Below are 45524 nucleotides of genomic sequence, written 5' to 3' on the forward strand. Positions count from 1 at the left end.
TCGCTCGCCCGGACGGCCATCGTGACCCGGCGTACCTCAGCCAATTGATCCAGCAGGAGCAGGTCACCACCCTGCACTTCGTGCCGTCGATGCTGCGTGCGTTTGTCGAAGAACCAAGCCTGGTCGACTGCTGCAGCCTGCGCCAGGTGTTTGCCAGCGGTGAAGCCCTGCCGGTGGATCTGGTGCGCCGCTTCATGAGCCAACACCCGGCGGCGCTGGTCAACCTCTACGGCCCGACCGAAGCGGCGATTGACGTCTCGGTATGGCGTTGCTCGGTGGACGATCTGATCGTGCCGATCGGTAAACCCATCGCCAACCTGCGCCTGTACATCCTCGACGAAGCCATGCAGCCATTGCCGATCGGTAGCATCGGCGAGTTGTACATCGGCGGGGTTGGTGTGGCGCGCGGTTACCTGAAACGTGCGGACCTGACCGAGGAACGTTTCCTCGCCAGCCCGTTCATCGACGGTGATCGCCTGTACCGCACCGGCGACCGTTGCCGCTTCCTCGCCGATGGCAATATCGAATACCTCGGCCGTCTCGACCATCAGGTGAAGCTGCGCGGTCAGCGGATCGAACTGGGGGAAATCGATGCGGCGCTGTTGAACCAGCCTGGTATCACCGGTGCCTGCACCCTGGTGATCGACAACCGCTTGGTGGCGTTCTACAGCAGCAGCGCCGCGCAATCGGAGTTGGGCGCGCTGCTCAGCGCCGAGTTGCCGGCGTACATGGTGCCGGCGGTGTGGGTTCAAGTGCCGGCCCTGCCCCTGACCACCAACGGCAAGATCGACCGCAAGGCCCTGGCCAACCGGCCACTGCCGCAGACTCAGGAAGACCACGTCGCACCGCGCAACGAACTGGAAGCCCTGCTCTGCCAGTTATTCGGTGAACTGCTTGGCGAAGCCTTGACCGGTGGCCGTGAAGTCGGGACTTCGGACAGCTTCTTCGCCTTGGGCGGTGACTCGATTCTCGGTCTGAAACTGATCTCGCGACTGCGTGAACAGGGTTATTCACTCACGCCAAAAGACCTGTTCCGCTCGCCGACCCCGGCGGCATTGGCTCAAGTGGCCAGTCCATTACTGACCCTGGCCGAACAAGGCGATGTGACCGGTGCGATGCCGCTGATGCCGTTGCATCAGTGGTTCTTCGACCAACAGCAGCCGCAGGCCGCGCACTGGAACCAATCGGTGCTGGCCGACAGCGACCGGCGTCTACAGCCAGACCTCGTGCAGGCGACCCTTGACCGTCTGGTCGCCCACCACGATGCATTGCGCTTGCGTTTCACTGAGGTTGAAGGGCAATGGCAGGCGCAGATCGCGCCGGTTGAGCCTGCACAATTGACGTGCTGCGAACACCTGGAGCAACTGCAACAGGTCGCGCAAAGCCTGGACCTGCAACACGGCCCGCTGTTCGCCGCTGCGTTGCTCGAAGGCGAGCCGCAACGTTTGTATCTGGTCGCGCATCACCTGGTCGTCGACGCGGTGTCATGGACGCCGCTGCTGGAAGATTTCCAGCAGCTGTATCAAGGGCTGGAGCGTGGCGAGAACCCGCGTCTGCCGGCGAAAACCACGTCCTACCGGCAATGGGCCGAGCACCTGCACGCCCATGCCGCCACGGTCAGCGCCGAACAGCGCTACTGGAACGCCCAGACCACTGCGAACAGTGCACCGGTGGCCACGGTTGCCGAGCGGCAGACGCTGTCCGCCCGTTGGGACACCGCACGCACTCATCAATGGCTGACCGAGTCCCACGCCGCTTACCGTACGCAGCCGGAAGAACTGCTGATCGCCGCCCTCGCCGCCACCCTGGCGGAAGCCGAAAGCCGCGCCGACATCGTGGTCGATCTGGAGCGCCATGGTCGCGATGCGCCGTTCGAAGGCCTGGATGTCAGCCGCACCGTCGGTTGGTTCACCACCCTGTTCCCGTTGCGAGTGAATTCCAGCGGTGCCCCCGGCGATCGGGTGCGCACCGCCAAGGAAGTCTTGCGCGCCGTGCCGGGTCAGGGCCTCGGCCACGGGTTGCTGCGTCAGCGCGGCGAGTTGCCGTCGGGCCGTGGCGATGTGTTGTTCAACTACCTGGGGCATGAGCAAACGCCACAGGGCTGGTTGCGCGCCAGCACCTTGACCCCACCGCCGGAAGTGGCGTTGGCCAACCGGGTGACCCACGGCCGTGAAGTGGTGGCCTGGCTGGAAGACGGTGTGCTGCGTGTCGAATGGCACAGCGTCACCCCGGCCGCCGACAGCCGCTTGCCCGCTCGCCTGCTGGAACACCTGCAAGCACTGGTCGGGCATTGCCTCGACCCGCAGGCCGGGACGCTGATGCCGTCGGACTTCCCGCTGGCCAAAGGCATGAACCAGGCGACCCTCGACACCCTGCTCAAACGCCTGGGGCCGAAGAAGTGAACCCCGTCGTTGCCCTGAATTTGACTTCGGAGTGCGCCGCTCGCGGCGCACGTGCCTCTACGATTTTCTGGATTGAACACTGCTGCCATGCATGACCAAATCGAAAACATCTATTCGCTGACACCACTGCAAAAAGGCTTGCTGTACCACGAGGCCTATGCGCCCGAGTCGCGGGTCTACTACCAGCAAATGAGCATCGGCCTGGCCGGTGAACTCGACCTCGACGCGTTCCGCCAGGCCTGGATTGCGCTGATGCAGCGCCACGCGGTGTTGCGCACGGCGTTTCTCTGGGAAGAGCTGGACGACGCTTATCAGGTCATCCTCAAGGAAGTCGATCTGCCGCTGCGCGAAGTCGATTTGCGCGGTAACCCGCAAGGGCTGGCGGCCCTGGCGGCGGAAGATCACGCCCAAGCGTTCGAACTGGGTGCGGCACCGCTGATGCGTTTGACCCTGGCGCGGCTCGACGATGTGAACGGTCAAGCGCAGTGGTCGCTGGTGTGGACGCACCATCACCTGTTGCTCGACGGCTGGAGCGTCGGTTCGCTGCTGGCCGACTGGCGCGATCTGTATCGCGCGGCTCGTCGCGGGCAAAACGCGGCATTGGAAGCGGTGCGACCGTTCCAGGATTACGTGGCCTACCTCAGCGAACGCCCCTGCGCCGATGAGTTCTGGCGCAGTCGCCTGGCGGATTTCGCCAACACCACCCGCGTGCCCGAGTCGGACCCGCGTGGCCTGCTCGCCGACCCCGTGGACGCGCACCTGCCCTGCACCGAACACCAGCGCGTGCTGGATGCCGCAACGACTGCGCGCCTGAGCGGCTTCGCCCGTGACAACAACCTGACCGTCAATACCCTGCTGCAAGCGGCGTACGCTTATTTGCTGGGTCGCCATAACGGCAGCGACGAGGCCCTGATCGGCGTCACCGTGGCCGGACGTCCGCAGCGCCTGAGCGGTGTCGAGCGCATGGTCGGTCTGTTCATCAACACCTTGCCGCTGCGGGTGCGCTGGGACGAGGCGCCGACCGTTGGCCAATGGCTGGCGGGCATCCAGGACTGGAACGCCGAGATGCGCGAGCATGAACATACACCGCTCGCCAGTCTGCGGGCCTTGACCGCGCTGCCGCCCGGCGGCGAGTTGTTCGAAGCGATCATGGTGTTCGAAAACTTCCCGTTCCCCCGGGAGCTGGATCAGATCGACGAGGGTCTCGTCGGGCTGCCGGATGCCGAACACAGCGCGCCGTTGCGCCACACCGGCGGACGCAACAACTACCCGATGTCGCTGATCGCGTCGATGGAAAGCGACAGTTTGCACCTGCACTTGGTGCATCAGCGCAAACGCTTGTCCGATGCGGCCGGCACTCGCCTGATGGAACAGTTGGTAACGCTGCTCGACGAACTGAGCCGCGACGCCAACCGGCCGCTGGCTGAGGTGCCGCTGTGCCCGACGCAGGAACTGAACCTGACTCGCACCTGGGGCAACGGCGCGACCCTTGAAGTGCCAGATGCTGCGCTGCATGACCTGATCGCCGCTCAGGCCCGCCGCCATCCCGAGCGTGAAGCCGTGCGCGACGCCCATGGCGCATTGAGCTACGGCGAGCTGCTTGAAGCCTCGACCGGTCTGGCCAACGCCTTGCGCCAGCGCGGTGTGCAACACGGTGATCGCGTCGCGCTGGCCCTGCCCCGCTGCAACGACGCAGTGATCGCGCTGCTGGCGGCGATGCAGGCCGGCGCTTGCTTCCTGCCGCTGGACCTGGGCCAACCGGCCTCGCGCCTGGGTACGCTGATGGCCAGTGCCGATGTGGATTTCATCATTGGCACGCCGACCTTCGACACCGCCTCTGCGCAGGTGATCGAGGTCTCGGCCCGCGCCACCGGGATTGACCTGCCCGCAGTGGATCAACAGGCCTGCGCCTATGTGATCTACACCTCAGGGTCCACCGGGACGCCGAAAGGTGTGCGCCTGTCCCATCGCGCCATCGTCGCTTATGTCAGTGGCATTCTGGCCGAACTGGGTTGTGCCGAGGCTGAACAACCATGGCGCCATGCGCTGCTATCGACCTTCGCCGCGGACCTCGGTTACACCCAGTTGTTCGGTGCGCTGGTCAGCGGAGGCAGCTTGCTGCTGGTGGACGATGACACCCGCGCCGACCCGAACGCCCTGGCCCAGTGCTTTGCCGACTTCCCCCCGGACCTGGTCAAGCTCACGCCCAACCACCTGCACGGATTGCTCGCCGCGCATCCTGACGTGCGCCTGCTACCGCGCCGCGCCTTGTTGCTCGGTGGCGAAGCGTTGCATGGCTCGCTGCTGGACACTGTCCGTGCGCTGCGCCCGGAACTCGCGGTCTACAACCACTACGGCCCGACCGAAAGCGCTGTCGGCATTTGCCTGTCGCGCATCGAGCAGCCATTGGCCGGCGTACAACCGCTGGGCCATCCGCAACCGAACCGGCACCTGCGGGTACTCGACAGCCACGGCCACGCCGTGCCAGTCGGTATGCCGGGGGAATTGTGGGTCGGCGGCGAAGGCCTGGCCATCGACTACCTGGGTGATCCGGTGCAAACCGCCGCACGCTTCAAGGCCGTTGCCGATCTGCCCCGGGCCTACCGCACCGGCGACCGTGTGCGCTGGCTGGAATCTGGCGAACTGGCGTTCCTGGGGCGCGTCGACAACCAGGTCAAATTGCGCGGCTACCGCATTGAACTGGGCGAAGTCGAAACACAAATCAAACGCCTGTCGAGCAATATCCAGCAAGTGCTGGTCCGTGTCGTGCAACCGGCCAACGAGACGCCGCGCCTGATTGCCTGGCTGGTGGCCAGCACCTCAATGTCGGCGGACAAACTGCGTTATGACCTGGCCCTGCGCGTACCGGATTACATGGTGCCGGCAGACTTCATCGCCCTCGACGCCATCCCGCTGAACGCTAACGGCAAACCGGACATCGCCCGCCTGCCATTGCCCGATGCACCGACCAGCCAGGACAATTACGAGGCCCCGCGCGATGCGGTGGAAATCGCCTTCGCCGAGATTTGGCAGGATGTGTTGCGAGTCGAGCGCGTGGGCATTCATGACAACTTTTTTGCGTTGGGCGGCGACTCGATTCTCAACCTGCAAATTATCGCCCGCGCCCACCAGCGCGGCATGAAGCTGACGCCCAAGCAGTTGTTCGAAAACCGCACCATCGCTGAAATTTCCGCGGTGATCAGCCAAGGCGCGAACTACAGCCGCGACACCACCAGCGCTGCGCGTAATGTACCGCTGACCGCAGGTCAACACGCCCGTCTCGAAGCCGGCCCGTTGGCGGCGGACTGGCGCTGCGTGGCGCTGAATACGCCGATCAGCCTCGAAGTGCTGAACCGCGCCGTGCAGGCCCTGCAACAGCAACACCGTGCACTGCAACTGGGCCTGACCCAACAGGCAGACGGAAGCTGGGCGCAAACCCTGCCGAGCACACCGAAACCGGTCAGCGCCAGCCGTCAGCCGTTCGACACTGACAACCTGAACGCACTGGCCGAAAACGTCCTTGCCACACTGGATCACGCAGCAGGTGAAGGCTGGCACGCGTGCCTGTCGGAACAGGGCGACGCGGTGTTGTTGGTCGCCCATGCACTGCGCCTGGATGCTGCTTCCTGGGCGTTGTTGATGACTGACCTGGCGCTGGCCGTGGCTCAAGCGCAGTACGATCGCGCGATTGAACTGCCGCGTCATGGCGGCCATCTGGATGAATGGGCCGACCATCAAAACCTTTGTGCCCGCGACGAAGACGGGCTGGAATCGGCCTGGGAATACTGGCTGCAATACGCCGGAGAAACCCTGCCGTCCATTCCACAACCCGATGACCTGAGCACTGCGAGCCGCGTACAGATTTCGGCGCCACTCAGCGCTCGTCTGAACCTGCTGCAACGCCGCAGCCACGCGCCTTGGGCATCGCTGGTGGCCACCGCTGTCGCTGCGCAACTGGCGCAGCAAAGTGCCGAACAAGACGTCTGGCTGAGCCTGGATCGCGGTCGCTGCGAGCGCGCACGTTTGCCGCTCAGCAGTGCCTTGAGCCGTACCGACTTCAACCCGGCGACGGTTGTCGGTGCGCTGAGCCACGCGGTTCCGCTGCGTCTGAACGTGACACCTGGCGCCAACGCCGCGCAATGGCTTGCACAGGTCGACGCGCAACTGGCTGCCGCCCCGCACACCGGCGACGACTACGGCGTGCTGCGTTATCTCGCTGACAACGATTACTTGCGCGAACCGCTGCTGAGCCTGCCGCAGCCGACCGTGCATATTGTCATGGCCGGCGAATGGCAAGCCTCTGAAGGGCCGTTGGGCGAAGTCATCGCCGCCAGTGCGCCAATCGATGGCACTGGGCTGACCCTGTCCGTGAGCCTGCAACACGGTCAACTGCAAATCGATTGCCGTGGCCGAGGTGCAGAACACTGGGCCGAGGCGCTGGAGCAGCGACTGACCCTGCTGGCCGCCGACGCCGAGCAGGCCATCCCGGGTGCCCACGCGTTCCCGTTGTGCCGCGCCGCCGGTCACGACCTCACGGCCTTGGGTGCTAACTTCGACTGGGCCGGCATCGACGACTTGCTGCCCCTGTCGCCCATGCAGGAAGGCATGTTACTGCACACCCTGCTACGTCCCAACAGCGGCATCTACCTGATGCAGCAACGTTATCGCTGGGACGGCGAACTCGACCGCAGCGCCATCGAATTCGCCTGGGCCCGGCAACTGGCCCGGCACCCGATGCTGCGCACCGGTTTTTGGTGGCAGGACGGTAAGGCTGCGCTGCAATGTGTCTATCACGACACCGACCCGGCCTTCGCCTGGTACGACTGGCGTCACCTCGACGAAGCAAGCCGCCAACGTCAGCTGGACGCTGTGCTGGACGCCGAATGTCGGCAGGGTTTCGACATGCGTCGCCCGCCGCTGACCTTCCTTCGGGTGTTCCAGGTGGCCGATCAGGAATTCCTGATCGTGCGCAGCTTCCACCACATCCTGACCGATGCCTGGTGTTTCGGCCTGTTGATGGCCGACCTGTTCGCCCATTACCAGGCTCGCGTACTCGGCCAGCCTGTGGCGCGTCCGTTGCTGCCCTCGTTCAGCAATTACATCCATTGGCTGCAATGCCAGGACACGTCCATCACTGAACAATTCTGGACCCGCGAACTGGCTGGTTTCAGCGCACCGACGCCGTTGGTGGTGGATCGTCCGGCCGTGACCGAGCAAGCGGTCGAAGCGGTGGCCAACCTGGACGTGACCCTGTCGATTGCCGACACCCGCGCCCTGACCGCGTTGTGCCAACAGCACCAGCTCACGCCCAACACCTGGATTCAGGGTGCCTGGGCCTTGCTGTTGTCCCGCTATAGCGGCAGCGATGACGTGCTGTTCGGCGTTACGGTGTCGGGACGTCCGACCGATTTGCCGGGCGTGGAAGACATCGTCGGGTTGTTCATTAACAGCCTGCCGCTGCGGGTCAAGGTTGACGACTCGCAAACCGTGGTGCCGTGGCTACAAGCATTGTTCGCGCACAACTACGAGCTGCGCGCCTACGAACATGCACCGCTGGTGGACATTCAGCGCTGGAGTGAAATCGAGCACGGTCGCTCGCTGTTCGACAGCCTGGTGGTGTTCGAAAACGCGCCGTTCGACGCAGGTCTGTCGGATCGTCAAGTCGACTTCAACGTCGACATCTACGAAGACCGCGTGCACACCAACTACCCGATGACCGTGGTGCTCTACCCCGGTGATCGTCTGGGCATTCGCCTGACTTACGACGCCGCACGTTTCGACACCGACACGGTACAGCGCATGCTCGGCCATTTGCGTCAGTTGCTCACGCAAATGGTTGCCCAGCCTGACGCGCCGCTGGCCACGCTGTCGTTGTTGACGCCGGATGAACGCCAGACCCTGCTGGTGGACTGGAACCGCAGTGAACTGGACTTCCCGCTGGATCAAACCTATGCGCAGCTGTTCGCCCGGCACGTGGCGGAGCATCCGCAGCGTATCGCTGCCGTGTGCGGCGCCGACAGCCTGAGCTACGCCGAACTGGATCAACGCTCGAATCGCCTGGCCCGTGCGCTGATCGAAACCGGCGCCGGTCGCGACACGCTGGTGGCACTGGCCGCTGAACGCGGACTGCCATTGCTGAGCATGATGATCGCCGTACTCAAGGCTGGCGCGGCGTACCTGCCGCTGGACATCAAGCATCCGCCGCAGCGCCTGAGCGAGATTCTCGAACTGTCCGGGGCGGCGATTCTGTTGACCAGTGACAGTGCCGACTCGGTCATCGACCCGGCACTGGCCGCCAGTTCCGCAACCCCGCGTCGCCTGCGCACCGAAGCCCTGTGGCTGGCGGGCGATGCAACGCCACTGAACGTGGCGGGCAGCCCTGACGATCTGGCCTACGTGATCTTCACCTCAGGCTCCACCGGTACGCCGAAAGGCGCGATGGTCGAGCAACGCGGGATGCTCAACAACATCTTCGGCAAGGTGCCGACCCTGGGCCTGTCGAGCGCAGACCGGATTGCCCAGACCGCCTCCCCGGCGTTCGACATCTCGGTCTGGCAGTTCCTCGCCGCCCCCATCCTCGGCGCCACCGTGCACATCCTGCCGGACGTGATTGCCCACGATCCCGAGCGGCTGCTGCAAGCGCTGGAGCACCAACAATTGTCAGTGCTCGAAGCCGTGCCGACGATGATCCGCGCCCTGCTCGACCTCGCCTGCACCGACACGCAACTGTCGGCGCTGCGCTGGTTGCTGCCGACTGGCGAAGCCCTGCCTCCAGCGCTGGCCCAGGCCTGGCTCACTCGCTTTGCCCATGTGCCGCTGATGAACGCCTATGGTCCGGCGGAATGCTCGGACGACGTGGCGTTCCACCCGCTGACCGCTGTGCCTGAAGAAGGCGGCAACGCCATGCCGATTGGCCGGCCGACCGCCAACAATCATCTGTACCTGGTGGATGCCGCGTTGCGGCCAGTGCCCGTGGGTGTACCGGGGGAAATCTGCGTGGGTGGCGTCGGCGTCGGTCGTGGTTACCTGAACGATCCAGAGAAAACCCTGGCCGCGTTCGTCGCACATCCATTCGAACCCGGTGCGCGCTTCTACCGCACCGGTGACCTGGGACGCTGGCGTGCGGACGGAGTGATCGAGTTCCTCGGTCGCCGCGATCAGCAGGTGAAAATCCGTGGTCACCGCATCGAACTGGGTGAAATCGAAGATCATCTGGGACGTCATCCCGCCGTGCAAGCCGTGGCCGTGATCGTCAGCGCCGACCAGCGTGGCGACTTGCAACTGGTCGCCTACTGGACCGGCGATGACACCCCTGTGGTGCTACTTCGCGAATGGCTGAGCCAACGCTTGCCGTCGTACATGGTGCCGGCGCATTGGCAACAGCTGGAAGCGCTGCCGCAGAACGCCAACGGCAAGGTCGATCGCAAACTGCTGACCGCACGTGCGCTGGACAGTAGCGACCTGAGCGAACAACGATCGCTGAGCAGCGACACCGAGCAGCAACTGGGCGCGATCTGGGCACAGATTCTCAACGTGGCAACGATCGGTGCCGACGACAATTTCTTCGCCCTCGGCGGACACTCGTTGCTGGCGACGCTGGTGGTCTCGCGGATTCGCAGCCAACTGGCGGTGGACCTGCCACTGCGTGCAGTCTTCGATCACCCGGTATTGGAAAACCTGGCCCGCGCCATCGACAACGCGCGGTTGCAGGCGGCACCTTTGGCACTGCCCGCAATCACTGCGGCAGACCGTTCGCAACCGCTGCCGTTGTCGTTTGCCCAACAGCGTTTGTGGTTCCTCGAGCAGCTGAACCCTGGATCCAGCGGTTTCAACATTCCGTTCGCCCTGACCTTGACCGGGGCGCTGAATGTCGAAGCCTTACGCTTGGCGTTCGAACAATTGATCGCCCGCCATGAAGTATTGCGCAGCACCGTGCACAGCGATCACGGTGAACCCTGGCAGCGGATCGAAGCGGCGCAGGCGTTTGCCTTGCCAGTCAGCGATCTGCAAGCAGTCTCGGCGCAGGAACAGGAGCCGGCCATCCAGGCGCAATTGGCCGAGGTCTTCGGCCAACCGTTCGACCTGACGCAGGCACCCTTGATTCGCGCACGGTTGCTGCAACTGGATGCGCAGACTCATGTGTTAGCCATTGCCATGCACCACATCGCGGTGGACGCCTGGTCCATTGCGCAACTGGTGGACCAACTGGCCACGGACTACATCGGTTTTGGCACCACGGCTGCCCGAATCGACACCCCGGCCCTGCAATACGCCGACTTCGCCGTGTGGCAACGCTCGCACCTGCCGGGCCCAGTCTGGCAGCAACAACTGGCCTACTGGCGCCAGCAGTTGCAAGCCAGCCCGGCACCGCTATTGTTGCCGGGCGCCCAGACCCGCGAACACGGCGGGTGCGCGCGGCATCGCCGTCGCCTGCCGGCGTCGCTGGCCCGGGCCATCGGCGAGTTGGCCACGGCTCGCGAGGCTTCGCCATTCATGGTGTTGCACAGCGCGCTGAACGTGTTGCTGCATCAGCAAACCGGACGCGAAGACCTGCTGGTCGGCACCGACATCGCCAACCGTCATCAGCAACAGACCGAAGACATGGTCGGCTTCTTCGTCAACCAGTTGGTGCTGCGTTGCCGCGTCGCGCCGCAGCAGACGTTCGACCAGTTGCTGAGCGACGCCCGCCGCGTGGCGCTGGATGCCTTTGCCCATCAGGATTTGCCGTTCGACGCCTTGGTGGCCGACCTGTTGCCACAGCGGGACGCCCGTTACACGCCGTTCTTCCAGGTCAAACTGGTGGTGCAGAACACCCGCCAGCAGGACCTGCATTTGCCGGGTCTGGCGATCAGCGAGCGGGAACTTGAACCGCAAGCGTCGGATGTGGACCTGCTGATCAACGTCGTGGATGACGGCGAAGGCCTGCTGGTGGTGTACGACTACGACACCGGGCGTTACGCCAGTGCCTACATCGAACTGCTCGACAGTCTGTTCGTCTGCCTGCTGGAACAACTCGTGCTGAACGCTGACACCAGCGTCGCCCAGTTGTTGGCGCCACTTAATCAACTGCAACAGACCCGCCGCGACCAGGCTCAAGCCGCGCTGCGTGAAGCCGGCAGCGCGCGCCAGAGCACCCTGGGCCAGGCCCGTCGCCGCAGCGTCGTGAAGGATGCCGAACAATGATGGTCATCGGTCAATCGACGCTCATGTCCCACTTTTTTGTACAGGTCTCAGCATGACTCAGACTCACGAAGACACGCCATTCGAAGGCTTCGAACTGTCACCGCAACAGGCGCACCTGTGGCGCCTGCAACACACTCGTCTGGCTCCGTCAGCGCAGCGGGCCACACTGCGCATTCGCAGCGAACAACCACTGGACAGCGCACGGCTGAAAAACAGTTTGCTGGCGTTGATGCAACGCCACGAGATCCTGCGTACCCGTTATCAACAACTGCCGGGCCTGTCGTTGCCGATGCAGGTGATCGACGATTCAACCGCTGATTGGCAGGCGTTGGGCATCGAACTGCAGGTGGACGCCCGGTCGGCAACGTTGCACCTGCCGGCCTTGCATCTGGACAGCACCAGCCTGGGCTACCTCGGCGAAGAATGGGCGCTGGGCTATGTGCAAGCAGCGCCTCAAGAGCCGCCGCTGCAATACGCCGACTATGCGGCGTGGCGCCTGGAGTCGGTGGACGACCAGGGCCGGCAGTTCTGGGATGAGCAGTTCAATGCGATGGTTACCGACGTGCCTTTGCCTTGGCAGCGGCAGAATCCGGCTATCGGGATTGTCGAAATGGCGCGGATGCAGCTGTCGTTCGACGACTCCACCCTGCAACGCCTCGATCAGCAAGCGGCCAGCCTCGGCGTCAGCACCGGCACGGTTGTGCTCGCCGCCTGGGTCACTGTGTGGCAACGCTACAGCGAAGCCGAACGCCTGACGCTGGCTTACGAAAACCAGACGCGTCCAGACGTGTTGGGTGATGCCCTCGGCCTGTTTTCCGAGCCGCTGCCGCTGACGCTCGACACGGCGCCCGAGCTGTCGTTTGCCGCGTTATGCCAGCAACTGACCGAGCGCGCTGGCCTGCTCAACGATGCCCGGGACAGCTACCCGAGCCACTTGGGTAATGTGCCGTCGTTGTCCGGCGTGGGTTATCGCGAACTCGCGGTCGTGCCGCACAGTGCGCTGAACGATGCCGGTTGGCAGATCGAACAGGCTGACAGTGTCAGCGCTGGTTGTGCGTTGCTGTTGCAATACCAGCCGCGCTCGGCCAGTGGTTTGTCGCTGCATTTTGACGCTGCGCTCTACACGCCCGCCCATGTCGAACTCCTCGCCGAGCAGTTGCTGAGCGTGATCGAGCACAGCTTGCGTGAACCGGCCGCCAGCCTGAGCCAACTGGTAACCTGCAGCACCGCCGAGCAACAACGGGTGACCGGCGCATTGGCCACTTCGCCGACTTTAAGCCCGGCGCAAGAACAGCTCTATGCCGCCACTTTCGCCCTGCCCAACCTGGCTGCCTGCTTTGCCCAGAGCTCGACCTCCAACACTCAGCGCCCGGCGGTCACTGGCCCAAGCGGCACCTTGAGTCATGCCGAGCTGGATCAGCGCGTCACGGCCCTCACTCAGCAATTGCTTGCCCAAGGCCTGGAACCCGGTGCGCGGATTGCGCATTTCCTGCCGCGTGACATCGATGCTGTGGTGGCACTGGTCGCCATCCTGCGTGCCGGCGCCTGCTACGTGCCGATCGACCCGGCCTACCCCACCGAGCGCATCGAGCATATTCTGCGCGACAGCCAGGCACGCCTGGTGCTGACCCATCACGCTCGCGTACAAGATCTGCCGGCGGACTGGCAACCGAACGCATTGGCGATTGATCAGGCGATGCCTGTGGTGCCGCTGCGGGAAGAGCCGACCGTCTCGCGGGATCAACCGGCCTACCTGATTTACACCTCGGGCAGTACCGGACAGCCCAAGGGTGTGGTCATCAGCCATGCCAACGCCCTGCATTCGCTGGCGGCGCGGCTGGCGGGGTATCCGCGGCCGGTGCAACGCTTCCTGTTGCTGTCGTCGTTCGCCTTCGACAGCTCCATCGCCGGGCTCTTCTGGAGCCTGGCCCAGGGTGGTTGCCTGCACCTGGCCAGCGAAACCGAACAGAAAGATCCGCTGCAACTGGCCAGGTTGATCCGCAGCCACGGCGTATCGCACCTGCTGGCGCTGCCTTCGTTGTACGCCTTGATCCTGGACGAGTTGGGCGATGTCCCGAGTCCATTGAATACCGCGATTGTCGCCGGTGAAAGCTGCCCGCCAGCGTTGGTCGACAGTCACTATCGGCGTCAACCCGACGCGCAGCTCTACAACGAATACGGTCCGACGGAGGCTTCGGTGTGGAGCACTGTCGCCCTCTGTCGTCCCGATCCGGGTTCCGTGCCCATCGGTTGTGCCATCGCTCATACCCGGGTGTATTTGCTCGACAGCGACGGTGCACCCGTGGCCCGTGGGCTCAAGGGTGAAATCCATATTGCCGGGCCGGGACTGTCCGAAGGTTATCTGAGCCTGCCACAGATGACCGCCGAGAAATTCATCCAGGCCCGTCATCCATCCCTCGATGGTCAACGTCTGTATCGAACCGGCGATTTCGCCTGGCAGGACCTGGACGGACAACTGCTGTTCCTCGGGCGCACCGACTCACAGATCAAACTGCGCGGTTACCGTATCGAGTTGGGCGAAATCGAAACCGCGCTGTGCAACGTCAGCGGCGCCAAACTGGCGGTGGTCTTGTTGGACACCACCCAGACCGAACCGAGCTTGCGGGCGTTCATCGAATCGGCCACGCAACTTCAGGCCAGTGCCGTGCGCGAATCCCTCGGGGCGCTGTTACCGGCGCACATGATTCCCGCCGACATCCAGTGGCTGGCGCAACTGCCGCGCACCGCCAACGGCAAGGTCGACCATCGTGCCTTGCTGGCCCGTGCGCCAAATCGCAGTCTCGCGGCTTACGCAGCGCCCGGAGGGCATATCGAGCAAGTGCTCGCAGCGGTGTGGCAAGAATTGCTGGAGGCCGAAGTGATCGGTCGTCACGACGACTTTTTCGCCCTCGGCGGCCATTCGCTGCTGGTGGTGCGCATGACTGCCAGGTTGCGCGCCACGCTCGGCATTGAAGTGCCGGTCAACGTGATCTTCCAGCACCCGACGCTGATCGGGCTTGCCGAGCAGATTAGCCAGCCCCACGACCAGGCGACGGTCATCGTCTTGCAGGCTGGTGAAACGGGACAGACACCGCTGTTCTGCCTGCACCAACCATCGGGCGGGGTTCACCATTACATGCCGATGGTCGCCGCGTTGCCGAAGGAGCTGCCGGTGTACGGCATTCCGCTACCCGAGTCGCTGCGCAGTCAGGACCTCGTTGCATTGGCCAGCGAATACTTGCCGCAGATCCGCCAGATTCAGGCTCAGGGTCCGTATCGCTTGGCCGGTTGGTCGATGGGCGGCTTGCTCGCGCTGGAGCTGACCCGGCAACTGGAGGCCCAAGGGCAAACGATTGAGTGGTTGGGATTGTTCGACAGCACGTTCCACGCCGAGGATGAAACGCTGGCGTGGGATGCGCTGCAGGCCATCGTTCAGCAAGAATTGAGCAGCGACAGTCGCCAGCGACTCACCGCGCCATGTCTGACGGAACTGCGCACGGCGACTGCCGAACTGGGTCGCGTGGAGCAATTGCGTTTCGCCCTGGTGCAATGGACGAGCGCCAACGGCCTGAGCCTCAATGCACCGCTGGCCTATGTCGAGCAGACCTTGAATGTGATGGCCGACGCGCGTCGTTGGGTCAGCGGCTATTCGGTGCCCGTCGTGCAGGCCACCCTGCAACTCTGGTGGGCCGAGCAGACGCTTGTCGAGCACCCGAATTTGCCGGTGCAATGGGACGCGATCAGTCAGCGAACCTGTCATCATCCGGTCGCCGCCGATCACGACACGATCCTCGGGCAGTCCGCCTTCCATGAACAACTCAACAAGTCGCTGGCCATGGCCTCGACGGAAACCGTCGCATGAACCTGATTCTCTATCTCTACCGCCAATCGGCACGCCTGCTGGCTCTGGCCTCGATCACTGGCGCACTGGGCGGTCTGGCCAGTGCGGGGCTGGTGATTCTGATCAACCGTGGGTTGGCCAACCCGCAGCAACTGCCGGAACTGGCCCTGGGGTTTTTCGGGCTGTGTATCGGCATGCTGCTGAGCAAACTCTGTTCGGAACTGTCGCTGCTGCACCTGACCCAAAGCGCGATTTTCCAGATGCGCATCGACTTGTCGCGCAAGCTGCTCGCGACTCCGCTCAAACGCCTGCAAGGCATGGGCAAACACCGCTTGCTGGTCATCCTCACCGAAGACGTGCACACGTTTACCGCTGCGTTCGAGTGGGTGCCGCTGCTGTTCGTCAACGCCGTGGTGACCCTGGCGTGCTTTGCCTATCTGGCCTGGTTGTCGTGGTCATTGCTGGCGATTCTGGCGTTGTTCCTGCTGGTCGGTTTGATCGCGTTTCACCTGGCCGAACGCGGGCCGTTGAGCCATCTGGAACGGGTGCGACAACAAAAAGATGTGCTCTATCAGCATTTCCGCAGCCTGATCGAAGGCAGCAAGGAATTGCAGCTGAACAACGCCCGCGGCGAAGCCTTTGTCGAACGAGTCATCCGTCCGGGTGCCGACGAGTTTCGCGTGCGTTTCCTGCGCGGTATGGCCGGGTATTCGGTGGTGGCCAACCTCGGCACGCTGTTGTTTTACCTCAACCTCGGCGTGCTGCTGTTCATCGTGCCGTTCTGGCTGCCGCAACCGATTACCGTGCTGACCAGTTTCACCGTGACCTTGCTGTATCTGGTGCGACCGATCTCCGACCTGATGATCGCCCTGCCCTCGCTGCGTCAAGCCAGCATCGCCCTGAACCGCATTCGCCAACTGGACGCAGAGCTGAGCACCGAAGCCCAGATAGCGGCGCCGCTCGGCAATGTGTTCGCCAGTGAAGGTCCGATGCGCCTGTTGCTCAACGGCGTGTGCCACCGCTATCCCGGCGAGCACGAGGATCATCCCTTCATGCTCGGCCCGGTGGACCTGACGCTGGAACAGGGCGAACTGGTGTTTGTGGTGGGTGGCAATGGCAGTGGCAAGACCACGCTGTCGATGCTGATGCTGGGCTTGTATGCACCGGAAACCGGTTGTGTGGTGCTCAACGGCGTGGAAGTGGATGACGACAACCGCGAGCAATACCGTCAGCACTTTGCCGCGGTGTTTGCTGACTTTCACCTGTTCGAACATTTGTTGGGCGACGATGGACCGGACGCCGAATATCGCACCGCCGAAGCGACGCGTTATGTGAAAGCGTTGGGGTTAGGACACAAAGTCAGCATTGTCGACGACCGTTTTTCCACCGTGGAACTGTCCACGGGTCAACGCAAGCGACTGGCGCTGGTGTCGGCGTATCTGGATGACAAGCCGTTTTATCTGTTCGATGAATGGGCTGCCGACCAGGATCCGACCTTCAAGCGGGTGTTCTACATGGAGTTGTTGCCGGAACTGAAAGCCCGGGGCAAAACCGTGATCGTGATCACCCACGATGACGCTTACTTCCAGCAGGCCGACCGGGTACTGAAAGTAGAAAACGGCCGCCTCACTCAGGTGGAAGCGCACGCGGCTTATGCCTGATGGGGTTGCGTGACGTCAGCGCCCGGCACCAGCGGACAGTTGTCGCAGTACGGGCGCACATCACCCAGTTGGTGGTGCAGACAGCACACTTTGCGCATCAGTAATGGCACGCCGCTCGGGCCGGGGGCCAGTTGCAGGAAGCCGTACAGCGGATTGCGCGTGCCATCGACCCAGTGCCGCTCCCGGAACAGCCTCTCGCGCCATTGCGGCGCGTGCGGCATCTGGAAGTAATCGAGCGCGACATCGATGGCCGCCGCCACGTTGTTCCACAGCAAGCGCTGGGCCACCCGCCCGGCGCTGGCCAGTGCCTGCACCAGGGGCGCCATGTCGTCAGTCAGCAGTTTTTGCGCGAAGGCCAACGGGTCGTTCAACGGCAGTACTTCGCCGGCAGCAAATACCTGAGCCACGGGCATGCCGTTTTCCAGCGCCACATGGGGATCACGCACGCTACAACGCAGATTTTGCGCAGCCGCGGCCAGCGGCAAGGCCAGCGTCACGCAGATCAAGTCCATCGACCATTGCGACACCAGTGCAGCCCGAGGCGCAGCGGGATAGTAGTGGGCGTAGAGGCTCAACAGGTCAGTGCAGGTTTGTGGATCGCGAAACTCATTCAACCCACGGCCTTCGACGTGGCTGCTCAGTCGGCAGGTGCTGCGCAGAAAGGCGCCATCGAATCGAAACAACTGATCGAGCAGGGTTTCGTCGAGCATTCGAGCGGTGGTTTGAAGAGACGTCATGAGGCTTCGTAACTGAGTTTGAGAACTGTTAACCTACCACGTTTTTTGAATTCCGAAGACTCAACACGGCGGGTCAACCCCCGAGTTTGCCAGGCAGGACGCTCTGATGTTCATCCAAGATATGAAGTTGCTGGCCGCGCCTTACTGGTCGGCTGAAGGCCGTCGCCGCGCCTGGCTGACCCTCGCCCTGGCCATGCTGGCGGTGGCCGGGATCATTGCGATCCAGGTGCGCTGGAACGAGTGGAGCCTAGGCTTTTACAACTCGTTGCAAAGTCTGGACGCCGCCGCGTTCGGTTATCACGTCGTGGAGTTGCTGGTACTCGACGTCGCCTTCATCGCCTGCACCATGGCCAAGTTCCAGGTGCAGCAGCGCTTGCTGATCAGCTGGCGAGAAAAGCTCACCCAGGCCTTTCTCGGCAAGTGGCTCGACAGCCAACGCTACTACCGCAGCCGCTTTCACAGCGTGACCTACGACAACCCCGATCAGCGCATTGCCGAGGACTGCAAGATCTTCGTCGAGCAGACCCTGGACCTGGGCCTGAACCTGCTACAGGCGATCATTCTGGTGGTGCTGTTCAGCATGATCATGTGGCGCATTTCCGGCACGCTGGAGTTCGAAGTCGCCGGACATGCCGTCGCCATCCCTGGCTACATGTTGTGGCTGGCATTGATTTACGCGGTGATCGGCAGTGGTATTGCGCACTGGATCGGCAAACCGCTGATCGGGCTGAATTTTATGCAACAACGCCGTGAGGCGGATTTTCGTTTCGGTCTGACGCGTTTGCGCGAAGACGCAGAAAATGTTGCCCTTTCCCGTGGCCAGGGTTGGGAAAGCAAGCAATTGTTGGGACAGTTGGGACTGCTGCTGAGCAACTACTCGAGGCTGGTCCGCTCGAAAAAACACCTGCTGGGGATTAATGCGGCGTATGAGCGATTCGCCTTTACCTTGCCGCTGCTGCTGGTGTCACCGCGCTTCTTCTCGCGAGAAATTCAACTGGGGCAACTGACCCAGATCGCTTCGGCATTCGGCGAAATACAGGCCTCACTGTCGTTTCTGATTCGCAGCTACCCGCAAATCGCCGAATGGCGTGCGACCAAGACTCGCCTGTGCAGTTTCTGGCGTGAACTCGAGGCATTGCCCGCCCCGGTCGACCCCGTTACCCGTCGTACTCCCGGCCTGCGGTTGCATGACTTTGCACCGCTGAACGAACACGGTTTACCGCTGTTCGAACCGCTGACGCTGACCTTGGCTCCCGGCGAACGACTGTTGCTGCGTGGGCCTTCCGGCGTGGGCAAAACCACCCTGCTCCGCTCGCTTGCGGGGTTGTGGCCACGGCACCAGGGCAGCGTCGAACTGGACCGCGAGGGCCTACTTATCTTGCCGCAGAGGCCTTATCTGCCCAATGGTTCGTTGCATGAACTGTTGCATCAAACCGGCGAGACCGGTGCTATCGAAATCGACGAAGCACGCCTGGAAGCCGTGCTCAAACTGACAGAGTTGCAGCACTTGCCGTTGCACAGCACCGATGACTGGAGCCGGCGTTTGAGCCCCGGCGAGCAACAGCGCCTGGCCATGGCCCGCGCCTTGCTGATTCGGCCACCATTGCTGTTCCTCGACGAAGCCACTTCGGGCCTTGACGACAGTGCCGAGCGACGGCTGTACGAAGCGCTGGCGGCATCCGACATTACGCTGGTCAGCATCGGCCATCGCGAAAGCCTCGGTGCGTACCACACCTGCGTGATCGATGTGGTGCCAGTGGCTTTGCCCTCCGCGCCCAAACCAATCCCCTCCACCACTCTGGAATTTTGAGATTATTGGTATCGTTGCCAAAAAAGTGGCTGGCGTTTGCGAGCCTGACTGCGTCCCGGCCCTGCGTTCAACACGCTCAGGCGAACAGGACTACACCGCCAACATATCCAGGAGCACCAGATCAGCATCATCGGACCACGTGTTATGGTGGGCGATGTATTCACGCTGAAGCTGATGAAGCAATGCCCTGAAGAAGGGTTGATCAATGCCAAAGAAACATCAGGAAAGCAAAGCAGCGACTGCTGCTGACATTGAGCGCTCTATCCAGGCGCTGAACAAAATGGCTGAACGCCTCTGGGGCGATGGCCGGGAAGCTGAGGCGAAAGCCCTCCTCGATGCCTTGGATGCGTTAAACCGGGCGCTCGATCGGATCAGGATTGGAGAGAGCCGCAGGGTTCTTCATTGAGCGATCTGCCACACATAGCAGCAGAGCTGCTTTTGTGCGCTGGAAACTACTATCAGCGCTACTTGCAGAAATATCAGTTCTGCTAATACTCTTGTCGCCATGAAAACACGCCGCCCCCTTACCCCTGAAGAAGTTGCCGAGAGCACCAGGCTCAAGGCTATTTACGACCAGCGAAAGTCTGCCGCTAAAGCGGCTGGATCAAATCTCACTCAAGCGGACGTGGCTGAAGCTTGCGGCTGGTCTGGCCAAAGCGCCTTCAGTCAGTACGCAACCGGCAAGGTTCCACTGAACGTCGAGGCACTCCTGAAACTGGCAAAAGCCTTGCGCTTCGATGCCAGCGAAGTGAGCCCACGCCTGATGTCGACCATTGCCAGCGTCCAGTCTTCCGAGCGCATTCAGCCAAGCGTAATGATGTCGGACATCCAGCCTTGGGATGACGACACGCCCCTGGATGACGATGAGGTCTACGTTCCCTTCCTGCGCGAAGTGGAACTGGCGGCCGGATCAGGCCGTTTCGTCATTGAGGAAAGCGACAGCGCCCGGCTGCGCTTTTTCAAGAAGGACCTTCGCCATAACGGCGTTCAGTTCAGCAACGCGAAGTGTGTGGTTGTCAGCGGCAACAGCATGCTGCCAGTGCTGCGTGACGGCGCAACCGTAGGCATCAACGTCGGCAAGAGTTCACTGGGCGATATCGTTGACGGCGACATGTACGCCATCAACCACAACGGTCAGCTACGGGTGAAGCAGGTTTACCGCCTACCAACGGGCATCCGCCTGCGCAGCTTCAATCGCGACGAGCACCCGGATGAGGACTACACCTTTGCAGAAATCCAGGAACAGCAAATCGTGATTCTGGGCCACGTGTTCTGGTGGGGAATGTTTGCCCGCTGATTGACCGCATCAGGCATTTGCATAGGGAAATGGACATGAACATTTTACGGATTACGGCACCTCTGCTCGTAGCCCTCCTCGCCTCTGGATGCACCAGCGTGCCGAAGGAAAAGACCGAGTACGAAAAGCAGATCGAGGCGATGCCAATGCCCGCCACAGAGGCGGATAGGCTCGAGCAGTGCAAGTACCTCAATGACGCCGTCTTTTGGCAAATGCCGGGAAATGGGATGCGGAGCAGAAAAACCTCATGGTTCGAGCCTCTCGATTACTCAAAGGTATTCGCACTCAATCGCCGCATGGTTGCGATGAAGTGCCCCAAGGTAGAAATACCGCCTTGGATGAAGCTGCAGAAAGCTCAATGAGCGGTGTGGCCTTGGGACATGTCTGCGACCCGACTTCAGGCGCAGAACGACACTCTGCAGGATCCGTCATCGATTAGAAGCCCGCCAAGCGCGGGCTTTTTTGTGCCTTTCAATAATATTATTAGCAGCGCTATTTACTTTAAATAGCAGCACTGCTACTTTTATTTGCAAGTCAAGACAACACCGGCCCAGCAACGAAAGCATCACTTCTGCCCATTCATCGAGTGGGCAGTGGGATGTAGGCCTACATCAAAAGCGCAAGGCTCAATGGAGCAAAAGGTGACATCAATGAATTAAGGAAAATGACCATGACTGTAGACATCAGCAACTACACAATCGCAACACCGCTTCCCATCTCCGAGACCAACCCCATCGCACTCGAGCTCATCGGCTGGCGGGCACTGCTTGAATGTCCGGAAGTCATTTCGATGCTTCCAGATGGCTCGCTGCAAATGACGGCACCGACACTCGGCGCTTCGAGCAAAAGCACGCGCCGCACCCGCTGCGAGTGGAAAGAGCCAGGTTATTGGCTGTTCGCCAGCGCTGCTGACCACTGGAACCGACAAGAAATGCGGCTGACGAAGGTCAACTCGCTGCAGAAGGTCGTGATCAGCCAGATTCATGTGCAGGGTTCAGAGCGACCACCGGTAAAGGTGTTCTGGAACAAAGGCCGGATCACCATGGGGTTCCGGTCGAGTTATCTTCAAGAAGACCCGGTGAACACGACGGTTCTGGAAGACGTGCCGCTCGGGGCACTGTTCAAAATCAACATTCACGCCAATTCGAGCGGCGCTGTCTCCGTTTCGGCGAGCTGTAACGGGGTCAAATCGACCTCCGCAATCATGCGCCTCGACAACACCTGGGACACGAAAACGCTGGCCTTCCACGGCGGTGTGTACAACCAGATCGATTACTCCGACACCACCGACCCCGAAGACGGTTCGGTGTGCATCATCAGCGATCTTTCCATCACCCACGCTTGATATTAAATCGGACCTGTAGGAGCCAGCGGTGCGGCAAGTCGGATCGCCGCACCGCTGGCTCCTGCTCTGCCCTCCCCCCATCACGATCCTGCAGCTAAGCTTCTAACGGCTGAACAGACTAGGAGTCGTCGCTCATGCTCAATAAAAATCCTTGCCCAAACGTTGAGGCACCAGACCATCCAACCCTGTCGACATGGGACGATCAAAACGCCGCAACATCCATCGATGGCGACGCGTTTACCGCCCCGCCCGCCTTGACCAACGCCGAACTGGTTCACTTGCGTGTGCGGGTGATTGCCCTGGAAAACCTGGTCATCGCGCTGCTGGCAGAAGGTTCGGAACGTCAGCTCGCCATTGCCCGGGACATGGCCGACTACATTTCCCCCAGGCCCGGTTTTACCCAGCATCCCTTGACCGTTCATGCGGCGGCACAGATGACCCACTGCGTCGACCGCGCCGAGCGATTTCGCCAACGTGACGAGCCATCGGTTTAATTGGCGCTGGGAGATGACGGGCCAAGGATCACGCGGCACCGATCCTGTGCGGCGCGATCAGTCAGGCTATCGGACACAAGTTCGACTTCGCGCCATTCATCGATAATACTCAACAATCGAAAAGTGCCTGCCAATAGTCAAAACAATGCCCCGGCATCAGGGGATTTCAGAACGTGTAGTAGTGGGTTCAAGCTTATGAAAGATATCTATCTGCTGATCGAGCATGGAATGGATCAGGGCGAAGTTTATGTACTTGGCTGGTTCGATGATGAGAAAAGGGCCAAGGAAGTGGCCGAGGAGAAGGAATGGGAGGTGTACCGCGCCAGCTTGAAAACTGAGCATCCCTGGTCAAATCACAAACCGCTGTCGCCAGACCAGACTAAATATCGCCGTTTCTGGATCAAAGAGATTTCCAGATTTGATCACGTCCCCGCCCCCAGCTCCCCGGCGGTTCATTGACCCCCATCCGACTTCGGCTGCTCGGGGTACGCCCCCAGTGATGGGATGCAGTCGTCTGGCTGGCTCGGTTCATTGTCGAATGTGCTGACCTGCACCAAGCCTACCCACTCGGCCTGCTGAGCCTTGACCGACGTCAGAATATCGAGCTCAAGCATGGCCAATCTTGATCGGCTTCGCGATATGTCAGATCGCCTCATGGATCGCCCTGAAACTATTGTCTAAGCTCAGGATTAAGCATGAGGGCTCAGCCATGTGCGGACGACTTTCGCAGTATCGAGGCATTCACGAGTTCGTGGCGGCGCTGAGTATGCCCAACGCCCTGGTCAACAATGCTGGCGATCAGCCGCTTGAGCTCTACAACGCCGCGCCGTCGACTCAGCTCGCCCTGTTCCATGAGGAAAGCGACATGCTGCACGCCGACAGGGTTCGTTGGGGCTGGCGACCGCACTGGGCCAGGGATCATGCGACACCGATCAACGCCAGGGTTGAGAAAGTCGCCCACGACCCATTCTTCAAGGAGATATGGCCGCACCGGGCAATCATTGCCATCGACAACTGGTTTGAATGGGTTTACGAGGGCGGCCCGAAGAAGCAGCCTTACCTGATCCGTCGCAAGGATCGCGCGCCGATCCTGTGCGCCGCAATTGGTCAGTATCCAAGGTACGAAAAGGAGCCAGACGAGCATGATGGCTTCGTGATCATCACCGCGGACAGTGAAGGCGGCATGGTGGATGTTCACGACCGTCGGCCAGTGACGCTCAATCCCGAACTGGCCCGGGAATGGATTGATCCCTACACGCCCAAGGAGCGCGCCGAGCAGATTCTCCTGCAGCAAAGCGAACCTTGCGACGTCTTCGAATGGTTCAAAGTGGACATGGCTGTGGGCAATGTGAAGAACCAGGGCTCAGAACTGATAGAGCCTATCGACGACCTGAGTACATGACTCGCCCGCAGACTCACCCCGCCTGTACGAATCCCCAGTGACGCCCCGCGACCATGACGAGCGGGGATAAAACAATCTGAACCCGCACTTCCCCTCCAAGTCGAAAAAATTGGCAGCCCTTAATCACTGAAGCATCACTTTAAAGGAGTCTTTTCATGAAGATTTCGGAAGTTATGACGAAAGATGTTTTAACAGCCAAGCCAAGCCAGACAATCCAGGAGGCCGCGAACATGATGGCCAGGATCGATAGCGGCGCCATCATGGTTGAGGAGCAAGAGCGTCTGATTGGCATGATCACGGACCGGGATATAGCCATCAGGGCCGTAGCCGAAGGACTCCCCGGCAAAACCCCTATCAGTAAAGTAATGACTGGCGGCATCCGCTATTGCTTTGAGGATGAAGACATAGAGCATGTGGCAAAAAACATGGCGGACGTGCAACTGCGTCGCCTGCCCGTGCTCAACCGAGACAAGCGTCTGGTTGGCGTTGTGTCGCTGGGAAACATTGCCAGCACTCGATCTCAATCCGCCGCTGCTACGGTTTTGCGCGGAGTGGCACAGGCTCATTAACGGGCCGCTTAAGCGTTCATCAGGATCAAAGCTCGCATGGATCTGGCGCGCTCGCCTGGCCTGGAATCCCGTTCGAAAGCCGGCTTCAGGGTCAGGCGAGTCCTTGTGCACACATCCGCCGCAACCGTCTCGCCGAGATAACCTTCCCACACCCAGTGCGTCGTTCGGGTCGCATGCTTATTGCACGAAACATCAGTTTGGCTCGACGAGCAGGTCCTTGTCCTCCGCGCCTAGCGCCGGCTCCTGGTCTTCCAATTGGTCGGTTTCACGCTTCTTTTTCAGTCGGGCTCGAGTGCGCTCGGTGTCATAGGTTTTTCCGTCGGCCAAGGCATTCAGGGTTGTTGAAATCCGATAGAAACCACCGCACGGCTCACAATAAATACGCAAGCCACCGCCGAACGAAAGATCTTCCAGCGCATTAGTGTTTCCACAAAGCGGACAGCTCATAGCCACCTCCTGATCATTCAGTTAGCCGCTTTCAGCCCGCCATAAATGATGACAACCTGGGTAGGTGTGATGACGAATAGCGGGGACATGTTGATATCGACAGGGGCTATCCATGGAGGTTGCTTGTTTTTTGTCGATAGATCGAGCAATACCTGCGTGAGCCCTGTAGGAGCTGCCGAAGGCTGCGATCTTTTGATCTTTCAGGAAGCGCTGAAGATCAAAAGATCGCAGCCTGCGGCAGCTCCTACAAAGTCTGCGTCAGCATCGGGGGGCGGATTCTAATCCGAAGTCAGCGGCTGCCTGGCGCGAGTCGGCGCGATGACCGACCTCTCCTCGGTGTCGCGATGCAATAAGGCAACGTGGTAGTCATAGGTGGATATCAACGGCACCGGTTCATCGATTCGGGACATCTCAAGCCATCGTCTTGTGCGTTCGATGTCAAAGAACTCGTTCTTGAATTTCATTTTCGCCACAAGGTTCGCCGAGACCTTGTAGCGTCCACATCCGGCCGAGCATTTGACTTCTGACCAGTCTCCAGCCGCGTGAACAGCATTGGAGGCAGCCTGACAGATTAGGCACTTCATGTTCGATCTCCGTATCCATGAATTACCAACTGTAGACGATCCGCGACCAAGGAGCGCTCACTTGGCAGAAAGATAAGCACATCAAAAAGTGAAGAGCCCAGCGCAATGGCTGGGCTCAAGTTATCTTCTGTTTTCCAGCATCTTGTCGGCGAGTGCTTTGGCCCTTTGGATTAACAGATTCTGCCTGTCTTCGTGGGTGGCTTCTCCTACCACCGGTGCCGTCAGATTGCTTTCCGCAATCAACGCGGCACAGAAGTATTGATCCCAAACAACGCTTTGCTCCGACTCCTGTCTATTCATTTGGTCGGCGATCATATGCGGCTCCTTTTGGTGAGGTAGCCTCTTTAGTTTACGCCCGAATCGCAGGCTACCCGCGTCGCGAAGGATGATCGGCACCTCATTGCAATCCGTTCACTGGCGACAAGTCATTTCCTCAACTAGGATTTTTAGCGCACAGGACTTCGCCCACTGTGTTGTCGGGCGATTCATCAAAGGAGAGATAGATGACATCTACTCGAATTTCCGAGCAAACCTATCGTGGATGGTCCAACCCCATCTTGCTCGAACTCAAGCTGAGAGAAGATCAGTTAAGCCCTTCGGCACGCCAGGCCCTGAAAAATGTCCTGGTAGAAAGGAGGCTTCTTGACACTGGCAACCCGTCCGGCAGCGATCGGCGCAAGGCTGATCCAGTCGGGTAACGACAGGCATCAATAACGTTTTGTCCATCATGCTCATCATCGACGCTGCTGGCTCTCTGCCGGCAGCGCGCTCATAAGCCATTCCAAATTCCAGACAAAAAAAAAGCCCAGGCAGCTGATGGACGCCTGGGCTTTAAAAATGCATAAACCGTGGTGGTGAACGCGGGGCGATATTACCCAATCGCGCGACTTGTAACAAGATATTCTGAGTCACTATCCAGTTACTAAATCTCCTAACCCATTAAATATCCACACTATTTTTAAGTCATCTGCTGACTATTCCACTCCCGACGCCATCGGTTGCAGCGGAAAAAGCCCCCCGCGCATCGCGCACCAGTTCACGCCATTCGGCGTTGTTGATGAGCCCGGCGCCCTCCATTTCATCCGCCACTTTCAGCAATTTGTCGTAGTGTTCTTCACAATCCATTCCGGCCTCCGGCTCTCTCAAGAGCCGGTACCAGGCATCGAGGGCTGCCTTTTTTCGATCATCATTCATAGCCAAACTCCCGGGGACTGTTTGCTCTTGGAAGTTACTTCAGGAATGACCGTTCCTTGATTCCGACATACGGCACAGGCCGTCACCCCCAACGGAGCACGAACGAGCGTTACAAACAATCCCGGACAGCTTGGCGCAGCGCTCCTGACTTGGCCCACGGTGGACCTTGGTAAAGCGATACCTGGCTGCCATCCTTCGATTTCACGATAACCAGAATTTCGTCAGCTGTAATGATGCTCGGTGCGGTGATCCGGTAGCCATTGGAAATCGCCGATTGCGTCGATCCCGGAATGTCCTGACGCCACAACGGCAATACACACGCGGCATATTCCTTGGGCGCCTTATCGCTGTATTTGCTGATATTGGGCTCGCCGGGCACCACGGATGCGGGTAATGAACAGCCCGCCAATACAGCCACCGCTGTTCCCGCTATCAACATGCGCATAACGCTTCCCTATCCTGAAAAACGGGAAATGTAGCCTGTACTTGCGCAGACATCCAGCGGACACCCGACGCACTCTATACAGGGGCTTCGCCCTGCCCCGGCTCGGCCCCCGAGCCGGAATCGGGATACGACCTCGCATTCAGGTACGTCATCCATCGCTCGTACGCTTCATGCTGCCATTTCGTGACCCGCTCCCATTCCGGGCCGCTCAACTGATGGGCCGAGATCAGTTTCATCATTTCCGTGGTTGCCGTATCCAGGTCAACGATCAGCTCATGCGCATGGTGTCTGAAATCATCGGTAGTCGTCATTTGAGATGGCCTCCCTAGCGAATGAATCATTACCTCAATACGACAGCAGAGCTGTTCATTCGCGTTAATGTTCCCGACCAATGGAAGCGGTTCCCTCACTACCCCTTCACGCAGACCACCTGTCGCAAGGTGTGCAGCACTTCCACCAGATCACGCTGGGCGTACATGACTTTGTCGATGTCCTTGTAAGCCATCGGAATCTCATCGATGACCGCCGCATCCTTGCGGCACTCCACATGAGCGGTCGCGCGGATCTGGTCTGCGACAGTGAAGGTATTTTTGGCTTTGGTGCGGCTCATGGTCCGACCGGCACCGTGGCTGCAGGAACAGAACGATTGCTCGTTGCCGAGCCCCCGAACGATGAAGCTTTTGGCGCCCATGGAGCCGGGAATGATCCCCAGTTCGCCCTTCTTCGCCGACACCGCGCCCTTGCGGGTGACCAGGACGTCTTCGCCGAAGTGCCGCTCTTTCTGCACGTAATTGTGATGACAGTTCACAGCTTCCAGCGCGACCTCGAAGGGTTTGCGGATCACTTGCCGCGCGGCCTGAATCACCGCCTGCATCATCAACGCGCGGTTCTGCCGGGCGAAGTCCTGAGCCCAGCCCACCGCTTCGACGTAGTCATCGAAATGCCGGCTGCCTTCCTTGAAATAGGCCAGATCGCGGTCCGGCAGATTGGCGATGTGCTGGCGCATGTCCGCCTGGGCCAATTGAATGAACAGGGTCCCGATGGCATTGCCAACGCCGCGAGAGCCGCTGTGCAGCATGAACCAGACGCGGTTGGCCTCGTCCAGGCAGACCTCGATGAAGTGGTTACCGGTGCCGAGGGTGCCCAGGTGATGACGATTGTTGGTGCTGGCGAGTTTCGGGTATTTGTCGGTAATCGCCTTGAACCGTGAGCTCAGCGCCGCCCAGGCTTGATCGGCCTGCTGTGGAACGTGGTTCCAGGCGCCTTCATCGCGGCGGCCACGGCTCAACGTGCGGCCATGGGGCACGGCCTTTTCGATGGCGCTGCGCAGGCCGTGCAGGTTGTCTGGCAAGTCGGCGGCGGTCAGTGACGTGCGCGCGGCAATCATGCCGCAGCCGATGTCCACCCCCACGGCCGCCGGAATGATCGCGCCCACGGTGGGGATCACGCTGCCGATGGTGGACCCTTTGCCCAGATGCACATCCGGCATCACTGCCAGGTGCTTGAAGATGAACGGCATCTTCGCGGTATTGATCAATTGCTGCCGGGCTTCGCTTTCAACCGGCACACCCTCGGTCCAGAGTTTGATCGGCTTGCCGTTGGCGACTTCCAGCAGTTGGTAGACAGGTTGTTGCATGATTTCGACTCTCTTGCGATCAGACGAACATAACGCTCCAGACTGGTAAATGGGATTACTATTTCGTAGCGGGGAATTGCAGGAGGTCATCATGTGGCTTAACGAATATGAACAGCAACTTCGGCGTGACCTGCAAGGCGTGGCGTCGGACCTGAGGTGGTCGGCAGTAGAGCTTTTGCGCATCGCCGATCAGTTGCGCCAGGCCGGCAATGACGTGGACGCAGAGGCAACACTAAGGCTGTGCGCGTTGTTCCAGGGCGATGAAGAGCGACTGGCGGGCTATGCTGAAGAAGTAAAAGCAAAATCCATCACTCGAACGAAAGTTCACTAGAGAGCGCTGTCATGAACAAGCCTCTATGCGCGCTGATCGCCGTGCTGGCGGCGTCAGGTGGCTGCAACACGGAATCACACGTTTATCGAGACCAACCGCTGGTCGCCAAGGTCGAGACCGGCATGAGCAAGGATCAAGTCCAGCAGATTGGCGGTCAGCCTGTATCGATAACACCGCGTACGGTGGAACCGGGCACCTGTTTTGACTACAAGCTGACGCAGGCCGGCCATCAGCAACCGTACAATGTCAGCTTCGATGGCACGGGCAAGGTCGACCACAAAAGTTTCATGACCTGCGCGCAATGGAGTCGAGCCCAACAAAAAGCCAGAGAATATTCCCCCTCCACGGGCGGGATGGGCGGCGGTTACTGACCTGTAGCAGCTGCCGAACGCAGGCTCGGCAGCTGCTACAACGCGCTATTTGTCTGATTTGTGGCTACGCGACGCTTTACCCGACCGGGCTCTGTAGGCGGGAAGCGAAGCCGCATAGGCCAGTGCTTCCTCTCTGCTGCCAAAGGCTCCCAGCCGGTCACCTTTGGTGCACACCCGCCAGGGGCCGTTGTTCACGCTGAGTACGTCGTAGCCGTTCATGTGCATTTTGGTCAGCATCGGAACGCTCATAGTCACCTCCATTTCGGCAGTGATAGTCCTGGATCGACTCAATTACCTTACACCCGACCTTCACTGAAGTGCCAGCCAGACGTCGCGTCAGGATTCCGGCATTTCATTGCACTTTCAGCCGCGCTATCGACTCCAACCCTTGAAGCAGACACTTCTGCGGATGTCGGTCTGAATATTGCATTTTTATGACTGTTTTGTGACAAACGGCAGTCGAGTAACCCATGAAAGTACGTGCAACCGTCATTTGCGAGCAGGATCGGCATATTCTCCTGGTGCGCAAACCCAAGTGTCGCTGGACCTTGCCAGGCGGAAAAGTCGAGCCTGGCGAAACCGCTGCGGGCGCGGCCATACGAGAGCTCTACGAGGAAACAGGGCTTGAGGTCGATGACATGCTGTACCTGATGGAATGGGAAACGACCAGCACCCGGCACCATGTTTACGAGGCGTCGGTTGTAAACATCGCAGAGGCTCGGCCACAGAATGAAATCCATGACTGCATCTGGCATCCGCTGGACGCCGTCCAGAACCTGAAAACAAGCGACGCCACGCTCAGAATCGTCAAAGCGTTCCAGCGCCGCTTGTAGGTCGCAGCCTCTCTAGGCTTTGGCCAATGCCGTCGCAGCCTTGTCGATGAGCCCGGCAATCTCGGCCGGCATCGAAGCCAGCGACGCATGGCTGGCGTTCAGGGTCAGAATCTCCCTGGCGTTCAGTCGCACCGCCATTGATTGCTGGTTTTGCGGCGCGATCATCCGGTCGTACGCGGAGACCTGATACCACGACGGTTTGTTCTTCCACGCCACTGTGTTGATGGTGTCGCCAAACGTGCTGGCCAGCGGTGCTTTCTGGGTAATGCCCATGACCAACCCGTCGATGGCGGGCAGATCCTGACAGAAGCTTTCGTGGTAAAGCTCAGGCTTGACCCACAAATAGCCGTCGCTGTCGGGGGCCAGGTTCGCAGCCGCCGCCGGTGGATGCTGTTGAGTAATACTCGCGGGACTTTCGCCGACGTCCGGGGCAAACGCGGCGATGTACACCAGCCCGACGACATTCGGTTGATCGCCAGCCTCGGTGATCACCGCGCCGCCATAGGAATGCCCCACCAGCAATACCGGTCCCGACACCTGCGCCACCATTTTGCGGGTGCGCATCACGTCGTCGGCCAGGGAGGTCAGCGGTATCTCGACCGCGCGGATGTTCGTGTAGCCCTTGTGGATCAGTTCGGCGATGACCTTGTTCCAGTGGGCGGCACCGCCCCAAAAACCGTGGACCAGCACAATGGTGGGTTTGTCGCTCATCAGGATGACTCCCGTTCATGGAGGGTGTGTTGCAAGCCTGTCAGCCCAGATCCCCGCCACCGACCGGCATGACCATCCCGGTGATGTAGGAGGCTTCGTCGCTGGCCAGAAACAGGATAGCGCTTGCCTGCTCATCCAGCGTGCCATAGCGCTTCATCAAACTGCTGTCGAGGGTCTGGTCGACAATCTGCTGGTACCAGAGCTTTTCCTGAGCGCTTTGTTCCGCGGCATTGCGCGGAATCAGTCGTGGTGGCGCCTCGGTGCCACCGGGGGCGGTCGCGTTGACCCGCACGCCACGACCGGCCGTTTCGAACGCCAGGCATGCGGTCAGCGCATTGACCCCGCCCTTCGCCGCACCGTATGGCACGCGATTGACACTACGGGTGGCAATGGACGAAACGTTGACGATGGCGCCGCTGCCTTGTTCGAGCATGAATGGCAGTGCGGCATGGCAACACCACAGCGTCGGGAACAACGAACGGCGGACTTCGGCTTCGATCTGCTGCTCTTCATAGTGCTCGAAAGGCTTGGTCCAGATCGTGCCGCCGACGTTATTGACCAGCACATCGAGGCGATCAAAACGTTCGACAGCAGTGCGCATCACGCGGCTGCATTCGCTGTACTGCTCAAGGTCGGCGGTCAGGGCAAGTACCTGGCTGCCCTGCCCCAGTTCCTTCTGGAGTTCGAACACCAGATCGGAGCGGTCGACCAGAATCAACCGCGCACCTTCAGCGGCCATGCGTTCAGCCACGCGTCGGCCGATGCCCTGGGCGGCACCGGTAATCAGCGCGACTTTTTCGTGGAATCTGTTCATGTGTACCTCGTGACGAAGTTTGCTTCCCGGCGAGGCGATCCTGTAGGAGCTGCCGAAGGCTGCGATCTTTTGATCTTGTTTTTTGAAAGCAAAATCAAAAGATCGCAGCCTTCGGCAGCTCCTACAGGGGCGTCACCGCAGAACATTTTCAGGCCGCGCTGGCGGCAAATTTCTCGTAGTAAAAGTTCGCAGGCGCAATGCCTTGTTCGCGGATGAACTGGCTGACCGCTTCGACCATCGGCGGCGGGCCGCACAGGTAGACGTCGACGTCGCCATCGTTCAAATGCCGTGGCTCGATGTGTTGGGTCACGTAGCCCTTGAGCGGGTGCCGGCTGTCGGGATTGGCCACGCAGGCACTGAAGCTGAAGTTCGCAATTCGCGCGGCAAAGGCTTCGAGTCGATCGAGTTCCACCAGATCGAAATCGTTGGTCACGCCGTAGATCAAATGCAGCGGATGCTCACTGCCCTGCTCGGCGATTTTCTCCAGCATCGCGGTGAACGGCGCCAGACCGGTGCCACCGGCCAATAGCAACAATGGACGGCGGATGTCGCGCAGATAGAAGCTGCCCAACGGTCCGGCCAGGCTCATGCTGTCGCCGGCCTTGGCCATGCCGGTGAGGAAACTGCTCATCAAGCCGCCGGGTACGTTGCGAATCAGAAAGCTGACTTCGCCGTCGCGCTGCAACGAGCTGAACGAGTAAGCGCGGGTCTGCTCACTGCCGGGCACCCCGAGGTTCACATACTGCCCCGGCAGGAACGCCAGTTTGCTCAGGGCCTCGCCCTTGATCGACAGCGCGATGGTGCTGTCGGACAACTGGCGTACGGCGCTGATGGTTGCGTCGTAACTGGCCTGACGGGTGCGGCAGACATCCGATGAAACCGGCACCCGCACCACACAATCGCTCTGCGCGCGCATTTGGCAGGTCAGGACAAAACCCTGCTGCGCTTCGTCGGCGCTGAGGGCGTCTTCGATGTAGTCCTCGCCCAAATCATAGCGGCCAGCCTCGGCGAAGCATTTGCAGGTGCCGCAGGCGCCGTCGCGGCAGTCCAGTGGAATATTGATGCCCTGGCGGTACGCGGCATCGGCCACGGTTTCGCCGGCGTTGGCGTCGATGAACCGGGTGACGCCGTCTTCGAAATTGAATGCAATGGAATGAGTCATGACGCGGCCTCAGAGGTGGTAGACATCGATGACCTGGCGAACGTAGTCGTTCTTCAGGATCACTTTCTTGGCCTTGATCAACGGGTTCTCACCGCGCACATCCAGGGTGTAGAAGCTGCTGCCGAAATAGCTGTCGACGGTCTTGTAGCGAAAGCTCAGGGTGTGCCAGTTGAAGCGCACCTTGCACAGCCCGTCGGCCTGTTCGAGCAGCTCGATGTTGCTGAGGTTGTGCGAGGTGCGGGTGTCCGGCACGCTGGCGCTGGAGCGTTCGGTCTTGATGCGGAAGATGCGGTCCTCCAGGCCGGTGCGGTTGCCGTACCAGATCAGCGAGATTTCCCGCTGCGGGTCTTCAGTCAGCTCGTCATTGTCGTCCCAGGACGGCATCCAGAATGTCGCGTCCGGCGCGTACAACTCCAGCCAGTCGTCCCAATGTTTGTCGTCGAGGTAGCGTGCTTCGCGGTAGAGAAAGTCGCGCACCGCGTCATAGGTAATGGTCATTGCACAGCCTCCACTGCAATCAGTTCGGACTGCTCCGCGGCCAACGCCTTGAGCATGGTTTGCTGCCAATACTTGTGTTGCAGCACGAACAGGCCTTCGTCTTCGGTACGCACGCCGCTGAGCAGCGGATGCAGGTCGATCTCTTTGGCCGCGTCATCGGCGCCTTCCACCCAATGTTCGGCACCACGGGACATGTCGTTCCAGGCGGTAACGCTGCCCTGGTAACCCGTCTGGCAGGAGCGAAACTCTTCCAGATCGTCCGGGGTCGCCATGCCGCTGACGTTGAAAAAGTCTTCGTACTGACGAATCCGGCTCGACCGGGCGTGGTCGCTTTCGCCTTTGGGGGCGATGCAGTAAATGGTGATTTCGGTGCGGTTGACCGAGATCGGCCGGGCAATGCGAATCTGCGAGCTGAACTGGTCCATCAAGTACACGTTCGGGTACAGGCACAGGTTGCGCGAGTTCTCGATCATCCAGTCGGCGCGAGCCTTGCCGAAATCCCGGGCCAACTCGTCGCGACGTTCGTACAGCGGACGGTCCTGGGGGTTAGCCCAACGGGTCCAGAGCAGCATGTGGCCCTTGTCGAAGGAATAGAAACCGCCGCCCTGCTTGGCCCAACTGCCGGCGCTCATGGTCGGGTTGCAATCACCGGCCTCGCGCTGTTTGCGCTGGTTCTGGGTCGCGGCGTAGTTCCAGTGCACCGAGCTGACGTGATAGCCGTCGGCACCGTTTTCGGCGGTGAGTTTCCAGTTGCCTTCGTAGATGTAGCTGGAGGAACCGCGCAGCACTTCCAGGCCATCGGCGGACTGGTCGACGATCATGTCGATGATCTTCGCCGACTCGCCCAGATGCTCAACCAGCGGCACCACATCGGCCTTGAGGCTGCCGAACAGGAAACCGCGATAAGACTCGAAACGCGCGACTTTGGTCAGGTCGTGGGAGCCTTCGCAATTGAAGCTCGCCGGGTAGCCGGCCGCCGCCGGGTCCTTGACCTTGAGCAGCTTGCCGGAGTTGTTGAAGGTCCAGCCGTGGAATGGGCAGGTGTACGTGCTCTTGTTGCCGGTCTTGTGCCGGCAGAGCATCGCCCCACGGTGGCTGCACGCATTGATAAAGGCGTTCAGTTCACCGTCCTTGTTGCGCGCGATAAAGATCGACTGACGCCCCATGGTGGTGGTGTAGAAATCGTTGTTGTTGGGGATCTGGCTTTCATGCGCGAGGTACAGCCAGTTGCCTTCAAAGATGTGTTCCATCTCGAGGTCGAACAGCCGCGGATCGGTGAACATCTCGCGTTTGCAGCGATAGATGCCCTGCTCAGGGTCGTCTTCAAGCAGGGAGTGAAGGTATTCGGGTCGCAGGGACATGGCCGCCGCCTCCATTGTTTTTATTCAGGCAGGGCCATGCTAGGACGAGGGGATGGGGCGGACTATCCGCGGGGTGCAGACCTGTATCCGTTTTGTGCAGCAGGTGATGCGACGGCATACCCGTGGCGAGGGGGCTTGTCGGAACGCCGCATCGCCCCGTCGGGTCGCGAAGCGGCCCCCGGCATTCTGTCAGGCACACCGCATCGGCTGGATTTACGACTGCTGCGCAGCCGAACGGGGGCAAGCCCCCTCGCCACAAGCAAGCTCCCTCGCCACAGGTTATTTATCGCAACCTATTCAGTGACGGCGCTTGAGGGTGTCGGAAGGCAATTCGCCGAACTGTTTGCGGTAGCTGTCGGAGAACCGGCCCAGGTGCAGAAAGCCGTAATCCATGGCCACTTCCGTGACGTTGCGCACGTTGCAGGTCGGGTCGCTCAGGTTGGCGTGAATACGCTCGAGCTTTTTCTGCCGGATGTAGTTTTTCGGCGTGTCCCCCGCGTTGCGTTCGAACAACCCATACAGCGAACGCAGGCTCATCCGCGCCTGGCGCGCCAGTTCTTCGCTGTCGATGTCCTGCTTGAGATTGCACGCGATGTAATCGACCAGCGCCTCGAACGTGGCCGAGGCTGAGCCGGGATCGGTGCGCATGACATTGGTCTTCATCAGGCCGAGCATCTTGCTGACCACGATTTGCGCATAGTGCTCCTGCACGCGGGGAATCTGTTCGGTGGCTTCCGCCTCCTGGCAAATCATCGCCAGCAAACCGACAAAACCTTCCAGTTCATTGAGTTGATAACGGTTCTCCAGGAACCGCACGCCCTGCCCCGGATACCGCCAGCGCTGCTCTTCGCACACCGACTCCAGCAGCCGCGAGGGGACTTTCAGGATGAATTTTTCGCAATCACTGGAATAGGTCAGATCCACTGGATCATCAGGGTTGATCAGCAGCAACTCACCGGGAGCGAAGTAATGTTCCTGACCATGGCCACGCCACAGGCAGTTGCCGCGCAGCAGCACTTGCAAGTGATAGATGCTGTCCAGCGCATGGGACATAACCCGCACGCTGGCGCCGTAACTGATGCGGCACAGGTCGAGGCTGGCGAATTTGCGATGATCGAGGCTGGCCAGCGGCCGGCCGGCCCTGGGCATCCGCAGGCAATGGTTGCCGACATGCTGATTGACGTAGCCCGACACCGCGTAGGGGTCGGCATGGTCGAAGACTCTGCTGCGATGACTCAACAATTGCGCTTGCATCATCGGTTCACTCTCATTGTTGTTATCGGTTGCGTCAGGCCATTCCAGGGCAGTGGTTGTAACGGTGTGTCAGTTGACCGACCTGTGGGAGCGAGCCCTGCTCGCGAAAGGGCCATCAGCGTCAACGTTGACTGACACTCCGCTTTCGCGAGCAGGCTCGCTCCCACAAAGGTTCAGCTGGTCGAGGGTATCAGTCCTCGAGCGCACGCACCCGCTCGTGGCGTTGCTGCTCTTCAGGCTGGGCAGAGGATTGTAAGGTGAAATCGAAATCGATTTCGGCAAAGCGACCACTGACACCATGGGCCGCCGCACGCTGCGGATCATCGCTGAAGGTGATTTTGGCGATCAGTTCGTCACGGGTGGCGTAGGCGAAATCGTCATGCAGGTATTGATCGCCGTCGAGGTTGATCTGGGTGGTCAGGTGACGATGATCCGGCGCAGAGATGAAGAAGTGAATGTGCGCCGGCCGCTGACCATGACGGCCCAGTTGATCGAGCAATTGCTGGGTCGGACCGTCCGGCGGGCAGCCGTAGCCCGACGGCACGATGCTGCGAAAACGGTACCGGCCCTCGGCATCGGTGACGATACGACGACGCAGGTTGAATTCCGATTGAGTGGTATCGAAGTACGAATAAGTGCCGCCGGTGTTGGCGTGCCAGACATCCACCACCGCGCCGGCCAGCGGTTCGCCGGCGGTGTTGCGCACTTGGCCCTGCATGAACAGCACCACGCCCGGATCGACGCCATCGTCCAGCCGCGCTTCACCTTCCGACAGTGGCGCACCCGCCACATACAGCGGCCCTTCGATGGTCCGTGGTGTGCCGCCGGCCTTGCCGGCCTGTTCATCTTCGGCATCCATCAGCAGGTCGAGGTAGTGCTCCAGACCGAGCCCGGCCACCACCAATCCGGCCTCCTGACGCGCACCCAGCACGTTGAGGTAGTTGACGGCTTTCCAGAACTCTTCCGGGGTCACGGCCAGGTCTTCGATGATGTTCACCGAATCGCGCAGGATCCGGTAAATCAGCGCCTTGACCCGCGGATCGCCGGCTTCGTTATGCAGACCGCTGGCGTCTTCGAGAAACTTCTGGGCACTGGCAGTGTGGGAAATCTTGACGTTCATGGTGGTTCCTCATCTTGTAATTATTAGCGTAGCGAACTGAACAGGCTGGGTTCAGCGGTCATCCTCGCGAATGGAAGAAGGATGCCGGCACAGCGCGTTGACCTCGATGGCCATGTACGGGTACAGCGGCAATTGCATCAGCAGGTCATGCAGTTCCTGAACGCTGTCGACATCGAACACGCTGTAATTGGCATAGAGCCCGGCGATGCGCCACAGATGGCGCCACTTGCCTTGCTCTTGCAGGCGCTGGGCCAGGGCTTTTTCGTCGGCCTTGAGCTGAGCGGCGCGTTCGGGGTTCATGTCGACCGGTAAATTCACCGTCATTTTTACGTGAAACAGCATGATGCCCTCCTCAGGCTTGATGAACGGCAGTGGATGTGGTCCTGGATACTTTGTCCCGACGGAAAAACGCCAGGCGCTCTTCATCCAGAACCAGGCCCAATCCCGGTGTCTGCGGGACGTGCAGTTGGAAATCGCGGTAGACCAATGGCTCGCTGAGAATGTCTTCGGTGAGCAGCAGCGGACCGAACAACTCGGTATCCCAGCTCAGTGTGTTGAGCGTGACGAAGGCATGGGCCGAGGCCAGCGTGCCGATGCCGCCTTCGAGCATGGTGCCGCCGTACAGGCCAATACCGGCCGCCTCGGCAATCGCGGCGGTTCGCAACACGGCGCGTGGGCCGCCGTTCTTGGCGATTTTCAGGGCGAACACGGAAGCGGCGCCCTCACGCGCCAGGTTGAAAGCATCTTCCACGCACTCGATGGATTCATCGGCCATGATCGGCGCCGGGCTCATGGCATTCAGGCGCACCATACCGGCGCGGTTATTGCGCGAGATCGGTTGTTCGATCAGGTCGATGCCATTGGTTCCGAGGATCCGGCAAGCGCGCAGCGCGACTGCTTCATCCCAGGCCTGATTGACATCGACCCGCACGCTGGCGCGATCGCCCAGCGCCTTTTTGATCGCAATGACGTGGGCCAGGTCGCGGTTGACCTCGCCTGCGCCGATTTTCAGCTTGAAGATCCGATGGCGACGCAGGTCGAGCATTTTTTCCGCTTCGGCGATGTCCTTGGCGGTGTCGCCGCTGGCCAGGGTCCAGGCCACCGGCAGCGCGTCACGAACACGGCCGCCCAGCAGCTCGCTGACTGGCAGGCCGAGACGCTTGCCCTGGGCGTCGAGCAAGGCGCTTTCGATACCTGACTTGGCGAAGGTGTTGCCACGAATGCTGCGCTCCAGGCGCAACATTGCGGCATTCACATTGCCGCTGTCCTGGCCGATCAAGAGTGGCGCGAAGTGCTTGTCGATGTTGGTCTTGATGCTGTCCGGGCTTTCGTTGCCATAGGCCAGACCGCCAATGGTGGTCGACTCACCGACACCTTCAATGCCGTCGGCACAGCGCACACGAATGATCACCAGGGTCTGGTTCTGCATGGTGTGCATCGCCAGCTTGTGCGGGCGAATGGTCGGCAGATCGACGATGATCGTCTCGATCGATTCAATGGCAGTTGCACGCATGTCGATACCCGTCAGGTTCTTAAAGTTCTGGAACGGATTCTCATACGGCTTTTTCCAGGCGGCCAATATAGAATTGGTCTGGCTCGATACCTTAAAGGTATTCACCAGATCAATGTGCGGAGGCCTCATGGAACTGCGTCACCTGCGGTATTTTCAGGTGTTGGCTCAAACCCTCAACTTCACCCGCGCCGCCGAACTGCTGCACATCGCCCAACCGCCGCTGAGCCGGCAGATCCAGCAACTGGAAGACGAACTCGGGGTGCTGCTGCTGGAGCGCGGCCGACCGCTGAAGCTGACGGACGCCGGGCGGTTTTTCCATGAACACTCCACCGCCCTGCTCGAACAACTGGGCAAGGTGTGCGACAACACACGGCGAATCGGCCTGGGCGAAAAGACCTGGCTGGGCATCGGCTTTGCGCCATCGACCCTCTATGGCGTGCTGCCGGAACTGATCCGCCGACTGCGCAGCGGCGAGCCGCTGGCGCTGGAGTTGGGGCTCTCGGAAATGACCACGTTGCAACAGGTGCAAGCGCTCAAGGCCGGGCGCATTGATATTGGCTTCGGGCGCATCCGCATCGACGACCCGGCCATCCTCCAGACCGTGCTCACCGAAGATCGACTGGTCGCCGCCCTGCCCGCCGGTCATCCGCTCCTCGCCAGGCCCATCAGCCTTCGTGAACTGGCGAAGGAACCCTTTGTGCTTTACCCCGGCAACCCGCGCCCCAGTTATGCCGATCATGTGATCGCGTTGTTTGAATCCTATGGCGTGCACATCAACGTGGCGCAATGGACCAACGAACTGCAAACGGCGATCGGTCTGGTGGGGGCGGGAATCGGGGTGACGTTAGTGCCGGCTTCAGTGCAGTTGCTGCACCGCGACGATATTGGCTTCACCCCGGTGCTGGAAGACAACGCCACCTCGCCGATCATCCTCAGCCGGCGCGTAGGCGATGTATCGCCGGGGTTGAATCATTGTTTGCAGATGATCGATGAACTGCTGCCGCGCGAAGGTTCGTAAATCAAGCCATGACTCCGGCAAAGGCTCGGCGCCCGGCGCGCATTTCTGTGCGAAGTTCGCCGATCAGGTTGGAAATATCGCGGACACTGGTCAACTCGTCGGGCGATACGCCGGTGATCAATAGCTCAATCCGACCGGTGCTGTGATCGAAGACCTTGATCCGCAATGTTTCATCTCGATTCACGGTGCATTCGCAGGACAACGGTTTGAAACCTGACTCCACAATGCCGCAAAGCTGGGGAACTGGAACCATGGCGAGCACCCTCGGGGACGGTTTTCCGATTGGATCCACTCAAGCGTAGATCAACTTCAATAAACCCGCGCCAGTAAACGCTAACAATTAATGTTAGCTACTTCTCACTTTCAACTGTTAATCGTCCGGCATCGTTCAGTGAGCATCCCCGTCCCACAACCAGTTCCAGATCCCAGGCAGCTCAACCGCCTCTGAACTGTCACGGACAGTACGCGCCATGGCCGCCCGCTGCAGTGCTGCCGTATCGTCGTAAAACGCTTGTTGCGCCGTCACTAGACCCGTGGCACGGGCGCTGTCCAGCAGGATTTGCAGGTATTCGCGGGTATGCCGGGCGGTGTAGCGATTCAGGTCGTGAAAGGTCACCACCACCGGAATCACCCCGTCCACCGTCGGCAACTCGCCGAGGGCGATGCGCTCGCGGACTTCGGACAACTGTCGCAGCATATTGGCCCGCCGACGAGGGCTGGCGTTGAAGCCCCAGATCTTGCCGTCATTGGCGCTCAGGTCGGTCAGCAGCACGTGCATGCCATGCTGTTGATAGGCCGCAAAGGTACGCTTGTCATAGTTCCAGAACGGCGGGCGCAGCAGGGTCGGCGAGGCGCCAGTGATCGCGGCAATATCTGCGCTGCCATCAGTGAGCGACTGTTCCAGTTCTTCCGGGTCCAGTGAACGATGGTTGGTGTGCCGGCGCGTGGCCGTGTGGAAGCCCAACAGGTGACCTTCGGCGTGTTCGCGACGCATGATCTGCCGACCCGCTTCACTGCCGCCGGCGCGTGAGTCACGGGTCTGCACGAAGAACACCGCTTTGATGTCGGGTTGCAGCGGATTGCGTGCGAGGCTGTCGAGCACGGTGACCGTCGGGTTGTAAAAACCGGACGCGCTGGGCCCGTCGTCGAAGGTCAGCAAAAAGCGTATCGGCGCTTGCTCGCGCAAACGCTGTTGCGTCTGCGGCGTCATATCAATGGGCGCGGCGATGCAGCCAAACAGGCCGACTGCGATGGCGAACGCGGAGAGAACCTTGACCAGCTGCTTCATGTTTTGCCTTGGACCAGACCTTGCGGCTCACGTTTAATGGCAAAAACCCCTCGCCCATTTATCCCTTTGACCGGCCCGCAGATCGCTGCAAGCCGAAGTTGGATAAGGGTACACAGTGTTTGGTTCCAGCGCGCGCTCCCGGACTCGCGTTATGCCTTCGATTTTCGGTTATTGCGCCAGCGCCTGCTGGAACGAGCTGTCGATGATCGGTGCCGTCGCCAGGGCGGCCGGCAGTGCCTTGACCTTGAACAGGAAGTCCGCGGTGCTTTGCAGATCCGCCGCGGCCTGCTGATCCACCGGGCCGACGCTCATGTGCGCCTGGCGCAGCCAATGGCGCGATACGTTCTGATCAAGGTTGGCCTTTTTCGCCCAGAGATCGGCGTACTCGTCAGTGTGGGTGTCGACCCAGGCCCGGGCCTTTTTCAGGCGCACCAGGAAGTCGGCAATGGCTTCGCGTTTACTGTCGATCGAAGGCGTCGAAGCGGCGATGGCGCTCAGGCCGGGCATCAGGTTTTTGGCGGTAAGAATTGGCCGGGCGCCGGAGAACAGAATCTGCTGGGAAATGTAGGGTTCCCAGACCGGAAACGCGTCGATGCTGCCTTGGGGTAACGCGGCAGCGGCGTCGATTGGCATCAGTTTGATGAAGTCGACATAGTTGTCCGGCAAATCAGCTTGTTCCAGGGCGCGCAGGGTCAGTTGCTGGCTCCAGGCGCCGGGCCAGTAAGCGACTTTCTTGCCCTTGAGATCGGCGATGGTTTTCACCGGCGAGTCCTTGGGCACCAGCAAGGCGATGGTGTCCGGGTTCTGCCGCGACACGCCGATCAGCTTGACCGGTGCCTGTTTGGCGGCCAGAAACAGAAACCCCGAATCACCGAGAAAACCCAGGTCCAACGCGCCGGTATTCAGCGCTTCGGCCAGCGGCGCAGCGGCCTGGAAGTGCTTCCAGTCAACGGTGTAGGGCGCTCCTTGCAGCACACCCGATGCCTCCACCGAGGCGCGAATGTTGTAGTAGTTCTGATCGCCGACGTGCAACACCACGGGGTCGGCACCGTAGCTCAAAGGTACGGTAAACAGGGCGCTGGCCAACAGACCGCGCAAGTATCGGGACAGGTTCATCAGGGGCTCCTGGAGGGATATTTTTATAGACCATAACGCTCTTGTAAAACCCTGATTAAATTCTATTTATGCATAAGCTCATGACCGCGAACAGTCAGTGTTTACCTAGCAACAGTGACTCAACAGACTGTTTTCCCCGGTGCACGCTGATACCCCACCATCCGCCTCCAACCCCTGATAAACCGGCAATTCCAGGACATGGCACAGAGCCTGCAATATTCCTTTAACGCAGGACGCACTAACGAAAAATGATTTTTCGGAAATAAGAATCTCGCCGCCTTGCCAGGAGCTGTCCCATGAAACCGATCTTCCGCTTTCCCAACGTCAGGCACCTGCTCAGCGCCTGCGCACTGGCCCTATGCCTGCCGACCTTCGCTCAAGCGGCTGAAACGCCACCGGCCGAAGTGCATCTGGACTACGCCTACTACTCGCCGGTCAGCCTGGTGCTCAAACACTTCGGCTTTCTGGAAAAGGCCCTGCCACAGACCAAAGTCAGCTGGGTGCTGAGCCAGGGCAGCAACCGCTCGCTGGAATACCTCAACAGCGGCGGTGTCGACTTCGCCTCGTCCGCCAGCCTCGCCGCCGTGCTCAGCCGGGCCAATGGCAGTCCGATCAAATCGGTTTACGTATACAGCCGCGCCGAATGGACGGCGTTGGTGGTGCGCAAGGATTCGCCGTACAAAACCGTGGCCGACCTCAGAGGCAAGAAAATCGCCGCGACCAAAGGCACCGACCCGTACCTGTTCACCCTGCGCAGCCTGCAACAGGCCGGCCTGACCAAGGACGATGTGGAGCTGGTGCACTTGCAACATCCGGACGGTCGCACCGCATTGGAGAAAGGTGACGTCGACGCTTGGGCCGGCCTGGATCCGCACATGGCCGCGAGCGAAGTCCAGGCCGGTTCGCGCTTGCTGTACCGCAACACCAATTTCAACAGTTATGGCGTGGTCAGCGTCACCGAGACCTACGCCAAAGAGCATCCGAAAACCATTGAAGCGGTGCTGAGCGCCTACGAAAAAGCTCGCGACTGGGCGGTGAAAAATCCTGACGAGCTGGCGAAGTTGCTCGCCACCGAGTCCGGTCTGCCGCTGGAAGTGGCCCGGCTGCAACTGTCGCGCACCGACCTGAGCAACCCGCAACTGACCGCCAGGGATGTGATCGCCTCAAAGGCTGCCGCACCGATTCTGGTCTCCGAAGAACTGGTTCGCCGTGGGGTGAATGTCGATCAAGTGATCGATCAGCTGATCGATACCGGCTTCAAACAAACCGTGGCGAGTCAATAAAGATCAAAAAATCGCAGCCTTCGGCAGCTCCTACATTGATCGGGTACAACCATGAATCCACGGTGTACGCCTCTCCCTGTAGGAGCTGCCGAAGGCTGCGATCTTTTGATCTTGCTTCAAATCAGCCGTCACTGGAGAACCCCCATGACCAGCAACAGCAAAGACCTGCCCGCCAGCCTGACGTTGCCCGCGCCACGCCGCCTCAGCAATGTCTGGCAATTGCGCCTCAAGGGCCTGGCCCTGCCAGTATTGATCGTCCTCGTACTGGAATTCGTCGTGCGCATTGGATGGCTGCCGTCCTACCAAATGCCCGCCCCGAGCGAAATCGCGCTGACCTTGAGGGACCTGGCCGAAGGCGCGCTGTGGAAACACATCAGCACTAGCCTGCTGCGGGTGCTGCTGGGGTTCGCCATTGGCGCCGGTCTGGCGCTGCTGTTCGCTGCGTGGGTCGGTTTGAGCCGCGAAGCCGAAGCCTGGCTGGAGCCGACCTTCGCCGGCCTGCGCTCAATTCCGAGCCTGGCCTGGGTGCCGCTGTTGCTGCTATGGCTGGGCATCGACGAGACCTCGAAAATCGTCCTGATCGCCATTGGCGCTTTCTTTCCGGTGTACCTCAACGGCGTCGCGGCGATTCGCAACATCGATCGCAAACTGGTGGAAGTCGGGCAGATGTATGGCTTCAGCCGGCGTCGATTGGTGCGGCGGATTCTGTTACCCGCTGCCCTGCCCGGCCTGTTCACCGGCTTGCGCAGCGGCATGAGCCTGGCCTGGATGTTTCTGGTGGCCGCCGAGCTGATCGCCGCAACCAAAGGCCTGGGGTATTTACTCAGCGACGGGCGCGAAACATCACGCCCGGATATCGTGCTCGCCGCGATCATCGTCTTGGCGCTGCTGGGCAAACTCAGTGACGGCATCCTCGCAGGCTGTGAGAAACGCTTCCTGGCCTGGCGCGACACCTTCAACGGCCAAAGCACAGGGGATTGAGCCATGACCGAACACCTGCTGGACATTCGCGTCGAGCGCAAAACCTTCGCCGCCACCACCGTCCTGAAAAACATCCATCTGCAATTGCAGCCCCGGGAGACCGTCAGCCTGCTCGGCCCCAGCGGCTGCGGCAAAAGCACCTTGCTGCGGATTGTCGCCGGCCTGGAAAAAGACTTTCAGGGCGAACTGCGCAACAACGCCGGCGAAGTCGCCTTCGTGTTTCAGGAACCGCGATTGATGCCGTGGCTGACGGTCGAGCAAAACATCGGTTTCAGCGCCGACAGCGATTACGACAAGGCCTGGGTCGCCCAACTGATCGAAGAAGTAGGCCTCGGCGGTTTCGCCCATGCCCTGCCCAAAGCCCTCTCCGGCGGCATGGCGCAACGGGTCGCGATTGCCCGCGGCCTCTACTCGCGGCCGCAGGTTTTGCTGCTGGACGAACCCTTCAGCGCGGTGGACGCTTTCACCCGGATGAAACTCCAGGATCTGTTGCTGCAACTGGCCGAGCGCCACGCCATCGCCCTGCTGCTGGTAACCCACGATGTCGATGAAGCGCTGTACCTCAGCGATCGCGTGCTGGTGATGGATAACCGCCCCAGCAGCATTCGTCAGGAACTGGCGGTGGAACTGGCGCATCCCCGGGACCGCCGCGATCCATTGCTGGCGCGTCTGAAGGCCTTGTCATTGACCGAATTGCAGCGGGCGCATGTCATTTGATGATGCCCTTCTCCTGGAAGCTGCACCTGTGGGAGCGAGCCTGCTCGCGATGGCGGTGTAACAGCCGACATTGATGTTGAATGTTATGGCCTCATCGCGAGCAGGC

Annotated in this window: 42 protein-coding genes; 21 read left to right on the plus strand and 21 right to left on the minus strand. The window is 60.6% G+C overall.

What is annotated here, in order from left to right:
• The 4 genes from PMI30_RS08175 to PMI30_RS08160 form a co-directional block, all read left to right on the plus strand.
• Positions 1-2402 (plus strand): condensation domain-containing protein (locus tag PMI30_RS08175; protein WP_008012311.1); only part of this gene is annotated, 2402 nt, incomplete at its 5' end.
• 87 nt (positions 2403-2489) lie between these two features.
• A complete protein-coding gene (locus PMI30_RS08170; RefSeq protein ID WP_008012312.1) occupies positions 2490-11585 on the plus strand; it encodes a non-ribosomal peptide synthetase in 9096 nt (3031 codons plus the stop codon).
• A gap of 52 nt (positions 11586-11637) precedes the next feature.
• Positions 11638-15447, plus strand: a complete 3810-nt coding sequence (locus tag PMI30_RS08165; protein ID WP_008012314.1) for a non-ribosomal peptide synthetase — start codon at positions 11638-11640, stop codon at positions 15445-15447.
• Positions 15444-17087, plus strand: a complete 1644-nt coding sequence (locus PMI30_RS08160) for a cyclic peptide export ABC transporter (protein WP_008012315.1) — start codon at positions 15444-15446, stop codon at positions 17085-17087. Before PMI30_RS08165 ends, PMI30_RS08160 begins: the two co-directional genes overlap by 4 nt.
• Here PMI30_RS08160 and fhuF read toward each other — a convergent pair.
• Positions 17078-17824, minus strand: a complete 747-nt coding sequence (gene fhuF, locus PMI30_RS08155; protein WP_238542013.1) for a siderophore-iron reductase FhuF — start codon at positions 17822-17824, stop codon at positions 17078-17080. The two genes, PMI30_RS08160 and fhuF, sit on opposite strands and share 10 nt — an antisense overlap.
• Positions 17825-17930: 106 nt before the next feature.
• Here fhuF and PMI30_RS08150 point away from each other — a divergent pair, with 106 nt between their 5' ends.
• The 9 genes from PMI30_RS08150 (at position 17931) to PMI30_RS08110 (ending at position 24741) form a co-directional block, all read left to right on the plus strand.
• Positions 17931-19634: an ABC transporter ATP-binding protein/permease gene (locus PMI30_RS08150; protein ID WP_008012319.1), complete on the plus strand. Its 1704-nt coding sequence runs from the start codon at positions 17931-17933 to the stop codon at positions 19632-19634.
• A gap of 205 nt (positions 19635-19839) precedes the next feature.
• A complete protein-coding gene (locus PMI30_RS08145; RefSeq protein WP_007895617.1) occupies positions 19840-20040 on the plus strand; it encodes a hypothetical protein in 201 nt (66 codons plus the stop codon).
• Positions 20041-20139: 99 nt separating this feature from the next.
• Positions 20140-20931, plus strand: coding sequence for an XRE family transcriptional regulator (locus PMI30_RS08140; RefSeq protein WP_008012322.1), 792 nt, complete (start codon positions 20140-20142; stop codon positions 20929-20931).
• 35 nt (positions 20932-20966) lie between these two features.
• Positions 20967-21293 carry a hypothetical protein gene (locus PMI30_RS08135; RefSeq protein ID WP_008012324.1) on the plus strand — a complete coding sequence of 109 codons (327 nt, stop codon included), beginning with the start codon at positions 20967-20969 and terminating at the stop codon, positions 21291-21293.
• A 308-nt stretch (positions 21294-21601) separates the two neighbouring features.
• Positions 21602-22276: a polysaccharide lyase family 7 protein gene (locus PMI30_RS08130; protein ID WP_008012326.1), complete on the plus strand. Its 675-nt coding sequence runs from the start codon at positions 21602-21604 to the stop codon at positions 22274-22276.
• Between the two features lie 134 nt (positions 22277-22410).
• Complete coding sequence (locus tag PMI30_RS08125; protein WP_008012328.1) at positions 22411-22770, plus strand: hypothetical protein; 360 nt, start codon at positions 22411-22413, stop codon at positions 22768-22770.
• Positions 22771-22965: 195 nt separating this feature from the next.
• Positions 22966-23229, plus strand: a complete 264-nt coding sequence (locus tag PMI30_RS08120; protein WP_008012331.1) for a hypothetical protein — start codon at positions 22966-22968, stop codon at positions 23227-23229.
• 250 nt (positions 23230-23479) lie between these two features.
• Complete coding sequence (locus PMI30_RS08115; RefSeq protein ID WP_008012335.1) at positions 23480-24172, plus strand: SOS response-associated peptidase family protein; 693 nt, start codon at positions 23480-23482, stop codon at positions 24170-24172.
• Positions 24173-24327: 155 nt separating this feature from the next.
• On the plus strand, positions 24328-24741 hold the full coding sequence (locus tag PMI30_RS08110; protein ID WP_008012336.1) for a CBS domain-containing protein: 414 nt from the start codon (positions 24328-24330) through the stop codon (positions 24739-24741).
• A gap of 192 nt (positions 24742-24933) precedes the next feature.
• Here the strand turns inward: PMI30_RS08110 and PMI30_RS08105 are convergent, their stop codons facing one another.
• From PMI30_RS08105 to PMI30_RS08095, 3 genes are all read right to left on the minus strand, one after another.
• Complete coding sequence (locus PMI30_RS08105) at positions 24934-25188, minus strand: hypothetical protein (protein ID WP_008012338.1); 255 nt, start codon at positions 25186-25188, stop codon at positions 24934-24936.
• A gap of 278 nt (positions 25189-25466) precedes the next feature.
• Positions 25467-25598 (minus strand): hypothetical protein, encoded by a 132-nt coding sequence (locus PMI30_RS31925; RefSeq protein WP_274517729.1) that lies wholly within the window; start codon positions 25596-25598, stop codon positions 25467-25469.
• Between the two features lie 294 nt (positions 25599-25892).
• The gene (locus PMI30_RS08095; protein ID WP_008012342.1) at positions 25893-26087 is read right to left on the minus strand and encodes a hypothetical protein; all 195 of its coding nucleotides are present in this window, start codon (positions 26085-26087) and stop codon (positions 25893-25895) included.
• A 188-nt stretch (positions 26088-26275) separates the two neighbouring features.
• Here PMI30_RS08095 and PMI30_RS31765 point away from each other — a divergent pair, with 188 nt between their 5' ends.
• A complete protein-coding gene (locus PMI30_RS31765; RefSeq protein ID WP_008012343.1) occupies positions 26276-26470 on the plus strand; it encodes a hypothetical protein in 195 nt (64 codons plus the stop codon).
• 265 nt (positions 26471-26735) lie between these two features.
• On the opposite strand, the gene PMI30_RS08085 is transcribed toward PMI30_RS31765, so the two are convergent.
• From PMI30_RS08085 to PMI30_RS08070, 4 genes are all read right to left on the minus strand, one after another.
• Entirely contained in the window at positions 26736-26966 is a 231-nt protein-coding gene (locus PMI30_RS08085) for a hypothetical protein (protein ID WP_008012344.1), read from the minus strand.
• A gap of 109 nt (positions 26967-27075) precedes the next feature.
• Positions 27076-27411, minus strand: coding sequence for a hypothetical protein (locus PMI30_RS08080; RefSeq protein WP_008012346.1), 336 nt, complete (start codon positions 27409-27411; stop codon positions 27076-27078).
• 74 nt (positions 27412-27485) lie between these two features.
• Positions 27486-27722 carry a hypothetical protein gene (locus tag PMI30_RS08075; protein WP_008012349.1) on the minus strand — a complete coding sequence of 79 codons (237 nt, stop codon included), beginning with the start codon at positions 27720-27722 and terminating at the stop codon, positions 27486-27488.
• Between the two features lie 98 nt (positions 27723-27820).
• On the minus strand, positions 27821-29047 hold the full coding sequence (locus tag PMI30_RS08070; RefSeq protein WP_008012350.1) for an RtcB family protein: 1227 nt from the start codon (positions 29045-29047) through the stop codon (positions 27821-27823).
• 91 nt (positions 29048-29138) lie between these two features.
• On the opposite strand from PMI30_RS08070, the gene PMI30_RS08065 reads away from it, so the two are divergent.
• Both PMI30_RS08065 and osmE read left to right on the plus strand, forming a co-directional pair.
• On the plus strand, positions 29139-29378 hold the full coding sequence (locus PMI30_RS08065) for a hypothetical protein (protein ID WP_008012353.1): 240 nt from the start codon (positions 29139-29141) through the stop codon (positions 29376-29378).
• 11 nt (positions 29379-29389) lie between these two features.
• Positions 29390-29749: an osmotically-inducible lipoprotein OsmE gene (osmE, locus tag PMI30_RS08060; protein ID WP_008012357.1), complete on the plus strand. Its 360-nt coding sequence runs from the start codon at positions 29390-29392 to the stop codon at positions 29747-29749.
• A 45-nt stretch (positions 29750-29794) separates the two neighbouring features.
• Here the strand turns inward: osmE and PMI30_RS08055 are convergent, their stop codons facing one another.
• Complete coding sequence (locus PMI30_RS08055) at positions 29795-29998, minus strand: SPOR domain-containing protein (protein ID WP_007895567.1); 204 nt, start codon at positions 29996-29998, stop codon at positions 29795-29797.
• A gap of 221 nt (positions 29999-30219) precedes the next feature.
• Here PMI30_RS08055 and PMI30_RS08050 point away from each other — a divergent pair, with 221 nt between their 5' ends.
• Positions 30220-30582, plus strand: coding sequence for an NUDIX hydrolase (locus tag PMI30_RS08050; protein ID WP_008012359.1), 363 nt, complete (start codon positions 30220-30222; stop codon positions 30580-30582).
• A gap of 12 nt (positions 30583-30594) precedes the next feature.
• Here the strand turns inward: PMI30_RS08050 and PMI30_RS08045 are convergent, their stop codons facing one another.
• The 9 genes from PMI30_RS08045 to PMI30_RS08005 form a co-directional block, all read right to left on the minus strand.
• Positions 30595-31293, minus strand: a complete 699-nt coding sequence (locus tag PMI30_RS08045; RefSeq protein WP_008012360.1) for an alpha/beta hydrolase — start codon at positions 31291-31293, stop codon at positions 30595-30597.
• Between the two features lie 40 nt (positions 31294-31333).
• A complete protein-coding gene (locus tag PMI30_RS08040; protein WP_008012363.1) occupies positions 31334-32107 on the minus strand; it encodes a 1,6-dihydroxycyclohexa-2,4-diene-1-carboxylate dehydrogenase in 774 nt (257 codons plus the stop codon).
• 148 nt (positions 32108-32255) lie between these two features.
• Positions 32256-33269 (minus strand): benzoate 1,2-dioxygenase electron transfer component BenC, encoded by a 1014-nt coding sequence (gene benC / locus PMI30_RS08035; RefSeq protein WP_008012365.1) that lies wholly within the window; start codon positions 33267-33269, stop codon positions 32256-32258.
• Between the two features lie 9 nt (positions 33270-33278).
• Complete coding sequence (gene benB / locus PMI30_RS08030) at positions 33279-33767, minus strand: benzoate 1,2-dioxygenase small subunit (protein ID WP_008012367.1); 489 nt, start codon at positions 33765-33767, stop codon at positions 33279-33281.
• Positions 33764-35128, minus strand: a complete 1365-nt coding sequence (benA, locus tag PMI30_RS08025; RefSeq protein WP_008012369.1) for a benzoate 1,2-dioxygenase large subunit — start codon at positions 35126-35128, stop codon at positions 33764-33766. The genes benB and benA overlap by 4 nt, the downstream gene beginning before the upstream one ends.
• A 297-nt stretch (positions 35129-35425) precedes the next feature.
• On the minus strand, positions 35426-36385 hold the full coding sequence (locus PMI30_RS08020; protein ID WP_008012371.1) for an AraC family transcriptional regulator: 960 nt from the start codon (positions 36383-36385) through the stop codon (positions 35426-35428).
• A 187-nt stretch (positions 36386-36572) separates the two neighbouring features.
• The gene (gene catA, locus PMI30_RS08015; RefSeq protein ID WP_007895548.1) at positions 36573-37502 is read right to left on the minus strand and encodes a catechol 1,2-dioxygenase; all 930 of its coding nucleotides are present in this window, start codon (positions 37500-37502) and stop codon (positions 36573-36575) included.
• A 51-nt stretch (positions 37503-37553) separates the two neighbouring features.
• On the minus strand, positions 37554-37844 hold the full coding sequence (catC, locus tag PMI30_RS08010; protein WP_007936026.1) for a muconolactone Delta-isomerase: 291 nt from the start codon (positions 37842-37844) through the stop codon (positions 37554-37556).
• A gap of 10 nt (positions 37845-37854) precedes the next feature.
• Positions 37855-39015: a muconate cycloisomerase family protein gene (locus PMI30_RS08005; RefSeq protein ID WP_162130611.1), complete on the minus strand. Its 1161-nt coding sequence runs from the start codon at positions 39013-39015 to the stop codon at positions 37855-37857.
• Between the two features lie 127 nt (positions 39016-39142).
• On the opposite strand from PMI30_RS08005, the gene PMI30_RS08000 reads away from it, so the two are divergent.
• Positions 39143-40033, plus strand: a complete 891-nt coding sequence (locus tag PMI30_RS08000; RefSeq protein ID WP_008012375.1) for a LysR family transcriptional regulator — start codon at positions 39143-39145, stop codon at positions 40031-40033.
• 1 nt (position 40034) lies between these two features.
• Here PMI30_RS08000 and PMI30_RS07995 read toward each other — a convergent pair whose 3' ends face one another.
• From PMI30_RS07995 to PMI30_RS07985, 3 genes are all read right to left on the minus strand, one after another.
• A complete protein-coding gene (locus PMI30_RS07995) occupies positions 40035-40286 on the minus strand; it encodes a DUF1652 domain-containing protein (RefSeq protein ID WP_008012377.1) in 252 nt (83 codons plus the stop codon).
• 135 nt (positions 40287-40421) lie between these two features.
• The gene (locus tag PMI30_RS07990; RefSeq protein ID WP_008012379.1) at positions 40422-41321 is read right to left on the minus strand and encodes a polysaccharide deacetylase family protein; all 900 of its coding nucleotides are present in this window, start codon (positions 41319-41321) and stop codon (positions 40422-40424) included.
• A gap of 168 nt (positions 41322-41489) precedes the next feature.
• A complete protein-coding gene (locus tag PMI30_RS07985) occupies positions 41490-42437 on the minus strand; it encodes an ABC transporter substrate-binding protein (RefSeq protein WP_008012381.1) in 948 nt (315 codons plus the stop codon).
• A gap of 296 nt (positions 42438-42733) precedes the next feature.
• Here PMI30_RS07985 and PMI30_RS07980 point away from each other — a divergent pair, with 296 nt between their 5' ends.
• The 3 genes from PMI30_RS07980 to PMI30_RS07970 all read left to right on the plus strand — a co-directional run bounded on the left by PMI30_RS07980 (position 42734) and on the right by PMI30_RS07970 (position 45418).
• A complete protein-coding gene (locus tag PMI30_RS07980) occupies positions 42734-43720 on the plus strand; it encodes an aliphatic sulfonate ABC transporter substrate-binding protein (RefSeq protein ID WP_008012383.1) in 987 nt (328 codons plus the stop codon).
• Positions 43721-43864: 144 nt separating this feature from the next.
• Positions 43865-44701, plus strand: a complete 837-nt coding sequence (locus tag PMI30_RS07975) for an ABC transporter permease (RefSeq protein WP_008012386.1) — start codon at positions 43865-43867, stop codon at positions 44699-44701.
• A gap of 3 nt (positions 44702-44704) precedes the next feature.
• The gene (locus PMI30_RS07970; RefSeq protein ID WP_008012388.1) at positions 44705-45418 is read left to right on the plus strand and encodes an ABC transporter ATP-binding protein; all 714 of its coding nucleotides are present in this window, start codon (positions 44705-44707) and stop codon (positions 45416-45418) included.
• Positions 45419-45524 lie beyond the last annotated feature (106 nt).

Origin of the sequence: Pseudomonas sp. GM50, from assembly GCF_000282375.1 — a bacterium.
Lineage (GTDB): Bacteria > Pseudomonadota > Gammaproteobacteria > Pseudomonadales > Pseudomonadaceae > Aquipseudomonas.

Excerpts from the sequence above, each read along its gene's own strand:
- PMI30_RS08125 (WP_008012328.1), top strand. The coding sequence starts at position 22,411 with ATGCTCAATAAAAATCCTTGCCCAAACGTTGAGGCACCAGACCATCCA.
- PMI30_RS08170 (WP_008012312.1), top strand. The coding sequence starts at position 2,490 with ATGCATGACCAAATCGAAAACATCTATTCGCTGACACCACTGCAAAAA.
- PMI30_RS07970 (WP_008012388.1), top strand. The coding sequence starts at position 44,705 with ATGACCGAACACCTGCTGGACATTCGCGTCGAGCGCAAAACCTTCGCC.
- PMI30_RS08135 (WP_008012324.1), top strand. The coding sequence starts at position 20,967 with ATGAACATTTTACGGATTACGGCACCTCTGCTCGTAGCCCTCCTCGCC.
- PMI30_RS08040 (WP_008012363.1), bottom strand. The coding sequence starts at position 32,107 with ATGAACAGATTCCACGAAAAAGTCGCGCTGATTACCGGTGCCGCCCAG.
- PMI30_RS08145 (WP_007895617.1), top strand. The coding sequence starts at position 19,840 with ATGCCAAAGAAACATCAGGAAAGCAAAGCAGCGACTGCTGCTGACATT.
- PMI30_RS07980 (WP_008012383.1), top strand. The coding sequence starts at position 42,734 with ATGAAACCGATCTTCCGCTTTCCCAACGTCAGGCACCTGCTCAGCGCC.
- catA (WP_007895548.1), bottom strand. The coding sequence starts at position 37,502 with ATGAACGTCAAGATTTCCCACACTGCCAGTGCCCAGAAGTTTCTCGAA.
- PMI30_RS08070 (WP_008012350.1), bottom strand. The coding sequence starts at position 29,047 with ATGCAACAACCTGTCTACCAACTGCTGGAAGTCGCCAACGGCAAGCCG.
- PMI30_RS08110 (WP_008012336.1), top strand. The coding sequence starts at position 24,328 with ATGAAGATTTCGGAAGTTATGACGAAAGATGTTTTAACAGCCAAGCCA.
- PMI30_RS08005 (WP_162130611.1), bottom strand. The coding sequence starts at position 39,015 with ATGCGTGCAACTGCCATTGAATCGATCGAGACGATCATCGTCGATCTG.
- PMI30_RS08055 (WP_007895567.1), bottom strand. The coding sequence starts at position 29,998 with ATGAGCGTTCCGATGCTGACCAAAATGCACATGAACGGCTACGACGTA.
- benC (WP_008012365.1), bottom strand. The coding sequence starts at position 33,269 with ATGACTCATTCCATTGCATTCAATTTCGAAGACGGCGTCACCCGGTTC.
- PMI30_RS08050 (WP_008012359.1), top strand. The coding sequence starts at position 30,220 with ATGAAAGTACGTGCAACCGTCATTTGCGAGCAGGATCGGCATATTCTC.
- PMI30_RS08075 (WP_008012349.1), bottom strand. The coding sequence starts at position 27,722 with ATGACGACTACCGATGATTTCAGACACCATGCGCATGAGCTGATCGTT.
- PMI30_RS08115 (WP_008012335.1), top strand. The coding sequence starts at position 23,480 with ATGTGCGGACGACTTTCGCAGTATCGAGGCATTCACGAGTTCGTGGCG.
- benB (WP_008012367.1), bottom strand. The coding sequence starts at position 33,767 with ATGACCATTACCTATGACGCGGTGCGCGACTTTCTCTACCGCGAAGCA.
- benA (WP_008012369.1), bottom strand. The coding sequence starts at position 35,128 with ATGTCCCTGCGACCCGAATACCTTCACTCCCTGCTTGAAGACGACCCT.
- PMI30_RS08085 (WP_008012344.1), bottom strand. The coding sequence starts at position 26,966 with ATGAATGATGATCGAAAAAAGGCAGCCCTCGATGCCTGGTACCGGCTC.
- PMI30_RS31765 (WP_008012343.1), top strand. The coding sequence starts at position 26,276 with ATGACATCTACTCGAATTTCCGAGCAAACCTATCGTGGATGGTCCAAC.
- fhuF (WP_238542013.1), bottom strand. The coding sequence starts at position 17,824 with ATGACGTCTCTTCAAACCACCGCTCGAATGCTCGACGAAACCCTGCTC.
- PMI30_RS07990 (WP_008012379.1), bottom strand. The coding sequence starts at position 41,321 with ATGAAGCAGCTGGTCAAGGTTCTCTCCGCGTTCGCCATCGCAGTCGGC.
- PMI30_RS08105 (WP_008012338.1), bottom strand. The coding sequence starts at position 25,188 with ATGAGCTGTCCGCTTTGTGGAAACACTAATGCGCTGGAAGATCTTTCG.
- PMI30_RS08160 (WP_008012315.1), top strand. The coding sequence starts at position 15,444 with ATGAACCTGATTCTCTATCTCTACCGCCAATCGGCACGCCTGCTGGCT.
- PMI30_RS31925 (WP_274517729.1), bottom strand. The coding sequence starts at position 25,598 with ATGTCCCGAATCGATGAACCGGTGCCGTTGATATCCACCTATGACTAC.
- osmE (WP_008012357.1), top strand. The coding sequence starts at position 29,390 with ATGAACAAGCCTCTATGCGCGCTGATCGCCGTGCTGGCGGCGTCAGGT.
- PMI30_RS08065 (WP_008012353.1), top strand. The coding sequence starts at position 29,139 with ATGTGGCTTAACGAATATGAACAGCAACTTCGGCGTGACCTGCAAGGC.
- catC (WP_007936026.1), bottom strand. The coding sequence starts at position 37,844 with ATGCTGTTTCACGTAAAAATGACGGTGAATTTACCGGTCGACATGAAC.
- PMI30_RS08095 (WP_008012342.1), bottom strand. The coding sequence starts at position 26,087 with ATGATCGCCGACCAAATGAATAGACAGGAGTCGGAGCAAAGCGTTGTT.
- PMI30_RS08140 (WP_008012322.1), top strand. The coding sequence starts at position 20,140 with ATGAAAACACGCCGCCCCCTTACCCCTGAAGAAGTTGCCGAGAGCACC.
- PMI30_RS08150 (WP_008012319.1), top strand. The coding sequence starts at position 17,931 with ATGTTCATCCAAGATATGAAGTTGCTGGCCGCGCCTTACTGGTCGGCT.
- PMI30_RS08000 (WP_008012375.1), top strand. The coding sequence starts at position 39,143 with ATGGAACTGCGTCACCTGCGGTATTTTCAGGTGTTGGCTCAAACCCTC.
- PMI30_RS08130 (WP_008012326.1), top strand. The coding sequence starts at position 21,602 with ATGACTGTAGACATCAGCAACTACACAATCGCAACACCGCTTCCCATC.
- PMI30_RS08080 (WP_008012346.1), bottom strand. The coding sequence starts at position 27,411 with ATGCGCATGTTGATAGCGGGAACAGCGGTGGCTGTATTGGCGGGCTGT.
- PMI30_RS08045 (WP_008012360.1), bottom strand. The coding sequence starts at position 31,293 with ATGAGCGACAAACCCACCATTGTGCTGGTCCACGGTTTTTGGGGCGGT.
- PMI30_RS08165 (WP_008012314.1), top strand. The coding sequence starts at position 11,638 with ATGACTCAGACTCACGAAGACACGCCATTCGAAGGCTTCGAACTGTCA.
- PMI30_RS07995 (WP_008012377.1), bottom strand. The coding sequence starts at position 40,286 with ATGGTTCCAGTTCCCCAGCTTTGCGGCATTGTGGAGTCAGGTTTCAAA.
- PMI30_RS08020 (WP_008012371.1), bottom strand. The coding sequence starts at position 36,385 with ATGATGCAAGCGCAATTGTTGAGTCATCGCAGCAGAGTCTTCGACCAT.
- PMI30_RS07975 (WP_008012386.1), top strand. The coding sequence starts at position 43,865 with ATGACCAGCAACAGCAAAGACCTGCCCGCCAGCCTGACGTTGCCCGCG.
- PMI30_RS08120 (WP_008012331.1), top strand. The coding sequence starts at position 22,966 with ATGAAAGATATCTATCTGCTGATCGAGCATGGAATGGATCAGGGCGAA.
- PMI30_RS07985 (WP_008012381.1), bottom strand. The coding sequence starts at position 42,437 with ATGAACCTGTCCCGATACTTGCGCGGTCTGTTGGCCAGCGCCCTGTTT.